The sequence below is a fragment of the Shewanella sp. POL2 genome (assembly GCF_000282755.1).
Lineage (GTDB): Bacteria > Pseudomonadota > Gammaproteobacteria > Enterobacterales > Shewanellaceae > Shewanella > Shewanella xiamenensis.
Map to the genome: position 1 here is coordinate 1 of NZ_AKZL01000003.1, position 57,671 is coordinate 57,671.

General features: G+C 46.7%; 45 protein-coding genes and 2 tRNA genes (1 of these 47 running past the window's edge). 13 read left to right on the forward strand and 34 right to left on the reverse strand.

Translation table 11 applies throughout. From position 1 onward, the window contains the following. The 10 genes from SHEWPOL2_RS01165 to SHEWPOL2_RS01210 form a co-directional block, all read right to left on the reverse strand. The coding region (locus SHEWPOL2_RS01165; protein WP_037425201.1) for a transposase zinc-binding domain-containing protein at positions 1-399 on the reverse strand (399 nt) is incomplete at its 3' end. Continuing rightward, the gene (locus SHEWPOL2_RS01170; protein ID WP_037417817.1) at positions 378-1,241 is read right to left on the reverse strand and encodes a site-specific integrase; all 864 of its coding nucleotides are present in this window, start codon (positions 1,239-1,241) and stop codon (positions 378-380) included. The genes SHEWPOL2_RS01165 and SHEWPOL2_RS01170, both read right to left, overlap by 22 nt. Before the next feature lie 480 nt (positions 1,242-1,721). Then, positions 1,722-2,978 (reverse strand): Y-family DNA polymerase, encoded by a 1,257-nt coding sequence (locus SHEWPOL2_RS01175; protein WP_037425203.1) that lies wholly within the window; start codon positions 2,976-2,978, stop codon positions 1,722-1,724. After that, positions 2,979-3,398 (reverse strand): translesion error-prone DNA polymerase V autoproteolytic subunit, encoded by a 420-nt coding sequence (gene umuD, locus SHEWPOL2_RS01180; protein ID WP_037425205.1) that lies wholly within the window; start codon positions 3,396-3,398, stop codon positions 2,979-2,981. It abuts the gene before it with no gap. A gap of 211 nt (positions 3,399-3,609) precedes the next feature. Next, a complete protein-coding gene (locus SHEWPOL2_RS23110; RefSeq protein WP_028760129.1) occupies positions 3,610-4,038 on the reverse strand; it encodes a DUF86 domain-containing protein in 429 nt (142 codons plus the stop codon). A 15-nt stretch (positions 4,039-4,053) separates the two neighbouring features. Next, positions 4,054-4,452, reverse strand: coding sequence for a nucleotidyltransferase domain-containing protein (locus SHEWPOL2_RS23115; protein ID WP_028760130.1), 399 nt, complete (start codon positions 4,450-4,452; stop codon positions 4,054-4,056). A 127-nt stretch (positions 4,453-4,579) separates the two neighbouring features. Further along, positions 4,580-5,815 carry a tyrosine-type recombinase/integrase gene (locus tag SHEWPOL2_RS01195; protein ID WP_037425208.1) on the reverse strand — a complete coding sequence of 412 codons (1,236 nt, stop codon included), beginning with the start codon at positions 5,813-5,815 and terminating at the stop codon, positions 4,580-4,582. A gap of 357 nt (positions 5,816-6,172) precedes the next feature. Next, positions 6,173-6,260 (reverse strand) — tRNA-Ser (locus SHEWPOL2_RS01200). Positions 6,261-6,463: 203 nt separating this feature from the next. Next, complete coding sequence (locus SHEWPOL2_RS01205; protein WP_037425210.1) at positions 6,464-8,458, reverse strand: nitrate- and nitrite sensing domain-containing protein; 1,995 nt, start codon at positions 8,456-8,458, stop codon at positions 6,464-6,466. Positions 8,459-8,713: 255 nt separating this feature from the next. Then, a complete protein-coding gene (locus SHEWPOL2_RS01210; RefSeq protein WP_011072194.1) occupies positions 8,714-9,346 on the reverse strand; it encodes a YchE family NAAT transporter in 633 nt (210 codons plus the stop codon). Between the two features lie 316 nt (positions 9,347-9,662). Here SHEWPOL2_RS01210 and adhE point away from each other — a divergent pair, with 316 nt between their 5' ends. Then, positions 9,663-12,263 carry a bifunctional acetaldehyde-CoA/alcohol dehydrogenase gene (gene adhE / locus SHEWPOL2_RS01215; protein ID WP_037425212.1) on the forward strand — a complete coding sequence of 867 codons (2,601 nt, stop codon included), beginning with the start codon at positions 9,663-9,665 and terminating at the stop codon, positions 12,261-12,263. 161 nt (positions 12,264-12,424) lie between these two features. Here adhE and SHEWPOL2_RS01220 read toward each other — a convergent pair whose 3' ends face one another. The 4 genes from SHEWPOL2_RS01220 to SHEWPOL2_RS01235 form a co-directional block, all read right to left on the reverse strand. Then, entirely contained in the window at positions 12,425-13,360 is a 936-nt protein-coding gene (locus SHEWPOL2_RS01220; RefSeq protein WP_037425214.1) for a M14 family metallocarboxypeptidase, read from the reverse strand. A gap of 55 nt (positions 13,361-13,415) precedes the next feature. Beyond that, the gene (locus SHEWPOL2_RS01225; RefSeq protein WP_037425217.1) at positions 13,416-13,874 is read right to left on the reverse strand and encodes a GNAT family N-acetyltransferase; all 459 of its coding nucleotides are present in this window, start codon (positions 13,872-13,874) and stop codon (positions 13,416-13,418) included. A 168-nt stretch (positions 13,875-14,042) separates the two neighbouring features. Then, positions 14,043-16,094 (reverse strand): S9 family peptidase, encoded by a 2,052-nt coding sequence (locus tag SHEWPOL2_RS01230; protein ID WP_037425219.1) that lies wholly within the window; start codon positions 16,092-16,094, stop codon positions 14,043-14,045. A 261-nt stretch (positions 16,095-16,355) separates the two neighbouring features. Beyond that, a complete protein-coding gene (locus SHEWPOL2_RS01235) occupies positions 16,356-17,900 on the reverse strand; it encodes a fumarate hydratase (RefSeq protein WP_037425222.1) in 1,545 nt (514 codons plus the stop codon). Between the two features lie 121 nt (positions 17,901-18,021). Between SHEWPOL2_RS01235 and pabB the strand changes: the two genes are divergently transcribed. Together pabB and SHEWPOL2_RS01245 are read left to right on the forward strand one after the other, a co-directional pair. Further along, positions 18,022-19,425 carry an aminodeoxychorismate synthase component I gene (gene pabB, locus SHEWPOL2_RS01240; protein WP_037425225.1) on the forward strand — a complete coding sequence of 468 codons (1,404 nt, stop codon included), beginning with the start codon at positions 18,022-18,024 and terminating at the stop codon, positions 19,423-19,425. Between the two features lie 24 nt (positions 19,426-19,449). After that, positions 19,450-20,037, forward strand: a complete 588-nt coding sequence (locus tag SHEWPOL2_RS01245) for a CoA pyrophosphatase (RefSeq protein ID WP_037425228.1) — start codon at positions 19,450-19,452, stop codon at positions 20,035-20,037. Positions 20,038-20,061: 24 nt separating this feature from the next. Here SHEWPOL2_RS01245 and SHEWPOL2_RS01250 read toward each other — a convergent pair whose 3' ends face one another. After that, a complete protein-coding gene (locus SHEWPOL2_RS01250) occupies positions 20,062-20,397 on the reverse strand; it encodes a hypothetical protein (RefSeq protein WP_037418216.1) in 336 nt (111 codons plus the stop codon). A 195-nt stretch (positions 20,398-20,592) separates the two neighbouring features. On the opposite strand from SHEWPOL2_RS01250, the gene asnS reads away from it, so the two are divergent. Together asnS and SHEWPOL2_RS01260 are read left to right on the forward strand one after the other, a co-directional pair. Then, positions 20,593-21,993 carry an asparagine--tRNA ligase gene (asnS, locus tag SHEWPOL2_RS01255; RefSeq protein ID WP_037418214.1) on the forward strand — a complete coding sequence of 467 codons (1,401 nt, stop codon included), beginning with the start codon at positions 20,593-20,595 and terminating at the stop codon, positions 21,991-21,993. 246 nt (positions 21,994-22,239) lie between these two features. Next, a complete protein-coding gene (locus tag SHEWPOL2_RS01260) occupies positions 22,240-23,250 on the forward strand; it encodes a D-alanine--D-alanine ligase (RefSeq protein ID WP_037425231.1) in 1,011 nt (336 codons plus the stop codon). Between the two features lie 83 nt (positions 23,251-23,333). Here the strand turns inward: SHEWPOL2_RS01260 and SHEWPOL2_RS01265 are convergent, their stop codons facing one another. The 4 genes from SHEWPOL2_RS01265 to SHEWPOL2_RS01280 form a co-directional block, all read right to left on the reverse strand. Then, positions 23,334-25,589, reverse strand: a complete 2,256-nt coding sequence (locus SHEWPOL2_RS01265; protein WP_037425234.1) for an EAL domain-containing protein — start codon at positions 25,587-25,589, stop codon at positions 23,334-23,336. Positions 25,590-25,923: 334 nt separating this feature from the next. Then, positions 25,924-27,138 (reverse strand): RsmB/NOP family class I SAM-dependent RNA methyltransferase, encoded by a 1,215-nt coding sequence (locus SHEWPOL2_RS01270; protein WP_037418205.1) that lies wholly within the window; start codon positions 27,136-27,138, stop codon positions 25,924-25,926. Between the two features lie 151 nt (positions 27,139-27,289). Next, positions 27,290-28,558: a sugar MFS transporter gene (locus SHEWPOL2_RS01275; RefSeq protein WP_037418202.1), complete on the reverse strand. Its 1,269-nt coding sequence runs from the start codon at positions 28,556-28,558 to the stop codon at positions 27,290-27,292. A 139-nt stretch (positions 28,559-28,697) separates the two neighbouring features. Beyond that, positions 28,698-30,320, reverse strand: a complete 1,623-nt coding sequence (locus SHEWPOL2_RS01280; RefSeq protein ID WP_037425237.1) for an alpha-glucosidase — start codon at positions 30,318-30,320, stop codon at positions 28,698-28,700. A gap of 496 nt (positions 30,321-30,816) precedes the next feature. Here SHEWPOL2_RS01280 and SHEWPOL2_RS01285 point away from each other — a divergent pair, with 496 nt between their 5' ends. The 7 genes from SHEWPOL2_RS01285 (at position 30,817) to SHEWPOL2_RS23075 (ending at position 41,114) form a co-directional block, all read left to right on the forward strand. Continuing rightward, entirely contained in the window at positions 30,817-33,546 is a 2,730-nt protein-coding gene (locus SHEWPOL2_RS01285; RefSeq protein WP_037425240.1) for a TonB-dependent receptor, read from the forward strand. A gap of 116 nt (positions 33,547-33,662) precedes the next feature. Further along, positions 33,663-35,153: a tryptophan halogenase family protein gene (locus tag SHEWPOL2_RS01290; protein ID WP_037425243.1), complete on the forward strand. Its 1,491-nt coding sequence runs from the start codon at positions 33,663-33,665 to the stop codon at positions 35,151-35,153. A 59-nt stretch (positions 35,154-35,212) separates the two neighbouring features. Further along, positions 35,213-37,228 (forward strand): glycoside hydrolase family 13 protein, encoded by a 2,016-nt coding sequence (locus SHEWPOL2_RS01295; protein WP_239642724.1) that lies wholly within the window; start codon positions 35,213-35,215, stop codon positions 37,226-37,228. Positions 37,229-37,315: 87 nt separating this feature from the next. Next, on the forward strand, positions 37,316-39,445 hold the full coding sequence (locus SHEWPOL2_RS01300) for an alpha-amylase family protein (protein WP_037425246.1): 2,130 nt from the start codon (positions 37,316-37,318) through the stop codon (positions 39,443-39,445). A gap of 118 nt (positions 39,446-39,563) precedes the next feature. Continuing rightward, complete coding sequence (locus tag SHEWPOL2_RS01305) at positions 39,564-39,947, forward strand: VOC family protein (protein ID WP_037425249.1); 384 nt, start codon at positions 39,564-39,566, stop codon at positions 39,945-39,947. A gap of 208 nt (positions 39,948-40,155) precedes the next feature. Then, the gene (locus SHEWPOL2_RS01310) at positions 40,156-40,365 is read left to right on the forward strand and encodes a hypothetical protein (RefSeq protein ID WP_037425252.1); all 210 of its coding nucleotides are present in this window, start codon (positions 40,156-40,158) and stop codon (positions 40,363-40,365) included. Between the two features lie 473 nt (positions 40,366-40,838). Continuing rightward, positions 40,839-41,114: a hypothetical protein gene (locus SHEWPOL2_RS23075; protein WP_239642725.1), complete on the forward strand. Its 276-nt coding sequence runs from the start codon at positions 40,839-40,841 to the stop codon at positions 41,112-41,114. Between the two features lie 138 nt (positions 41,115-41,252). On the opposite strand, the gene SHEWPOL2_RS01320 is transcribed toward SHEWPOL2_RS23075, so the two are convergent. After that, positions 41,253-41,329: transfer RNA gene (locus tag SHEWPOL2_RS01320), tRNA-Pro, on the reverse strand. A gap of 194 nt (positions 41,330-41,523) precedes the next feature. Continuing rightward, the gene (locus tag SHEWPOL2_RS01325) at positions 41,524-42,999 is read right to left on the reverse strand and encodes an alpha/beta fold hydrolase (protein WP_037425257.1); all 1,476 of its coding nucleotides are present in this window, start codon (positions 42,997-42,999) and stop codon (positions 41,524-41,526) included. A 173-nt stretch (positions 43,000-43,172) separates the two neighbouring features. On the opposite strand from SHEWPOL2_RS01325, the gene SHEWPOL2_RS01330 reads away from it, so the two are divergent. Next, entirely contained in the window at positions 43,173-43,721 is a 549-nt protein-coding gene (locus tag SHEWPOL2_RS01330; protein ID WP_037425260.1) for a hypothetical protein, read from the forward strand. A 76-nt stretch (positions 43,722-43,797) separates the two neighbouring features. Here the strand turns inward: SHEWPOL2_RS01330 and nadE are convergent, their stop codons facing one another. From nadE to SHEWPOL2_RS01395, 13 genes are all read right to left on the reverse strand, one after another. Then, positions 43,798-44,628, reverse strand: a complete 831-nt coding sequence (gene nadE, locus SHEWPOL2_RS01335) for an ammonia-dependent NAD(+) synthetase (RefSeq protein WP_037425381.1) — start codon at positions 44,626-44,628, stop codon at positions 43,798-43,800. A 136-nt stretch (positions 44,629-44,764) separates the two neighbouring features. Then, complete coding sequence (locus tag SHEWPOL2_RS01340; protein ID WP_037425263.1) at positions 44,765-46,069, reverse strand: inosine/guanosine kinase; 1,305 nt, start codon at positions 46,067-46,069, stop codon at positions 44,765-44,767. Between the two features lie 190 nt (positions 46,070-46,259). Further along, entirely contained in the window at positions 46,260-47,306 is a 1,047-nt protein-coding gene (gene hemH, locus SHEWPOL2_RS01345; protein WP_037425266.1) for a ferrochelatase, read from the reverse strand. Positions 47,307-47,386: 80 nt separating this feature from the next. After that, a complete protein-coding gene (gene adk, locus SHEWPOL2_RS01350) occupies positions 47,387-48,031 on the reverse strand; it encodes an adenylate kinase (protein WP_037417813.1) in 645 nt (214 codons plus the stop codon). A 141-nt stretch (positions 48,032-48,172) separates the two neighbouring features. Beyond that, entirely contained in the window at positions 48,173-49,036 is an 864-nt protein-coding gene (locus SHEWPOL2_RS01355; RefSeq protein WP_037425269.1) for a tetratricopeptide repeat protein, read from the reverse strand. Positions 49,037-49,153: 117 nt separating this feature from the next. Next, complete coding sequence (htpG, locus tag SHEWPOL2_RS01360) at positions 49,154-51,067, reverse strand: molecular chaperone HtpG (RefSeq protein ID WP_037425271.1); 1,914 nt, start codon at positions 51,065-51,067, stop codon at positions 49,154-49,156. A 279-nt stretch (positions 51,068-51,346) separates the two neighbouring features. Next, positions 51,347-51,946: a recombination mediator RecR gene (gene recR / locus SHEWPOL2_RS01365; protein WP_037425273.1), complete on the reverse strand. Its 600-nt coding sequence runs from the start codon at positions 51,944-51,946 to the stop codon at positions 51,347-51,349. Positions 51,947-51,958: 12 nt separating this feature from the next. Next, positions 51,959-52,288 carry a YbaB/EbfC family nucleoid-associated protein gene (locus SHEWPOL2_RS01370; RefSeq protein ID WP_007648738.1) on the reverse strand — a complete coding sequence of 110 codons (330 nt, stop codon included), beginning with the start codon at positions 52,286-52,288 and terminating at the stop codon, positions 51,959-51,961. A 169-nt stretch (positions 52,289-52,457) separates the two neighbouring features. After that, entirely contained in the window at positions 52,458-55,532 is a 3,075-nt protein-coding gene (gene dnaX / locus SHEWPOL2_RS01375) for a DNA polymerase III subunit gamma/tau (RefSeq protein WP_037425275.1), read from the reverse strand. A gap of 129 nt (positions 55,533-55,661) precedes the next feature. Then, positions 55,662-56,213: an adenine phosphoribosyltransferase gene (gene apt, locus SHEWPOL2_RS01380; protein WP_023265726.1), complete on the reverse strand. Its 552-nt coding sequence runs from the start codon at positions 56,211-56,213 to the stop codon at positions 55,662-55,664. Between the two features lie 180 nt (positions 56,214-56,393). Beyond that, on the reverse strand, positions 56,394-56,762 hold the full coding sequence (locus SHEWPOL2_RS01385; protein WP_037417764.1) for a YbaN family protein: 369 nt from the start codon (positions 56,760-56,762) through the stop codon (positions 56,394-56,396). A 117-nt stretch (positions 56,763-56,879) separates the two neighbouring features. Next, positions 56,880-57,002: a hypothetical protein gene (locus SHEWPOL2_RS23310; RefSeq protein WP_011072094.1), complete on the reverse strand. Its 123-nt coding sequence runs from the start codon at positions 57,000-57,002 to the stop codon at positions 56,880-56,882. Positions 57,003-57,159: 157 nt separating this feature from the next. Beyond that, positions 57,160-57,671 carry the 3' portion of a putative DNA-binding domain-containing protein gene (locus tag SHEWPOL2_RS01395; RefSeq protein ID WP_037425278.1) on the reverse strand. The gene runs 229 nt beyond the window's last position, so the window shows 512 of its 741 coding nt (coding positions 230-741); its start codon lies beyond the right edge, outside the window; the stop codon is at positions 57,160-57,162.

Here is a 57,671-nt window from a genome sequence, read left to right on the forward strand (position 1 = left end):
CCGTTTCATGCCAAACTGCGCAAGCGTCTGCCACACCGACTCAAACAGGGCGCTGTATAACGGCTTGGCAGCGTAGTGCGCCAAGATGTTCAATTCGTGAGGTAAGGTAAAGACCAAGTGGAAATAGCGGCAATGCAAGACTTGCGCCTGCTGCGTAGCAATCCACGCTTGCGTCTGCCTTCCCTGACAACGAGGGCAATGCCGGTCACCACAGGAGCAAAACACCTGCTGCTCATACTGGCAAGTATCACAACGCCAGTGCTGTATGCCTAAGGTTTGCGTGCGACACTGCTGAATATGCTGGCAGACTAAGGCTTGCTGTTCGGTCAGTTTATGCTGCTGTTGATAGTGAGTTAAGTGCTGCTGAAGGATATCGCTTACATGGTAGGAGGTTGCCATTGCATCCCCCCAAGACTTGCTAGCAAGTCACGCCCTTGATGACCCAATTCCGGCGACCAATGCAAGTAGCGCTCGGTGGATTTAATACTGTGATGACCAAGTTGAGCCTGTAATTGATGAAGTGGCATACCCGCTTGTAATTGATGGGTCGCATAAGCATGCCTTAGGCTGTGTGGGCTGCATGGCTTAGTGATACTCGCTAAGCGGGCCGCCTTCGCTAACGCTTTACGAAAGGTCGACTCATGCAGCGGATAAACCACATCATGATAGGTCGAGGCAAACAACCATTCGACGGGATGATACGCTTGCCAATACTGACGCAACAGGGTGAGTAAGGTCGGTGAAATAATCACCCAGCGGTCGCAGGCGCCTTTACCTTGACACACTTTGAGTAACTGCCGCTGCCCATCGATATCAGCAACCTTAATATGGGTTAACTCACTGACACGCAAACCACAACCATAACACAGCGCCAACATGGCGCGTTGTTTCAGGTTTTGACAGTGGTACAGCAGTGCCGCGATATCTTGGCAGCTAAGCAATTGCGGCAGTTTGTGCGGACGTTTCGGTAAACTTAGCTGAACCGTAAAGTCGCGCCCTAGGACATGTTCATAGAAAAAATGAATGCCATTAAGCTGTAACTTTAAGGTGGCTCTGGAATGATGCCGCTCAAGATTTAAGTAACGGAAATAAGCCGTAAGCTGCTCATCCGTAATGTTATCGAGCGGTTGGTTGGCATAGTGCTGCAGTTGGGTGATGGCATACAAATAAGCGTTACGCGTACGGGCCGAGTAACCACGTAAACTAATCTCATCATGGAATTGTTGCAGAAGTGATGACATGGTAGACCTCCTAGGTAAGGGATTATCCCTAGGAGTAAGTGTGGAACAGTGGTTCGCTTTAGGCTCCGCGCAGCGGCTTAGTTCAACATTTGATTAGTGTGCATGCGCGTTTACCTCGTGGGACCAGTGAAAACGCGCACGGTTAACTATTTGTATGCAAAGAACTTATCAGGTTTCTGCCAAATACACCATCTGGAAAAACGTGTATGCGCGTTTTCCAAACCTATGAACAAAAATTCAGCTACTATAGTCGCATGATTTTATAGAGTTTTATCTGTTGTTGATGGAGTTAGTGCGCACTGATTTTGTCTTAAAATCATACTAAAATACCTAAATTTAAATATGACTGTATCCCATACATTATTAGTCGCTTCGCGGTAGGGCCAAACATAGGTAACTAAATGAGAATTTGTATGGCAACAGGTGTAGGAATTTTCGATTGAGCTAACGAGCCGAAACACGGAATGGGGCATAACATCGTTAGCACTTAATACACGGCACACTTCGCCACTTAGTCGTATATTGCGGCGTCAGCAAATCCCTCCGCATTGCCCATTTTTGCTCTATGCCTTGAGCTGCAACAAATAGAGTATCACTGCCATAGCGTTGGTTTATGTGATCGAGTGTAAGCATTAGCGCTGGCTTTGCGGTCGGCGGATTAAACAAATCTAGTTGGCTATGTTTCTCGCTCGCTAAATCAATCAAACCTACGCCTATCTTGTAATAGCGTACACCTTCACGAAATAGCTTGGGTGCGGCTTCACATACTGCTTTAGTCAGCTCTATCGTACAGTTCGTCGGACAAGGGAAGTGCACCACGGTTTTATAGCTAACAGGCCGCTCATCATGGGGGGAGTTACTCGCAAATAGCAGTATCGTCTTGCAAACAGAGCCTTGCTTACGCGCTTTAGCAGCCGCAATTCCCACATGCTTACTTAGTGCTTGCAGTAACGATTCAAAATCGGTGATACGCTCACCCATGCTTCTTGTCGAGAATATCTGCTTTTTATCAGCCCTCGCCTCGTCCCATTGTTTGCAGGCTTGGCCGTTTAGCTCTCTTACTGTGCGCTCAATTTCAATACTAAATTGCTTACGGGCTAATCCTGCTGGCATGTTCGCTAGGTCAAACGCAGTACGGATATTCATCAGTTCAAGCTTTGCACTAATCCTGCGCCCAATCCCCCAAACATCACCTACTGCTAGCTGCTTTAGAATAGCGGTTCGGTCTTGGTCATTGTCGATAACACAAACCCCTTTATAACCCTCAATCTTCTTAGCAGCATGGTTAGCCAGTTTTGCCAAGGTCAGGGTTTCTGCAATTCCCACACAAACTGGCAAGCGAGCTTCTTTCCATACTGCTCGTCTTATTAATTGACCTTGAGTATGTAGGCATTTTATTGCTGGATAGCAGTTCTTAAACGACAGGAACGTTTCATCGATGCTGTATACATGCTGCTCAGGCGCAAAGCGGCCAATGATATCCATCATCTTGCTCGATAAGTCAGCATACAGTTCATAATTAGATGAACACGCAATCACACCACGCTCCGCACACTGCGCTTTGACTTGAAAGTAAGGCACAAACTTCTGAATACCCGCCTCTTTAGCCTGCCTATTGGCGGCAACAATCATCCCATCATTATTACTTAGCACAACAACAGGCTTACCACGCCAATCAGGCCGAAACACCTGTTCCGCACTACAGTAAAAGCTGTTGGCATCGACTAGCGCAAACATCTACTTTTTACTCAATTTTTTACTCAATACAGGACTTTTACGGTGGCAACGAATAGAACGAGTGATAACGCCTTCAATACTAAACTCATCGTATTCGTGAATAATGACAGGCTGGTGTTGTTGATTAGAAGAAAGCAGTAAACGGCGGGGGATATCAATGATTTTGCAAACAAACTCCCTATTTAAATTGGCTACAATGACATCGCCATTTCGCACCATCTCGTGGCGGTCAACAATAAGAATATCACCATCAAAGATGCCGACATCTTGCATCGAGTCCCCTAGGGCATAAGCCATAAAAGTTGAGCTTGGGTGGTCGACCAATAGCTCATCCAAGCTTAGACCTAGCTGAGTGTATTCAGCCGCAGGTGACTCAAAACCTGTAATGCCAGCACGGGCAGGAATAGGGATAACACGCATAGCAATAAACCACTGTTAATATATACAGTAAATTATAACCAAGGAATGACAGCTAGCAAGATCTATTAAACGACCTCGATATGGACCACTAAATACTTTTCTTTATCGAAGTTAACATTTGGCAATTAGCTGTTTTCTTAGAATGAACAGGTTGACTCTAGTCGACTCATAAATTCAATCTTTAGGAGAGCCTGTGAAAGTCAATCAGACTTTAGTTATTCTTCAAAGATAACCATTCCAATCCCTGCTCTGCAAAGACAAATAATCTATCGCTATAACCTTGAGAGATCACACTGCGGATGATCTCAGGGTCAATATTCAGATAATCATGTACCAGTGCATTACGCAGGCCTATCACTTTACGCCAGCCATTTAATTCATCGGCTGGTTGTGCTCCTCGTTGACACAGGATCTCAAATGCTTGGTAGGCATCCTGCGGACTATGTCCAGCCAGTGCCTTAGCCCAATGTTTTGCAATGCCAATGCAAGCTTCAATAGAGACCTGTAGTGTTCGCTCTGCTGCTCGATATTCGAGATTAGATAAGGAACGCTGACTAAGTAATTGACGTAACTCTCCGAGCTCGGCTTGATACCGGCTAAGGCTTAAACGCAATGACGTGATATAGGCATTATCCGACATAATACAACTATTCCTTTATAGACTTTGGGCTGAATAATCGAGTTCCATTTGCGACATAATGCGGGACTCCTCTTGCATTCTTCGACCTTCATCTCGACTAAAGATAAGTTTATTGGCATTAATGATCCCAAAAGCCAGAGGGATTGGTGCAAGGTTGATATCGACAACGGAAAGCTTTCCTTCGGCTAGCCCCAATGCTCTTTGCCAATCCATAGCAAGCAGTTCAGCTCTAATACGAGTATCAAGCACACTGTCCGCCTTTACCGGATCGAATGCGACGGCTAAATCCCAATCGCTATGCTCGCTAGCATTTCCTTTCGCCTGCGAACCATAAAGCCATAATACCGCCACCTCAGGATGGCTTGCAGCTAAAGCGTTTAGTTGGTGCAAATGCTGGCTCTGCTCGATAGTCATTAGTTTGGCTTTAGGTTAGTCATGATGTAAGTGTACCAACCCTGAGTCGGACTTAACAGGTTAGATTCGTTTGTCACGTCCCCTAACGTTTTGACTCAGGGAGATAATCTCTATTCGGCCTTACAGGTCATGCCCCTAATTTTCTTGAACCAGCTGTTACTGACAAAGAGCCCACTGCTGCAGTGGCAATATGATTGCTCCACCACTCCATTAACTTGGTCCGTCGCTCTAGGTAGGTCGTGCGATTATAGGCACTGCGGATTTGGTTTTTATCAACATGGGCTAACGCTGCCTCAATAACATCACCATCAAAGCCTTGTTCATTTAAGGTTGTGCTCGCCAGTGAGCGTAAACCATGCCCCGTTGTTCTTCCCTTTAATCCCATTCGCCCTAATGCTTTGTTGATGGTTTCAGGATCTGTGTGCTTTTTAGGATCTTTAGATGACGGAAAAACGAATTGGCTTTGTTCACTGATCGGCTTAACAGTTTCGAGTATCGCGAGGGTATGCTCTGTAAGCGGGATAATATGCTCACGATTCATTTTCATGCGTGATTCAGGAATAGTCCAAAGTTTGGCATCAAAATCGATTTCTTCCCAACGGGCTCCGGCCGCTTCATTTGGCCTGGTCATTGTGTGCAATTGCCATTCAATCAAACACCGGGTCGTTAACAATAAATTGGCGTTTGCAATAGTCTGCAGCAACTCAGCTAGCTCTGCTGGTTTTAATGCCTTCAGATGCTCTACTTTGCTTTTTCTAAAAACTTCTCGAATACCTGACAACGGATTGGCGTGAATGTAACCAGAGTTAACTGAAAAGTTCATGATTTCATTCAGCAACTGAGCGGTACGTTTAACCGTTTCAAGATGCCCCTTCTGCTCTAGGGGCTTGAGCGCGGCAATGGCTATGGGAGCCGTGAGTCTGCTAATCGCAATACTCCCCAGTTTAGGGAAGGCATACAGCTCAAGCTTTCGCCAATTGCCTTCGATGGTTTTAGGCTTGATGCTTCCTTGCTTTGAGTCCATCCACATTTGTGCAATATGCTTCAGAGTTTGAGCGTTCTCTGTTGCCGCTTTTAATTTGTTTTCAACTTTAAGTAATTGAGGGTCGATGCCTTCGGCCAAGTTTTTCCGCGCTTCTAGCGCTTTATCTCGCGCCTCAGCTAAGGATACGTCAGGATATGAGCCTAAACCAAAATAGGTGGGTTTGCTGGTGGAGGGACGTATGTATCTAAATTCCCACGTTTTCCCTGCAGTGCGCACATAGAGATAGAGATTGCCACCATCTGACAATCTATAGGGCTTTGCTTCCGCTTTAGCATTGAGCACCGCTTTTGCAGTCAGCTTATTTGTACTCCTTCCCATACCGTTTTACCCCCTCAAATTAAACCCAGAAGTAATGCTTGATTTTCGCATCAGTTTTCACTCGAAAATCAAGCATTACTTATCACTGAATAAATTCAGACAAATCATGATTTTGCCAAGTTAAATCTGGGCCATAAAATCGAGAAAATCAAGTAAAAAAAACGGCATAAATAAAGGGTATTTTTGAAGCCAAAAGTAATGCCAAAATTTACCAAATTTCCTTGGCATTACTTTTGGCATTACTAAAAATTTCGGATGCAGTAGGATGTCATCAAACAATATAGGATGATAAGTTATTGATTTTAATAAAATACAGGTAAGAAAAAAGACGCCCTAGGACGTCTTTAAACTTGAATTTGGCGGTGAGAGAGGGAGTCGAACCCTCGATACGTTTCCGTATACACACTTTCCAGGCGTGCTCCTTCGGCCACTCGGACATCTCACCAGATTGTTGTCATTAGCTTTTACGTGTCAATGAACACGGTTAATCGAGTTGAATAGTGCTTAACGTGTAAGCTTTCATCGTTAACGGAGCGGTACTGTACGCAAAAGCCTTTGTATGGTCAAGTAAAAAAGAATCGATTTCAGGCGGTTGCACAATTGCTAGACAAACCGCCCTCGTTCAAGGCGCTAAAATTAACCAATGCACTATTTTACTGTAAATTTATGGACTTCTTTAGACATGAGTTCGGAGTCATAGGTCAATGCTTTAGTCAATTCCCTTAGCTCATCGGAGATACGTTGAGTGTTTAAGTAAATATCGCTGATCTTTAACGCATTACGATTTACATCTTCAGACACTGCGGATTGTTCATGGGTGGCTGTCGCAATTTGCTCATTCATGCGGTTAATGATATCGACTTGTTCAACAATACGTTTAAGTTCGATACCTGCTTGCTCCGCTTCTTGGACGCTGGTATTGGCCTGTGCTAATCCGCGATCCATGGCTTTTACCGCTAAATTAGCGCTGGACTTTAATCTGTCAGTCATATTCTTGATGTCAGACGTCGATGTCTGCGAACGCTGCGCTAAGCTTCTGACCTCATCGGCTACCACGGCAAAACCCCTACCCATCTCACCAGCTCTGGCGGCCTCAATTGCGGCGTTAAGTGCTAACAGATTAGTTTGTTCTGCAATGCTGTTAATTACATCTAATACCACCACAATACCGTGAATTTCTCTATCGAGTTCATTGATGGCTTGTGAGGCACCATTAATATCATCCGCGAGTGCTTTTATTGCTTTGCTGGTTCTGCCAACTTCAAGGTTACCGGTTTTGGCCTCTTGGTTAGCCGAATTTGATGCTTCTGATGCCTGTACTGCATTACTCGCAATTTCGGCAACGGTCGCACTCATTTCGGTCATTGCCGATGCCACTTGCTCAGCCTCACTGTGGCCTGCCATCACATCTTGCTCCATGGCATGGGTGCAAACATCCATTTGTTCAACCGCCTGCTGTAATTTGCTAGCACTGGCACGCACTTGTAAGATAACGTTTTCAAAATCACTCATCATCTCGTTGAAAGCTAAGGCAAGTTCACCAAATTCATCTTGGCTGTTGTGGTTTAACCGAACACTGAGGTCGTAGTGTTTTCGTGCTTGTGTAACCGTGGAATAAAGATGATGAACACTCGTATGTAAATATCGGATCACCGATAAACTGAGCAAAAGTACAATGATCAGCACCAAGCTTAACGTCGCCAACACAAAAAACATTTGTTGATTGGCAGATGCAAGACGTTCATGGGTGATATTCAAAAGATCAGCTGAAACTTGCTGCTCAAAATCCCGCAAGCTGTCAATCCGAGCTGAAGATTTAGCAAACCAGTCTTCTGGATTTTGTTGTTGAATTTTCTGGTTATCTTGGTCAAATGCAATTTGTCTTAGCGATTCAACGTCTTTGACTTCATTAGAATTTTGAATGCGGTTAATGGCATCAACCAAATTAGGTGTTGCCAATGCAATAAAACGCTCCAAATAGCTATTTTGCTCAGAAACTAGGGTAATAAACTTTGCGTAAACCTTAGGCTTAAACCCTGCTTGTCCAAATGTCGAACTTAATACTGCCCTCTCAATCCCTGCCCGTTCTTTCATTTGTAAGAAGGCACTAAATGCCGCCGCTTTGATAGCAATTTCTTGATTAGCACCCGTTTTAGCAGTCTCATCAACAATCGCAAGTAGCTCTCGGTTGAGCGCAGTATAATAGGCTACTTCATCGGCAACACTGATTGACAGGTTATCAACCTGCGAGCGAATTGAAGCTAATTTACTGAGTTGAGTATTTAGATCGCGCAGTTTCGGCGCAAACACTGCGGGTAAATTGTGGTTTTCAATAAAAGATTGGAAATATTTGAGCTGAGTATCTGTCAATTGCCTTTGACTGGGTATTTTGCCTGCGAATGCCTTGCCCGCTGAGCCTATAAATCCGGCACTCATGCCCCGTTCTTTTTGCAACTCATGGACAAAGTTACTGTTTGTCACCGCCAATTCGCTTAGCTGCACGACGACTTTCAGCTCTTGACGATATTCATACTTTTCGATGAGAAATAGCGCACCATATAAAAAACACGCGAATAAAGGGGGCAATACAACCATGAGTAATTTTTGCTTTAAGCTGAGGTTGCCAATCCATTGCCATTTCATAGGGATATCCTTAATCGACTTAGGGCTAAATTGTTAACCTATTATATAGCACAGGATGTTAATGATAACGATAGAATAACGCTAATTTAGAAAATACTAATTATTATAAAAACAAATGGTTGCAACAATACAAGGCTACAACGGCTTTTCGAGATAAGGCTATAAATAGGCCAAGGGAGAAAATTTCGTGTGATAAAAGCAAATGAAAACTGCAACCGCAACAGCGGGAGGAAATGGCCTCCCGCATTCCGATTTTTAGCTAAAAAGTTGTGGGAATAAGCCTTTAATCCCAGCGGCAATGACTTCGATACCAATCGAGAGCATTAATAATCCCATAAGACGGGTAATCACGTTAATTCCTGTTTTACCTAAAATTTTATAGATAATAGATGCCATTCGAAACAGGCCAAAACTCACCAAACCAAAAATAATCACGGTAATAAACATCGCAATAAAATTGGATAATGAATTATGCTCAGCGGCAAACACAATCACCGAGCTAATCGCCCCAGGACCAGCCATTAACGGCAAGGCTAACGGCACAACCGCCACGGACTCCATAGCCGAAGATTCGCGGTCTTCCTCTTGGTTACGTTTTACTTCGCCCAATTTACCCTGCAACATCGACATCGCAATAATCGCGATCAGCGTGCCGCCAGCGATCCTAAAAGCCGAGAGTGAAATACTAAACATATTCAAAATATGTTGTCCCGCGACGATGGTCACCAACAGGATCACCACCACCGCAAAGTTAGCCACTTTACCCGTATGGTTACGCTCGGCTTCAGTTTGATGGCTGGTTAAGCTCACAAACACTGGCAACAAACCAATAGGGTTGATAATGGCAACCAGGCCAAGAAAAAATTTAACGTAAAGTGTTAACTCCAAGTGACTATCCTTATTGAGCGTGTCACGCCAATTTCATCAAACTAAACTTAAGGGCAAGTATAGTAGCTTAAGCACAGATGACTGAAAAATGAGATTTTTGAGGTTAAATCACAAGTTTGAGTAATATCTGTTTACTGTACTCGGCTTATTTTAGACAAAAAAGACACATAAGATCGCAACTGACGTATTTTTATTACATAAAAACCCTAAATTGATCGCAAGATCACACTTTACCTTAGGCTTTAGGTGTAATTTTTCACCATAAAGAAGAGTTAGCGAATCGTGCATTCCCTAAATCTTTTTAGGAGTCTTAATCATGACAGTAACCAACGCCCAAGAACTGGATCTCATGGTCGAGCGCGTCGCCAAAGCGCAAGCCGAATATGCCAGTTTTAGTCAAGCCCAAGTCGATGCGATTTTCCGCGCCGCCGCCCTCGCCGCTGCCGATGCGCGTATATCGCTTGCGAAAATGGCCGCCGCCGAAACCCGAATGGGGGTGATTGAAGACAAAGTGATTAAAAACCACTTTGCCTCCGAGTACATTTACAACAAGTACAAAGATGAAAAGACCTGCGGAATTTTATCCGAGGACCCCACCTTCGGTACTATCACTATCGCCGAGCCCGTGGGCATTATCTGTGGGATTGTCCCCACCACCAATCCCACCTCCACCGCCATTTTCAAAGCATTAATTAGTCTTAAAACCCGTAATGCGATTATTTTCTCCCCTCACCCAAGGGCAAAAGTCTCGACCACCACAGCGGCTAAACTGGTGTTAGATGCCGCCATTGCAGCCGGTGCGCCCAAGGACATTATCGGTTGGATTGATGAGCCCAGTGTGGCGCTCTCAAACCAGTTAATGACGCACCCCAAAGTGAATCTTATCCTCGCTACGGGCGGCCCTGGCATGGTGAAAGCCGCCTATTCTTCAGGCAAACCCGCCATTGGCGTAGGCGCAGGTAACACCCCAATTGTTATCGATGAAACCGCCGATATAAAACGTGCGGTTAGCTCGATTCTGATGTCTAAAACCTTCGATAACGGTGTGGTGTGTGCCTCAGAGCAAGCGGTGATTGTGGTCGATAGCATCTACGAGCAAGTCAAAGAGCGCTTTGCCACCCATGGCGGTTATCTCTTAAATGCGGCGCAAACCGCTGCGATGCAACAAGTCATCCTTAAAAATGGCGGCTTAAATGCCGACATCGTCGGCCAAAGCGCCGCAACCATAGCGCAAATGGCGGGCATTGATGTCCCTCACACCACCAAGGTCTTAATTGGTGAAGTCACCGATATCACAGAGGCCGAAGCCTTTGCCCACGAAAAACTCTCTCCTTTACTTGGTATGTACCGCGCAGCCGATTTTAATGACGCAGTCGATAAGGCTGAAGCTTTGGTCGCCTTAGGCGGGATTGGCCACACATCAGGCTTATATACCGACCAAGATACCCAAACCGACCGGGTGAAAACCTTTGGTTTTAGAATGAAAACCGCGCGAATTCTAATCAACACTCCAGCCTCACAAGGCGGAATTGGCGACCTGTACAACTTTAAACTCGCCCCCTCGCTCACCTTAGGTTGTGGCTCTTGGGGCGGAAACTCGATTTCCGAAAACGTCGGCCCAAGCCATTTAATCAATAAAAAAACCGTCGCTAAGAGGGCTGAAAACATGCTGTGGCACAAGCTTCCTTCGTCTATCTACTTCCGCCGCGGCAGCTTACCTATTGCGCTTGAAGAATTGAGTGATAAAAAACGCGCGCTGATAGTGACCGACAGATTCCTGTTTAACCAAGGTTATTGCGACGAAACCTTAAAGATTTTAAAAGCCCAAGGTCTTGAAACCGAAGTGTTTTACGAAGTGGAAGCCGACCCCACACTGGCCACAGTGCGCCAAGGTGCCAAAGTGGCCAATAGCTTTAAACCCGATGTGATTATTGCCTTAGGCGGTGGTTCGCCCATGGATGCAGCCAAGATTATTTGGGTGATGTACGAGCATCCAGATGTCGACTTTGCCGATTTAGCACTGCGTTTTATGGATATCCGTAAACGTATCTATAAATTCCCTAAAATGGGCGTCAAAGCCACTATGGTGGCGATACCGACCACTTCCGGTACTGGCTCTGAAGTCACACCTTTTGCCGTGGTCACCGATGAACAAACCGGCAAAAAATATCCCATTGCCGACTATCAACTCACCCCTAATATGGCGATTGTTGACCCGAATCTGGTGATGGATATGCCGAAATCCTTAACCGCTTTCGGCGGAATCGATGCGATCACCCACGCGCTCGAAGCCTATGTCAGCGTGATGGCGAACGAGTACAGCGATGGTCAAGCCCTGCAAGCTCTTGACCTGCTGTGCAAATATTTGCCTGATGCTTATCAGCTTGGCGCCGCATCCCCCATTGCCCGTGAAAAAGTGCATAATGGCGCCACCATAGCCGGTATCGCCTTTGCCAACGCCTTCCTTGGGATCTGCCACTCTATGGCTCACAAGCTGGGCGCCGAGTTTCACTTAGCCCACGGGCTAGCGAACGCGCTGCTGATCAGTAACGTTATCCGCTTTAATGCGACGGACTTACCGACTAAGCAAGCTGCATTCAGCCAATACGACAGACCAAAAGCCCTGTGTCGTTACGCGGCCATTGCCGATCATTTAGCCCTAGGTGGCAACTCAGATGCGCAAAAAGTTGAAAAATTGCTGGAGAAAATCGAGCAGCTCAAGAAGACGCTGGGCATTCCTGCGTCAATCCAAGAAGCCGGAGTTAACGAAGCCGACTTCCTCGCCAAAGTAGATATGCTTGCCGAGGATGCCTTCGATGACCAATGTACTGGTGCCAACCCTCGCTATCCGCTAATTAGCGAGCTAAAACAGCTACTACTCGACAGCTACTATGGCCGCCCTTTCACCGAGCAATAGTGCTCAATAGATATAAAATCTAAGCAATAAAAAATTGTTAAATGCAAAAGCCCTCGTTTGAGGGCTTTTATCGTTTTAACTTAAGCAAAATCAATTGATGACACAGTACACAACGTTACGATTGACTTGCTAGCTTGATATCAAATAAGTAACAAACTCAATTAATTCAGTGCTAACACATAGTCGATGGCACTGGTAATCGCCGCAACTTGAGCTAAATTGCACTCAGCAGGCGTGGCCGATGGGCTGTCGGGATACACTTCCGTGGTGGTGTTATAAATACACCCCGTCACACTGCTGCATAAACCTAGCGCTTTCAATGGGTAATTGATCACCCCGTGTTGTACTACTGTCGAGCCGATAATCTCGCCCTTGTCATCGGCAGGCGCGATGTGAGTCACTTTGCTCACGCCATCGATAATCGACTTTTGGAACGCATCCTGCGGATTTTCGGTATCGCCTACAGCATAAAAACCATCAGGTATAGTGCCAGGGATAAAGTCTTTGCCGTCACGCGCGGCCAAGGCTGGACGAAATTCATCCTCATCCGAGTCGGTGGTTTCATGTAAATCCACATGCACATCAAACCCTTGTGGAACGCTTGCCACCAGTGCCATCAGTGCTGCCGACTCTTCTGCTGGGCTATTAGCATAAAACGAGCGGTTTGGATCGATAGCTTTCGGGTTCCAGCGATTAATAGTCTCATAACCCCAAGGGCTTACACACACTGCCACCACTAAGTTTACCCGCTCAGCATAGTGAGCCGCGTTGTTAGCCAAAAAAGCCAAGGCGCCATGCACGCCACTGGTTTCGTAGCCGTGTACGCCCCCTGTGACTAATACCGTTATCTTTTTCGGATCAAAGCTTGCTGATTTGACCGCAAATAAAGGGTAACGCGCTGGATCAATCGATAAAGCGCCATATTGCACTACATTCAGCCCTAATGCGGCCAGTTGTGACTCTATCGCTTTTAGTGGCGTGACAACATTGTCTTGGTAAGAACGCTTAATTTGCGTGCTAGCAAACCATGCGGCCTTTTCGGCATCGCCCCATTTTTCACCGACTGTCCCGATTGGGTAAAAACTCACATTCGCCATAGGTTCTCTTCTTCTGATTTTATGTTTTGGTCTTATGGTTAAAGATTGTTATAGCTCAAAGCACGAGTTGCATCGGAATATCGCGGATCCCACCACGCTCACGAATATCACTTTGCGCAATAAAGCCAAAGCGCTGATAGACAGGCAGCGCATTCACCGCCGAGTTAACGGTAAATGTGCCGGGATTCCCCTTCGCAAGACACTCAGCTTTAGCATGCTCCCACAGCTGACGCGACAGGCCTTGCCCCTTGGCAATATCCGCCACAAATAGATGATAAAGATGACTGTTATCCTTCATCCCCACCACACCGACAAGTTCGCCAGCCTCATTCATTGCAACATGATATTGATAACCCAAGGCAAAATAATGAGCCACCGACTCAACCGACATGGCGTTGACTAAGGTTTCTGCGCCCATATTAGTGCACGTGGGAGCGATATAAACCTGTGTAAGCTGAGTGATTAACGCGCTTATCGCTTCAATATCTGTTGTACTCGCCGCTCTGATCAGCATCTTTATTCCTTGATAGATAACAGTAGCCAGTATTTAATCCCATTCGTTCAACGGTGAGATTAGCTGGATATAAATAATACGATTATTAAAAAGCCAGAACAGGGTTCTGGCTTTGGCAACAAGTTAATGGGACTTAGTACACTGCGAATTTAAGTCCATCATCCTCGATTACTTTTTCGTCCAGCTGTCCATCCAACGGAACACATTCGCGTACCATTGTTCTAGATTTTCTGGCTTTAAGATCCAATGGTTTTCATCAGGGAAAATCAGCAATTCAGATGGAATCCCCTTACGCTGCATAAAGCTAAATGCTGCTAATCCTTGACCATAAGGCACACGGAAATCCTTCTCGCCATGGATAACCAGCATTGGCGTCTTCCAGTTTTCGACATAGTTAACGGGGTTGAACTGCTCATATAACGCTTTGTTATCCTGATAAGTGCCGCCAAACTCATGCTCTGGGAACCAGACTTCTTCGGTCACATAGTACATGGAGCGCATATCGAATAGACCCGCGTGGTTAACGAGGCACTTAAAGCCATCGTTCCAGTTACCTTGGATCCAGTTCATCATGTAGCCGCCGTAAGAGCCACCTAAGGCACAGGCATTTTGTGGATCGAGCCATTTTTGTTGTTGGCTCACCGCAGCCAGACCTTTTTGTAAGTCTTCTAATGGCTTACCGCCCCAATCTTGGCTGATAGAATCGGTAAAGGCTTGGCCGTAACCAGTTGAACCGTGGAAGTCCACCATCACAACGCCGTAACCCGCACCGGCCCATAACTGGGCGTTCCAACGGCCACTGAAACCGTTACCAAATGAACCTTGCGGACCGCCGTGAACGAGGTATGCAATCGGATACTTTTTGCCTTCTTGGTAGTTGGCAGGTTTGATCCAGTAGCCGTAAACATCTTCGTTGTTCCAACCCTTAAAGCTAAATTGTTGGAATTCACCGAATTTAATTTCGGCCAGCTTGTCTTTGTTGACTTCGGTTAGACGTTTCAGGCCTTGACCATCGGTGTTGATGCGATACAGATCGCCCGGCTCAACTAAGGTTTTGCTGTCGAAGATCAGTTGATCATCGGCGATCGCAATCAGGCTATTGCTGCCGTCGCTATAAACAGACTGCACATCACCAAATTGAGTATTCACTTTAAAAATTGACACTTGACCAATGTCCTGCGCCGTCACATACAGAGTACGATTGTCCGGTGCAAACATCAGCGAGCTTGGGCTTCTGTCCCACAGCGGTGCGACTTCCTTCGACTGTCCGGTGCTAGTATCACGCAGCATAATGCGATAACGGTCAGCTTCGAAGCCAGGTTTAGTCATCGCGAGGTACGCCATATAACGACCATCGCTTGAGAATGTTGGCTGGGCGTCCCAAGCGATGTTATCCGCGGTTAAGTTAGTGGCTTTACCACCGTTCACACTCACCTGCCACAAATCGTAGTTGGTAGTCCAAGCTTGATCTTTACTTGGCGCCTTGGCGCTGTACACCACATATTGGCCATCTGGGGTGAAAGTCACTTCTTCCATGCCTGAGAACGGTTTAGGCGGCGTTTCGGTGTCTAAGCCTTGAGTGATATCAACCACTTTAGTCAGCTTTTCACCGTTGAGGGCGCCGACAAATAAGTGGTTACGGGCATGGTCTTCCCACGTATCCCAGTGACGTACCATCAACTGCTTGTATTCACGGCCCGTCGATTTACGCTCTTCTTCAGCCTTAAACTTGTCTTTTGAGCACGCTAAGTCTTTACACTCTGGAAAGACACGCATACTAAGCACGATTTGCTTGCCATCGTTAGAGAGTTTGTAACCATCAATATCCAATGGCAGATCAGAAACTTGCTGCGCTTCACCGCCGGTTAATGGCAGTTGGAACAGTTGGCTTGACCCGCTGCGGCTGGCGAGGAAATAAATCGATTTGTCATCGTTTGCGAAGCTGACATCGTGCTCAGTACCGGCGGCAGAGGTGAGCTGCAGCGGTTTCGCGTCTGCTTGCGTCAGATCGAGAAGATATAAATCCGAGCTTGCCTCTCCCTTGTCATTAACGGTTTTCAGGCCGTAGACCAGTTTTGTACCGTCGTGAGATACCACGGCTGAATGCAATTTGTTGAGTTTAACCAGCTGTTGCACAGTAAAAGGCTTAGGATCGGCCGCGTGGGCAGAGCAGGCCAAACCTGCTGCGCCAAGCGCCAATAGGAGAGGAGCTATTTTCATTGTTATATCCATCTTTTGTTAAACACATTCGGTAGTTGTACCGAATGAACGGTCAAAACGAACATCAATCGTCTCTATGAAGATAAGTTTGCCACACTAACGAAACAAAAACGCTCAAGCAAGCCAAAAGGCGTACTTGAGCGGATTTTTTTGTGACAAATTGTCAGTCAATCGCGAATGGTCTGATTGAGTAACACTCGCCTCGCTATCTTGCTCAAATCCCGCTTAAAAAAACGACACTTTTGCAAGGATGACATTCGCTTACGCTTTGGCGTTAGCAATATTGACTTTCCAAATCGCTGGCCCCGTTTCATGGGCATTCACGCCGTTTGAGTCAACCGCTACAGTCACAGGCATATCTTCAACGTCGAACTCGTAAATCGCTTCCATACCTAAATCGGCAAAAGCCACAACGCGGGATTTCTTAATGGCTTTTGACACTAAGTAAGCCGCACCGCCAACGGCCATCAGGTAAACAGCTTTGTGTTTCTTGATAGATTCAACGGTCGCAGGACCACGCTCAGCCTTACCAATCATGCCCATCAGGCCAGTTTTTTCTAGCATCAGATCGGTGAATTTGTCCATACGGGTCGCAGTTGTAGGTCCTGCAGGACCGACAACTTCATTACCGACGGGGTCAACTGGGCCAACGTAGTAGATAAACTTGCCAGTAAAGTCGACGCCTTCAGGTAAACCTTCGCCGCTTTCAATCAGGCTTTGGATACGCTTATGGGCAGCGTCACGTCCGGTCAGCATTTTACCGCTTAACAGAATGGTTTCACCGCTCTTCCACTGCTCGATATCCGCTTGTGTGACAGTGTCTAAGTTAACACGGCGCACATCGCTGCCCACTTCGCGGGTGATTTCTGGCCAGTCGCTCAGCGATGGTGGAGTAAGATCAGCAGGACCAGTTCCATCCAAATGGAAGTGAACGTGGCGCGTTGCCGCGCAGTTCGGGATCATCACCACAGGTTTGGATGCTGCATGAGTAGGTGCTGATTTGATTTTCACGTCTAACACTGTGGTTAACCCGCCAAGGCCCTGCGCACCAATACCGAGATTGTTAGCACGTTCGAAAATGTCTAAACGCAGTTTTTCTTCGGTAGTTTGTGCACCGCGCGCCATTAACTCATGGATATCCACGCTTTCCATCAGCGCTTCTTTCGCCAGCACGGCCGCTTTTTCAGCGGTGCCGCCAATACCGATGCCGAGCATACCTGGAGGACACCAGCCCGCGCCCATCGTTGGCAGCGTTTTTTCAACCCAAGCAGCGATATCGTCAGATGGGTTTAACATCACCATCTTGGCTTTGTTTTCACTGCCGCCGCCTTTGGCGGCGATAGCGACTTCAACATGATTACCGGGCACCATATCGATATGCACCACAGATGGGGTGTTATCTTTGGTGTTTTTACGGCTACCGGCAGGATCGGCCACAATCGATGCACGCAGTGGATTATCTGGGTTGGTATAAGCGCGACGAACACCTTCATCGACCATTTGTTGCACGGTCATATCGGTTTTGTCCCACTTAACCCCCATACCAATCTTAACGAAGGTAGTCACGATACCCGTGTCTTGGCACAGTGGACGTTTGCCTTCGGCAGACATACGCGAGTTAATCAAAATTTGGGCAATCGCATCCTTCGCCGCCGCACTTTGCTCACGCTCATAAGCTTCGCTCATGGCATCGACAAAATCTTTGGGATGGTAATAGGAGATGTATTGCAGGGCATCGGCCACACTTTCAATGAAGTCGGCTTGTTTAATCACTACATTTTCAGACGTTTCATGGTGAGATGACATAGTAGGTGCGCTCCAGCAGCCTTTAGGGCCTTACTTGTTTTTTGTGTAATTCTTTCTGGGCCAATATGATACTCTTTCCCATCTTTTTGGGCTACATCACATTTTTAGATAGGGTTAATAGATGGCAAATAGGGCGGCATTACCGCTGGCAGTACGCCAACTTGACTGGACATTCAGCACTGCAGCAATCTTCGAACACTTTGCAGCCGAGCCTTGGGCCATCGTGCTCGACTCCGCCAATGCGCCCCATCAGGACGCTAAATTCGATATTATTTGCGCAAATCCTATTGCCACCCTGATCACCCATGGTGAACTGACCGATATCCTAATTCAGTTGCCCGAATTAACCATACCCACCCAAATGAGTGCAACTGATGATCCCTTTACGCTGGTCAATCAACTATTGCGCCATTGGTATCCACAATCCTTTAGCTGCAATTTGCCCTTCAGTGGTGGCGCTATGGGCAGTTTTAGTTATGATTTAGGCCGCCGAATTGAGCAGCTCCCCAGCACAGCGGCTAAGGATATTCACCTCGGCGAGATGAATATTGGCTTTTACGACTGGGCACTGATTTTTGATTATCAGCAGCAAAGCTGGTTTATGGTGCACTATTTAGGCGATGCCGCCCTCGATACTCAATTGAACATAATTGAAGCAAAAATAGCCAACACCACAAAACAGACTGAGTTTAGTCTCACAAGCCCTTGGTCGGCGCAACTCACCAAAGCCCAGTACACCTCAAAATTTAATCAAGTACAGGCATATCTACAAAGCGGTGATTGCTATCAAATTAATTTAACTCAGCGATTTGAAGCTGAGTATCAAGGCGATGAATGGCTCGCCTACTGCAAACTGCGCAGTGCCAATCAGGCGCCCTTCTCTGCCTTTATGCGGCTTGAGGCCAACGCGATTTTATCGATTTCGCCTGAGCGTTTTATTCAGCTGCGCGGCGATGATATTCAAACCAAACCGATTAAAGGCACCTTGCCACGCCATGCCGATCCGGAGCGGGATAAACAGGTGGCACAAACACTCGCCAACTCCCCTAAAGATCGCGCCGAAAACGTGATGATTGTGGATTTGCTACGTAATGATATCGGCAAAGTCGCGGCGCCCGGCTCAGTACAAGTACCACATTTATTTGCCATAGAAAGTTTTCCGGCTGTGCACCATTTAGTGAGTACCGTCACCGCTAAACTCGATCCACAATACCACGCCAGTGACTTACTGCGGGCAGCCTTTCCCGGCGGTTCAATTACCGGCGCCCCCAAAATTCGCGCCATGGAAATTATTGAAGAACTGGAACCCTCACGCCGCAGTCTGTATTGTGGTTCAATAGGCTATATCAGCCAAGATGGGCAAATGGATACGAGCATTACCATCCGCACTATTGTTGCCGAGCGCGGCAAGCTCTATTGTTGGGCTGGCGGAGGGATCGTCGCCGACTCCAATGTCGATGCCGAATATCAAGAAAGCTTTGATAAAGTCAGTCGAATCTTACCCTTGTTAGATAGCCCTCAATAATCGACAGGAATGAGTGGGAAACCTATGGATCAAGCGGAATTTAGACTCAGATTCAATCTACACCCATTAGCTAAGCAAGATCCGGCGGCGCTCCCTCACCAAGGACTGCGAAAAGCGGCGGTGTTAATTCCCTTGCAGGAAATCCGTGGCGAGCTCAATCTGATTTTAACCCAAAGACCCATGCATCTTCGGGCGCACCCAGGACAAATCAGTTTTCCGGGAGGAAAAATTGAACCCAGTGATCCAAGTGCGATTATGGCGGCATTACGAGAAGCCGAAGAGGAAATTGGTCTTTGCAGAGAAAATGTGGATGTGATAGGTACTTTCCCTGCCCACAATACCTTTACTGGGTTTGAAATTACCCCAGTGGTCGGGATCATCAAGCAAGATTTTACCTTAAGGCTCGATCCAGGCGAGGTTGCCGATTGTTTTACCGTGCCTTTAAGTTTTTTTATCGAACCAAGCCATCGGCATCGTAACGCATTCTTACGCAAAGGCCGTTATTACAGCGTACACTTTATCCCGTATCAACAGCGTTTTATCTGGGGAGCGACAGCGGCGATCATCGATCACCTCTGTCGGCATGTGAGTCTGCCCGAGGAGATGCTGTAAAGCCGCATTGCTCTTTTGGATAATTTAAATCACAAAATGTACATATAAGCCCGCCACTAACGACGTTAACAGCAGCAAGGGAATATTAAACCAATAACCCAGTTTACTGTGGTGGGCAACATAGTAGTTAAACGCCAGACTTATCAGACTTATCGCACCACAGCCCCAGATGATATATTGCAGTAATTCGGTTTCGCTTGGGTCCCAATAGTGCCTGAAGGTTTCGCCGCGACTCAAGTAGGACCCGACCTCTCGTTCGGGGCGAGCCTCGCCAAACACCATCAGCGCGTACACCGCCAATGTCCAACCCAAAATAGATAATGTCGCGAGGATGAGCTGGAATATTTTAACTTTTCTCATATCGCCTCCGAACGTTTAACGCACGATAACCAAACAACCTAAAGATGTCGGATTGTGGTTGATTGGGTATATATTGCTTAATAGCGGTAATATTCACCTCAGGATACCTTTTTCAGCTTGAGAAAAGCCACCAGCAAGGTAATATAAACCTCCAAAATTTTCATATAAAACGTTTCGTTGGAGAACTAAGCAACAATGAGTATTGCATCAGTCGCTTCTGTATTTAAAGGTGAGCACGCAGTCGGTTCTACAGTCACCGTACGTGGATGGGTAAGAACTCGTCGTGACTCTAAAGCTGGCATCTCTTTTTTGGCAGTCTATGACGGCTCCTGCTTCAATCCTATTCAAGGTGTCGTGCCAAATAGCTTAGAAAATTACGACAACGAAGTGTTAAAGCTAACTGCTGGCTGCTCGGTGATCGTAACCGGTGAGATTGTGGAATCTCCAGGCGCGGGCCAAGCCTATGAGCTGCAAGTGACTCAAGTTGAAGTGACTGGCTGGGTTGAAGATCCAGACACTTATCCAATGGCGGCTAAACGTCATTCTATTGAGCATTTACGTGAATTGGCGCACTTACGCCCACGTACCAACATCATTGGTGCCGTTGCTCGCGTACGTAACTGTTTATCTCAAGCCATTCACCGTTTCTACCACGAAAATGGCTTCGTGTGGGTATCTACACCGCTGATCACCGCATCTGACTGTGAAGGCGCAGGTGAAATGTTCCGTGTATCCACACTGGATATGGAAAACCTGCCACGCACCAGTGATGGCAAAGTAGACTACGACAAAGATTTCTTCGGTAAAGAGGCTTTCTTAACCGTATCGGGCCAATTAAACGGCGAAACCTACGCCTGCGCCCTGTCAAAAATCTATACCTTTGGCCCGACTTTCCGTGCTGAAAACTCAAACACTAGCCGTCACTTAGCGGAATTCTGGATGGTTGAGCCCGAAGTGGCCTTCGCCACCTTAAGCGATATCGCCAGTCTCGCTGAAGGCATGCTGAAATACGCCTTCAACGCGGTATTAGCTGAGCGTATGGACGATTTGCAATTCTTCGCCCAACACGTGGATAAAACCGTAATTGAGCGTCTGCAATCCTTCGTCTCGAGCGATTTCGCCCAAGTGGATTACACCGATGCAGTAGATATTCTGCAAAAATGTGGCCGTGAGTTCGAATTCCCAGTGTCTTGGGGTATCGACTTATCCTCTGAGCACGAGCGTTATCTGGCCGAAGAGCACTTTAAAGCCCCAGTGGTTGTGAAGAACTATCCAAAAGATATCAAAGCCTTCTACATGCGCCTTAACGAAGACGGTAAAACCGTTGCCGCGATGGACGTATTGGCTCCTGGCATTGGTGAAATCATCGGTGGTTCGCAACGTGAAGAGCGTTTAGACGTGCTGGATATGCGTTTGGAAGAAATGGATCTGAACAAAGAGGATTACTGGTGGTATCGCGATCTTCGTCGTTATGGCACAGTGCCACACGCAGGTTTCGGTCTAGGCTTTGAGCGTTTAGTGTCTTACGTCACTGGCGTATCAAACATCCGTGACGTGATCCCCTTCCCACGCGCGCCACGTACCGCAAACTTCTAATCTTATTTATTCGAGATAAGACTTTAAAACGCGCTATTAGCGCGTTTTTTATTGCCCTTCAAAAATGCTTTAAAATGCATCACTTGGTCAAACTCCTTCGCCTCAGTCCTTGCGCTTTAGGGGCGAAGAAATCTAAGATGGCAGCGGCTAATACAGTGTCGTTATTTTCTGAATAGCCCAGTTGCATGTTAGTGGCGTAGTTGCACGAAGCAACTCAACAGCATTTTGCTCAATCGAGGAATCATAATGTCAAAGATCAATTTACTTTTGCTGTGCGGCGGTGGAAGTGCGGAACACGATATTTCCCTACTGTCGGCTAATTATTTTGAAACCTCGTTAGCAAAATCAGAACAGTTCAATGTACTACGTGTAGTACTGGATAAATTTGGCCAATACCAAACCGCCGCAGGCGATGACTGCGAGCTGACCAATAACCGTGAGATCCGCTTTCGTGACGAGAGCAAAGCCCCTTGGCCCGTGGATTATGTGATCCCTTGCATTCACGGTTACCCAGGTGAGACAGGCGACATTCAGTCTTACTTTAATCTTATCCAACTGCCCTACTTTGGTTGCGAATCCGAAGCCAGCAGTAACTGTTTTAACAAGATCACCGCTAAGATGTGGTTCAGCGCCTTAGGCATTCCCAACACGCCTTATATCTTTTTAAATCAATACGATGATGAAGCCATTGCCCAAACCCAAGCGGCACTTGAAAAGTGGGGATCAATTTTCGTCAAGGCAGCCTCTCAAGGCTCCTCAGTCGGTTGCTATAAGGTTGATGACAGCAGCAAAGTGCCTGGCGTGCTTAAAGACGCTTTTGGTTATGCGCCCTACGTGATTGTCGAAAAAACCATAAAAGCCCGAGAACTTGAAGTCGCCGTTTACGAATATCAAGGTGAAGTGATCGCCACTCTACCCGGCGAAATTATCTGTGATAGCAATACCTTCTACACCTTCGATGAAAAGTACGCGAAAAACAGTAAGGCCCGAACCGATGTCGTCGCGCAAAATGTACCGACTGAAATCAGCGATCAGATCCGAGCCTATGCGATTAAAGCCTTTAAAGGCATGAAGTTACGTCACCTGTCCCGTATCGACTTTTTCTTAACCGCGGACAATGAAATCCTGCTGAACGAAATCAATACCTTCCCAGGTTCGACGCCCATTTCTATGTTCCCTAAGATGCTGCAAAATCATGGGCATGATTTCACCCAATACTTAAGTTTAGTGATTAACAGCCAGTTAGCGGCAAAGTAACCACCTTAATCAGAGAAAGGTTTAGTCACAATAAGAGCGCCAATGGCGCTCTTATTGTTTGAGATGATACATAGTGATGATGATCAACGCGGCGACATGGCCGCTTGTTTCGCCAGTAATTCAAAAAATGCTGCCTTGGGCATGGGTTTATAAAATAGATAACCCTGAATTTCTTGAATATGGTTATCCATCATTACCTTAAGCTGTTCTTGAGTTTCAACCCCTTCCGCCGTGACTCGCAGATTAAGTGCATGACTTAAGCGTACTATCGCTTCAATCAAGGCAAGATGTCGCTCACCTTCCGAGAGCCTGTCAATAAAGCTCTTGTCGATCTTAATTTGATCAATAGGGAAATTCGCTAAATAAGACAACGAAGAATAACCCGTGCCAAAATCATCGAGGGAAATATTAATACCTCGACCACGTAACTCATTAAGCACTTGAATTAAATGAGTATGTTTTTTCATTAACAGGGATTCGGTGATCTCCAAGGTGATCAACTCATAGGGAAAATCCTCTATCCCTAAACCTTCAATAATATCGGCGAACGAATCACAAAACTCATCCTGCAACTCATGAGACCAAAATTCAAAGGTCGACACGTTAATCGCTAAACTCATCGGCCAACCGAGCGCTTGCATTTCAATAATGGTTTGCATCACAGCTTGGCGTACACAACGGCCAATATTGACAATTAAACCACTGTTTTCAGCAATGGGGATAAACTCATCGGGGGAAATAAACTGTCCTTCATGCTGCCAGCGCAGTAGCACCTCGGCACGCACAATGAGCCCCGTTGTCGCATCGACTATCGGTTGAAAGTACAACTCGAAAGCTTTTTGCTCTAATGCTTGCTTAAGTAGCGTGTGTAAATTAGCAATACGCTCTGCATTTTGTTGCATTTGCTCGGTAAAAAAATGATATCTATTACGGCCATTCGCCTTCGAGATATACATCGCTTGGTCAGCGCAGTTTAACAGTTGCTCTAAATCGAGGGCATCTTCAGGGAATCGCGCAATACCAATACTCACTGAGCTATAAACGCCTTTATCGAGGGATAATTCATAACGTCGATAAACCTGCTTATTGATCTTGTCAGCGAGTTGCGACAACTCTCTTTGAGTCACAACCCCTGGCAGTAGGATGGCGAACTCATCACCACCTAAACGTGCAAACACCGCCTGCTCGTTCAAACAAGTTTTAACCTGTTCCACCATCTGCACTAAGAGGACATCGCCTTTGTCGTGACCGTAGGTATCGTTTACTTGTTTAAAGTTATCCAAATCCATCAACATAAAGCTAAAGCCAGGCGTTAGGCTATCGGCACAAATAAGCTCTTGGATTTGTCTAAACAAGGCATTACGGTTAGCAAGTCCCGTCAGGGAATCATTATTCGCTTGATATTTGATTAACTGAGCCGCTTTTTTACGCTCACTGACGTCAGAAAATAACCACGCAAACCCATTATCTGTACTATGGGGTTCACGAAAAACCGTTACGGTTAAATCGAGATAAAAGGTTTCACCATTATTCCGCAGACCGACCAGTTCACCCTGCCACATCTTCCCCTCAGAGAGATGGTTAAAGAGGGAAGCAATTTCATGGGGCTCAGAGGGAGAGAAAAACAGCTCAGGATTAAAATCTAAAATAGGCTCAGGCTGTGGCCAAACCATCAGTTTAAAAGCATCGTTGGCATAAAGTACCGAATGCTTTTCATTAGTGATCACCAGTGCTAGGGGTAAACGATCAAATATTTTCACTGCAAGACGCTGAAACTCCAGCGATCGACTACGTTCTATGGCTAAACTCGCCAGTCTTGCCGCTTCAGCAATTAAGGTTAAATCCGCAGCCGTTGGGGATTTAATGACTTTGTAATACATTGCAAAGGTGCCAAGCACCTTACCTTGAGAATCTTTAATAGGTTCAGACCAACAAGCTCTTAATCCATGAACAAGTGCATAGGATTTATACAAGGCCCAATAAGGATGATGTTCGATATCCTCAACAATCACCCTTTCCCCCGTATAGGCCGCGGTACCACAGGAACCGGCCTCAGGGCCAATTTCGACGCCATGGATAGCTTGATTATAACTATCAGGTAAATGGGGCGCGGCCCCCATGAGCACTCTTTTACCGTCCTCACTGAGCAATAAGACCGAGGCGTGGGTGCCAAGGCGTTGATCTTCAATTTTTAACACTAAGGCATGGAGAATTTCTGCCAATGGCGCACCATTGAGCAGCATTGAAAGAATACCGTTGTAACACTCGAGGCTAACGTTTTGATTAAACGGGACACTTAACTTACCAACCGCACCTACAACCTGCATTCCTTCGTCCATAGTACCCTTGTCAGTTAGCGTGTAAGTTAACGACATTACTAAGGTGATTAACCTTTGTAAATTAGAAGTGAATTTTAGGAGTATAAACAAGCTAAAGCAACCTTTCGATGTGTAACCAAAGGTTGCTTTAGTCTAAGGAATATTGACGTTAAAGGGTTATTTTTGCCGCAATTGGGTTGCAAGTCCCTACACTAAAAGTCTTTTAAAACTACTCGACCTCCCATAAGAACAACCATACATCACAGCGCATTTCGCGAGCATGCTCTAGCAAGGGCACACTTCATGTAATCTCGAAGCGTCAACCCTCTAGGAAATTAGGCGAATATACTGCGGTTTATTCTTGAATGCGTTCAAGCTTTGCGAGATAAAAACCATCAAAACCAGTATCGGCTGGACTGATCGTTTCATCCTCGAGTAAACGGAAATTGGGATTTTCAGCTAAAAAGGCATCCACTTGACCGCGGTTTTCGCAGGGGAAAATCGAGCAAGTCGCGTACACCACAATGCCACCGACCTTCACCATGCGACTGTAACTGCTGAGAATATGCTTTTGCAGTTCCATCAACACAGGTAAACGTTCAGCGGTATCACGCCATTTGGCGTCGGGATTACGCTTTAATACCCCAAGGCCAGAACAGGGCACATCGAGCAGGACGCGATCGGCGCTAAGTTTTAAGCGTTTAATGGTTTTAGAGCCGACAATTAACCGTGTTTCGATATTGTGGGCACCATTACGACGGGCGCGCTCTTTCAGATTGTCGAGTTTCCATTGCTCCACATCCATCGCTAACAAACGACCTTTACCTTGCATTTGTGCAGCAATATGCAAGGTTTTTCCGCCAGCACCAGCGCAGGCATCAATCACTCGCATACCCGGTTTGGCATCGAGCGCTGCGGCTACCCGTTGTGAGCCCGCATCTTGCTGCTCAAATAAGCCATCTTTAAAGCTATTTGTACGAAACAGTGCCGAATCCGATGTCACTTCAAGGGCAGAATCAACGCTTTCGACCGCTTGAGTTGAGACAAATTCGGCCGCTAATTTTTGCGTTAATTCATCACGGGTGACTTTTAAACCATTAACCCGCAGGAAACGTTTAGGTGGCGTGCTTAAGGCCGCGCGCTCTTTTTCCCACGAAGCCCCCAACTGCTCATGTCCCATGGTATCTAACCATTCCGGGCAACCGTCCCAAAGTACGGGGTTAGTTTTAGCCTGTTCAATACGCGCGGCTAAATCATCAGTATCCACTGGCAGTGAGTACTGCATTTTAGGCAGTTCCAGCGCGTGAAATAAGTGCCACACATTAAGTAGCTTTGAGCCTAAACGCGCCATTTCTTCCGGCTTGATGTCGGCTAAGAAACAGTAAAGATTTAAGCGGCGTAGAATATCGCCCGTTACAGTCGCGATCCGCGCCTGCTCGGCGGGTACTAACTTTAATCCTGAAAAATGCTGAGAATAAGCCCGGTCTAAGGGTTTTCCTTCGCTTAGCACCATAGCTAAGATATTGATCACTAATTCATTCGAGCTGGCAGAAAGCGGAGAATTCAACATTTACAGGTCACCGTGAGTAATAAAACCGAGGGATCATAGGAGGTCAGGCACGAATACGCAAGTAAACAGATGCTCAGTTGCTATTAAGCACCGCAAAAGCCCAATAAAAAAGCGATCACAGGGATCGCTTTCATAAAACACTCAAATGCTCTTACATTTTGGAGCCCCGAGCACCATAGAATAGAATAAAACCATAGCACACCACAGGCAGAATAAATGCCAGTTGGATGCCTAAGTTATCGGCTAACACGCCCTGCAATAATGGCACAATCGCACCGCCCACAATGGCCAAACAGAGGATACCGCTGCCCTGAGAAGTATGGGGACCTAAATCTCGCAGTGCTAAGCTGAAAATGGTCGGAAACATGATTGAGTTAAATAATCCCACGCCCAAAATCGCCCACATGGCAATGCTGCCACTGGTTGTCATGGCCACCAACACTAACAATGCCGCCATAAAGGCATTGAATGCAAGCACTGTGCCTGCGGGGATTTTTTGCATCACAGCCGAGCCAATAAAACGTCCGACCATCGCGCCGCCCCAGTAATAGGCGATGTAATGGGCCGCTTGTTCTTCTGGCATACCGACTATGTGTGATTCACCAAGGAAGTTGACTAAGAAGCTACCGATAGAAACCTCAGCGCCCACATAGACAAAAATCCCCACTGCGCCCAGCACTAAATGCGTGCTTTGTAGTGCGCTGGTTTTACCTAAATGGGTTTGAACCCCACCAGTTGTTTCAGTATGTTCACGGATCACCGGCAAATCTAACTTAGCAAAAATGATGGCAAGTACGGCAAGAGCTGCGGCGAGCAACAAGTAAGGCAGTTTAACGACTTCCGCCTCGGCATTGGCTTGCGCTAATTCAGAAGACGCCGTTGCCGCCACCGATAAAATCAAAATAGACCCAAAAAACGGCGCAACTGTGGTGCCAAGTGAGTTAAAAGCTTGTGTCAGGTTTAAACGGCTCGATGCAGTTTCTGCGCTACCAAGGGCGTTGACATAGGGGTTGGCTGCCACCTGTAAAATGGTGATGCCTGAGGCAAGCACAAAAAGTGCGCCGAGAAATAAACCGTAGGTTGCAAGGGATGCGGCAGGATAAAACAAGCCACAGCCGATACTGGCAATCACTAAGCCTGTGACAATCCCTTTTTGGTAGCCAAGTCGTTTAACAAGTTGGCCAGCTGGAATAGACACCAAGAAATAAGCCCCAAAGAAACAAAACTGGATCAACATCGCTTGGGTGTAATTGAGTGAAAAAACAGCTTTTAGGTGGGGGATCAGAATATCGTTTAAACAAGTGATAAATCCCCACATAAAAAACAGTGAAGTCAGTGATACTAGCGCAAAACGGTAGTTGCCATTATCCGATCCGCTGACGCTGGTCGTGTGGCTGCTGGTGTTAATAGATGACGCCATAGTTGTGCTCTCTAATCATGTTTTTATTATCTAAAGGGTATGTCCCTTAGGCGTTTGCGTAAAACAACAAGCAGTAACAATCGAGTTGTCACTGCTTGTTTGAGGCCATAGCAGGAAGATCGCTAACTTATACAACCAACTAGACCAATAGTGCATAGAAGCTGGCATAGGCTGAAAATATCAAGTTATCACCCTGCAAGTGTGCGGTTTTTAAACCATGTCCGGTTAATTCTTGCTGTAACTTAAGCCCTGCTAGCGACAACTGAGTCTCAGAGTCTAATAGGTTGAAGCAAACCAATAGCTTCTGTTCCCCAAGTTTACGCACAAACACCAATAACGGCTCTGGCGCATCGAGAAACTCAATCTCCCCTTCAATCAAAATAGGATAACCTTTGCGCCATGCAAGGAACTGACGATAGCTATGTAACATAGATGCGGGGTCAGCTTCTTGTACATCAACAGCCAGAGCTCGATGCTCGCTTGTCACTGGTAACCAAGGGGTTACTTGACTAAAGCCTGCAAAATCTGCATGTTGCTCCCATGGCATGGGAGTACGGCAACCATCTCGCCCCTTAAACATCGGCCAGAAGGTTTTGCCGAAAGGGTCTTGTAACTCGTGGAATTCAATTGGTGCTTCGGTTAAGCCAAGCTCTTCCCCTTGATAACTACAGACACTGCCACGCAGCGAACAAAGCATCGCATTAAGCATTTTCACCATATCGGGTATTTGCTTACCGCGCCCCCAACGGCTCGCTACCCGCTGCACATCATGGTTACCGATTGCCCAGCAGGGCCAGCCATCGCCAATACTGCCTTCCAGCGCTTCTACCGTTTGGCGAATATAAGTGGCACTGTAGTCATCGGTCAGCAACTCAAAACTGTAAGCCATGTGTAAGCGATCTTCGCCCTTGGTATAGGCAGCCATTACAGCGAGTGAGTCTTCAGCAGAAACTTCACCTAAGGTCACAGCGCCTGGATAACGATTGATAAGTTGGCGTAATTCTTCAATAAACTGAATCGTTTGTGGGCGATCGTTATTGTAATAATGGTACTGATAGGCATAGGGATTATCTTCACTAAATCCCCGCCCTTGGCGTTTATCCTTGGGTTTTGCCGGATTATCACGAAGCTGCTCATCGTGATAACAGAAGGTAATGGCATCTAAGCGGAAACCATCGACGCCCTTCTTCAGCCAAAACTCCACATTATCTAACACGGCTTGACGTACTTCAGGATTGTGGAAGTTTATGTCGGGTTGGCTGCGCAAAAAGTTGTGCAGATAATATTGTTGCCTGCGCGGTTCCCACTCCCAAGCGCAACCACCAAAGATCGCTAGCCAATTATTGGGTGCGGTACCATCTTCCTTCGGATCCGCCCACACATACCAATCGGCCTTAGGATTGGTACGGTTCTCACGACTCTCGATAAACCACGCATGTTGATCCGAGGTATGGCTTAACACTTGGTCGATAATGACTTTAATACCGCATTGATGGGCTTTTTCAATCAGCTCATCGAAATCCTGCATCGAACCGAATAAAGGATCGACCTCGCGATAATCACTAATATCGTAACCAAAGTCGGCCATAGGGGATTTAAAGAAGGGTGAAATCCAAATGGCATCCACATTCAGGCTGGCAATATAATCTAACTTAGTGATGATCCCGCGAAGATCGCCTACGCCATCACCATTGGTATCTAAAAGGCTGCGTGGATAGACTTGATAAATTACGGCGCCACGCCACCAGGTTAACTCACTCATAATGCCCCTTTATCCTTATTCTTCAGCGAGCTAACCCAAAAACTCACTAACAGGCAGTTACAGCAATGTTACTGCGGAGTAAAGGCGCTACGGCTTGTATTTGTGACAGCGAGCATACGTGAAGAAGGAAATAAGGTTCAATACACCTGCATACGTATGCAAAGCGCACTATCATCAGACCTGTCTAACCAATAACAAAATAACCCTTTATTAACATTGTGTTATACTAAATTTGCTGGAGATAAAATTGGACTTTTTTTCCCCATAACCCCAGTTTTAGCGGGTGCATGAGCTATTGAATACGTATGCACTATATTGTGACCCCAAGATTAGCGGGAGTAGTATCTTCACCGTTGCATAACAATTTGGTCATAAACGCAGCACTTATGCAGTCAATTAAGCGCCGAATACCAAAAAAGGCCGCAAAAACAATGCGGTAATAACGATAAAACGCTCTACATAAGCGGTTAAAAGCGACTTCAAGGGGAAGATAGAAATGATGCGATTTAAACCCAGCTTGCTGACCTTAGCACTTGTTGCTGCAGGCGCCAGTATGCACTCCTACGCAGCAGATGATACTACTGCACAATCGACAGCAACCAAAGACGAAAATATAGAAGTCATTCAGGTGACTGGTATTCGCCGTAGCTTGCAAGAATCCCAATCGTTAAAAATGTCTTCTTCTTCTATCGTTGAAGCGATTTCTGCTGAAGATATTGGTAAGTTACCTGATGTGAGTATTGCCGAATCGCTTGCCCGTCTTCCTGGTGTATCTGCACAACGTTTAGATGGTCGTGCAAACGTGATTTCGATTCGCGGAATGGGACCCGATTTTACCACAGCAACACTCAATGGTCGTGAACAAGCCTCAGTTAACGATAACCGCAGTGTTGAGTTTGACCAATATCCATCCGAATTACTTAACCGTGTCGTCGTGTACAAAACACCAGATGCATCGGTAATGGCACAAGCTATTGGCGGTACCGTTGATATGCAAACCATTAGCCCTCTTTCACATGGTGAACAAACGATTGCGGTAGCAGTGCGCGGTGAAATGAACGACCTGGGCGCACTCAACAGTGGCTCCGACGACAAAGGTTACCGCGGAAGTATTTCTTATATTGACCAATTTGCCGATGATACCTTAGGTGTCGCCATTGGTTATGCCCGCATGATGTCTCCCAACCAAGAAGAACGTTGGCAAGCCTGGGGTTATCCAGATAATGCTAATGGTGACAGTGTATTAGGTGGTGCAAAACCCTTTGTTCGCTCTAGTGAATTAGAGCGTGATGGCGTACTTGCAGTAGTAGAATATGCCCCTAATGAGCGATTCCACTCGACTCTAGATCTGTACTACTCCAAGTTTGTGGACGACCAACGCCTACGTGGTATTGAGATCCCTGCGGCTTGGGGCACCAATGGCGGCGTTGTTGCCACTACGACTGTCGATGGTCTGGTGACTGAAGGTGTAATCAAAGGCGCTGAAGTGGTTGTACGTAACGATGTCAACAAACGTGACGCGGACTCTTTATCCCTCGGTTGGAACAACAAATTCAGCGTCAATGATAGTTGGAACCTTGAAGCTGATGTCTCCTTATCTAAAGCCAACCGTACCGATATTGGTATGGAGAGCTATTCGGGTACTGGCCGCGGAACAGGCGTAGGCGCTGTGGATGATTTAAGCTTTGCCTATAATGGCAAAGGTGGATATGTTTTTGATCATAATATTGATTATGCAGATAAAAACCTAATCAAACTTGGTGACCCTCTCGGTTGGGGCAGCCCGCTTGGCGCCAATACTCAGGATGGTTTTATTAACAAGCCTGAAATTGAAGATGAACTCACCTCTTTGCGTCTCAGTGCCGAATACATTCTCGATGGTGGCGCAGTTCGCAGTATAGAATTTGGTGTAAACCGGACCGATCGTGATAAAACCAAAGTCGACAAAGGTTATTATTTAACGCTCAAAGGCTATGATGGTTCTGCCGATTACACCATGACAGTACCCGATAAGTATTTACTCGATCCGACCTCCCTCGCCTTCTTTGGCATGGGCAATGTGCTAAGTTATGACTCTTTAGCGTTCTACAACGATGGCAACTATATCGAAACAGACGTCGCCGATGTGGATTTAAGCCGCGCGACTAATTCTTGGGCGGTACAGGAAAAAGTTACTACGGGTTACGTATTAGCAAATCTTGAATCTGAAGTCTTTGGTATTCCATTCACGGGTAACGCCGGCCTTCAGGCAGTTCATACTGATCAGTCGTCGGATGGGACTGTTTCCACTGTAGAAGCCGGCAAAGTAATTTTAACACCACGCACCGCGGGTGACTCCTACGTTGAATGGCTGCCAAGCTTGAACTTAAGTTTTGAAGTGGCCGATAGCCAAGTGGTGCGTTTTGCAGCTGCGCGTACACTAACCCGTTCACGTATGGATAAAATGAATGCCAACCTGAACTACAGTTATACAGCCAATCCAAGTAGTGGCAATCTTAACTGGAATGGTAACGCGGGTAACCCTGAACTTCGTCCCTGGTTAGCCCGTCAATATGATTTAGGTTATGAAAACTACTTCAGTGATCAAGGGTATTTCTCGGTCGCCGTATTCTATAAGGATCTTGAAAACTACGTTTACAATCAATTTACCGAATTTGATTTCAGCACCCTATTCCCACAAAAGCCAACAGACAACCCGATTGGTAATATCGACCAACCTCAAAATGGTGAAGGAGGTTATGTTCAAGGGATTGAGGCTGCCGTTTCAGTAGATTTTGGCATGTTCGCTGATGTGCTCGGTGGCTTTGGTACTGTACTGAGTGGTTCATACAATGACAGTGAAGTGAAAGAAACACCAACGAGCGAACCCACAACCCTGCCTGGCTTGTCTGAAAAAACCTTTAACGCCACAGTTTATTATGAAAACTCAGGCTTTGAAGCGCGTATCAGCTCACGTTACCGCAGTGACTTCCTCGGTGAAGTAACTAAGATCAGTCTGCAACGTGAAAACGTCAACATTAAAGCGGAAACAGTGGTCGATGCCCAAGTCAGCTATGACTTTAGCGAAAGTGGAATTGAATCATTGTATGGTCTGTCTGTTCTTTTCCAAGTCAACAACTTAACCAATGAACCCTTTACGTCTTACTTCGGTTCTGATCAACGTTTAGTGCGTGATTATCAAAACTATGGTCGTAACTTTATGTTAGGCGCTAACTACAAGTTCTAATCGTTTACGTACCAAGCCTCTGCAATCTACTGCAGAGGCTTTTCTCTTTATTGTTCAATTATCAGTAATTTCCCATTGAGTCATCAGCCTTAAACATCAACTAAAGGGCTTAGATCATGAGTCAAATCAAAGATATTGTCATTGTAGGTGGCGGCACTTCGGGTTGGATGACGGCCGCATTATTAGCAAAATTATTTAAACACACCCTTAGCATTACTCTCGTAGAGTCAGAAGATATTGGCACCATTGGTGTAGGTGAGGCCACTATTCCACCACTGCAATTATTCAACAGTGTTCTAGGGATCCCCGAAAACGAATTTATCAAAGCGACCCACGCCACTTTTAAGCTCGGTATTCAATTTGAACACTGGGGCAAACAGGGTGATAACTATATGCATGCCTTTGGCAATATTGGTAAAGATATAGGATTTACGCAATTTCACCATTATTGGCTAAGTGCTAAACCACAGGAAATAAGCGCATTTTGGGATTATTCCCTCAATTATCGAGCCGCGATCAGTAATAAATTCCAATCACTTGAACAAATCCCCCATTCACCTTTGGCGGGTATAACCCATGCCTATCATTTCGATGCTGCTTGCTACGCTCAGTTACTACGACAATACAGCGAAAAAGCTGGCGTAAAACGCATTGAAGGTAAAGTTGAAGCGGTAAATTGCCTAGATAATGGCCATATTGCCAATCTGACACTGGTGTCTGGTAAATCTGTTCACGGTGATTTTTTTATTGATTGCTCAGGATTTGCTGCCCTATTAATAGGAAAAACACTTAATGTTGGCTATGAGAGTTACCAAGATTGGCTACTGTGCGACAGTGCTTTCGCCGTGCCCAGTGAAAAAGGTGGTGTAATAAAACCCTACACGCGCTCGATTGCCCATGAGGCTGGTTGGCAATGGCGGATCCCGCTACAACACAGAACAGGAAATGGCATCGTTTATAGCAGCCGCTATATGAGTGATGACGAGGCAAAAGCAAAACTACTGTCGACACTTGAAGGTAAACCTCTCGCTGAGCCGAAAAAAATATCCTTTATTCCTGGCCGTAGGCTTAAACAGTGGCAGCATAATTGTGTTGCTATAGGTCTCTCAAGTGGTTTTTTAGAACCTCTTGAATCTACAAGCATTCATTTAGTGCAATCGGCCATCATTCGCTTAACTAAATTGTTTCCCCACCAAGGTGTAGTCCAAGCAACTGTGGATGAGTTTAACCGGCAATCTCAGCTCGAATTCGAACAAATTCGCGACTTTATTATCCTGCACTATTACCTAAACCAACGTTCAAACTCAGATACCGACACGCTATGGAGCGCCTGTCAGCAAATGCTGATACCTAAAAGCTTGCAACAGAAGATCAGCCTTTTTAGCGAAACGGGCGCTATTTTTAGGCACAAGGATGAACTCTTTACGGAAGCCGCTTGGATTCAAGTGATGTTAGGACAGGGAATCATCCCTACAGATTATAATCCACTCGCAAACACAGTCGCCCCTGAGGCTTTAACTGAATTTTTAAGCAATATCAAAGTGATAATCAAAAACACCGTGAGTAATATGCCAACCCATGAACAGTATCTAGCACAACTAGTTTAAGCCTCATCAAGTAAAGAAGCCTAAAAGTGTCAATACTTGGCAATGAATAAGGAACAATTATGATCTTCACACGACGACATCTACTACTCAGTATTAGCTTTTTAATCAGCTGGAATACTCAAGCGGGTACAATTGATTCTACAGCGTTATTATCAGCCAATCTCAGTGCTAGTGAAGTCAATTCAACAGATCCTTTAACTCTCGAACCGCTATCTTGGTGGGCGGGCATGCATAATCCAAAGCTGCAATTAATGCTGCACAGCAGTGCCCTGCCTGCGGATGCAACACAGCTTAAGGTTGAGATAGCAGGCAAAGATGTGGTGTTTGAAGGGATTGAACAGACGGATAATCCCCATTATTTGTTTATCAATTTAGACTTGCACCAAGCCAAACCGCAGACCTTTGACATCCGCATTCTCGCTGGCGATAAGCAGCTCTTTCGAGTGCCCTACACTTTAGCTGCACGGGCTGATGGCAGCAGTGAGCGCCAAGGCTTTAGCAATAAAGATGTGATTTACCTTATCACCCCTGACCGATTCGCCAATGGCGACCCAAGTAACGACAATCAAGCCGATATGCTCGAGCAGGCAGCACCAGAAAATTCCGATGGGCGCCATGGCGGCGATATCGAAGGTATACGCCAGCACTTAGATTACTTAGCCAAACTGGGCGTCACTCAGCTGTGGATCAACCCACTGCTTGAAAATAACCAAGCCCAATACTCCTACCATGGTTACGCCATTACCAATCTTTATCGGGTCGACCCGCGTTTTGGCAGCAATCAGGATTACCAAAGGTTAGTCACGGAGGCTAAACAACGTGGCCTAGGGGTGATTAAAGACGTAGTACTTAACCATATCGGCTCAAACCATTGGTGGCTAAAGGATTTACCGAGCAGTGACTGGCTCAATGTCCCGCAGCATCCCGATACAAAAAACGCCACAACGTCTCCTGCGGCCAGTTCTACTAGCCCGAACTTTACCAGTCATAGACGCACCACAGTGCAAGATCCCTACGCCGACACGCAGGATAAACGGGATTTTGTCGACGGTTGGTTTGTCGATTCGATGCCCGATCTTAATCAACGCAATCCAAAGCTTGCGACTTACCTTATTCAAAACAGCATTTGGTGGGTGGAATACGCGGGGCTTTCGGGCATTCGTGAAGACACTTACTCCTACGCCGATAAAGCCTTTTTAGCCCGATGGTCAAAAGCCTTAATGGCGGAATACCCGCATTTTAATATTGTCGGAGAAGAATGGACCGCCAATCCCATTACCGTCGCCTATTGGCAAAAAGGCAAAATCAATGCCGATGGCTATAGCTCAGATTTGCCGAGCCTGATGGATTTTCCTCTTTATGAAAAGCTGGTTGAAAGCCTCAACGAGCCAGAAGGTTGGGACACAGGTTTTATCAAGCTTTACGAGATGTTAGCGAATGATGTGGTGTATGCAACCCCAAGCCAGTTAGTCCTCTTTGAAGGCAACCACGACACTAATCGGATTTATAGTCTGCTTAAAGAAAACCTGCCGCTGTATCAAATTGCCCTCACCTATGTGTTAACGGCCAAACGCATTCCACAGCTGTTTTACGGCACAGAAGTATTGATGACCAGCCCCACCGAAGGTCGCCACGACGGTGTAGTGCGCAGCAATTTTCCGGGTGGCTTTGCCAATAGCAAAGTCAACGGTTTTAGCGGTAAAGGGCTAAACGCAAAACAGCAGCAAGCACTTGCGTTTGTGCGCCCCCTACTCAATTACCGTAAACATTCAGCCGCGCTGCAAACGGGCGATTTACTGCACTTTGTGCCGCAAAACGGCATTTATGTGCAATTTCGATGCGTCGCAAAACATGTCGCAGCGGACAATGCCTGCTATCAAGCCGATGCAGATAAAGTGATGGTGATTTACAACAAGAATGACCAAGCGCAAACGCTGGAGTTAAGCCGTTTTAGCAAGGTATTGGCGGGCAACACCTCGGCGAATTCAGTCCTCACTGGAGATAAGATTAATCTTAATCAATCACTTGCCCTGCCCAATGCCGGTGTCATGCTGCTTGAACTCAATCATCAATAACCCATACTCAATCAAGCAGCTAAGCATGCTTAGCTAACAGCGCGGCCAACCTACAGTTTGGCCACCAGGTCAGTAAAGGAACCTAGGTTGAATTTTCTATTATCTAACAGCAGTAAACGTCGCGCTTATCGCTGGCATCAGGGATTAACCCTACTGGCCCTCAGCAGCATTAGCACCTTTTGCGCTATGGCAGCATCAGTAATCAGCACTCAAGCAACCGCGTTGGATTCAGTGGCGGCTAAAACCCTGCTTGCCAATCCAAATGTGGCCGAAGGCGAAATCCTGCCAGCCCATCACAATGCTGAGCAAGCAAACAAGTACAAACCTGTTGTTTATCAAATTTTTACCCGACTCTATGGCAATAAAAACACCACCAATAAACCTTGGGGCACGATTAGCGAAAACGGTGTGGGTAAATTTAATGATATTGATGACACAGCGCTCAAAAGTATCAAAGACTTAGGCGTTACCCATGTGTGGTATACGGGAGTGCCCCACCACGCCTTAATTGGCGATTACAGTGCGATTGGTGTTAGTCACGATGATCCCGATGTGGTTAAGGGCCGCGCCGGTTCGCCCTATGCGGTTAAAGATTATTACAACGTAAACCCCGATTTAGCGGTTGATCCCACCAAGCGTTTACAGGAATTTCAGGCACTTATCGAGCGCACCCACAGGCAAGGCTTAAAGGTAATTATCGATATAGTGCCTAACCATGTGGCGCGTAATTATCATTCCATCACTAAGCCAGATGACGTGCGCGATTTTGGTGAAGACGATAATCAAACCCTTGAATATGCAAAGCATAATAACTTTTACTATGTGATTGATAACAAGCAATCCTCTGGCTTTCAAGTGCCCGATTTACCAGAGAGCCTCAAACCGTTAGGCGGTGAATCGCATCCCCTAAGTGATGGTCAATTTAAGGAAATCCCCGCCAAATGGACGGGCAATGGCTCACGCCTTGCCAAGCCAGATATGAACGACTGGTATGAAACCGTCAAAATCAATTACGGTGTCCGACCCGATGGCAGCCATGATTTCCCCGCACTACCGCCACGCTATGCCACACTCGGCACCGAGCAGCACTATGCTTTTTGGCAGCAACGAACCCGTGAATTACCTAACTCTTGGATCAAGTTCAATCAAATTGCCCAGTATTGGTTAGCGATGGGAGTCGATGGATTTCGTTACGATATGGCCGAAATGGTGCCTGTCGAGTTTTGGAGCTATTTAAATAGTCATATAAAACATAGTCATCCCGAAGCTTTTATCTTAGCTGAGGTCTATAACCCCGCGTTGTATCGCGACTATATTCAGCTCGGCAAAATGGATTACCTCTACGACAAAGTGGATCTTTACGACACCCTCAAAGCCATTATGGCAGGGCAAAAAAGTACCGCGCAGATCGCCGCAGATCAGGCCAAAGTGCAAGATATCGCCCCGCATATGCTGCATTTTTTAGAAAACCACGACGAGCAGCGCATCGCCAATGCCGCCTTTTTAGGTCGTTTAAGTGGTAATGCGTCAACGGATGCGGTCGATCCCCGCTACGCCCTGCCCGCGATGGTGGTATCAGCAACCTTAAGTACCTCACCCACCTTGATTTATTTTGGTCAAGAAGTAGGTGAAGCGGCGACGCAAAACCTAGGCTTTGGCCATGCTTCGCGCACCAGTATTTTTGATTATGCGGGCGTTCCTGCCCATCAGCGCTGGATGAATCAAGGTAAATTTGATGGCGGCCAATCGACAACAACAGAAGCCGCGCTGCGCACCTACTATCAAAAACTATTGAACCTCAGCACGGGGAAAAATGCGCCCGCGCTCTTGGGGCAATATGACTCGCTAGATGAAACTAACCGCAGCGAGGTAGCGGCTGCAAAGGCTAGCAATAAGGCCAACAATAAGACAATCAATGGCAGCGCAACGGGTTATGATGACGCAACCTTCGCTTTTGTCCGCTTTGAGGCCAATACCACCGCTAACAAAGGCCAAAAGCTGATTATTGTCAGTAACTTTAGTCAAACCCAAGCCAAGTTATTTTCACTTAAACTGCCCCAATCTCTGATTGCGCAATGGCAGTTAACCGATGCAACCTATCCGCTTAAGGATTTACTGGAAGACTATACGGCGCAGTTGGTTGTCGAACAAGGTGAAGGTCAAGTTCAGTTGCAGCTAGCACCTCTGTCCTCCGCGATATTTGAACTCGCCCATTAGCCAGCTAGCGAAGTAAGATAAAAATCTTAGGTTAGCGCCAGAGTCACACACCGTTGTGACTCTGGCTTTTTTAAAACACACTAGCCTAAACATCAGTTAAACAGTACAGAGGCAAGCCATGTTACTCGGCATTCACCATGCAGCGATTATTTGCAGTGACTATCAAAAGTCCAAACACTTTTATGTGACGATTCTTGGCCTTAGCGTGCTGGCAGAGCATTATCGTGAGGCACGCCAGTCCTACAAACTCGATTTACAACTACCGGATAAGAGTCAAATCGAGTTGTTTTCCTTCGACAATCCTCCCAAGCGCCCTAGCTATCCCGAGGCCTGCGGTCTTAGGCACCTTGCCTTTCGCGTCGAATCGATTGAAACGGCGATCGAGCATCTTACGGCCCATGATATCGCCGTCGAACCTGTCCGCATTGACGAATACACTGGTAAAAAGTTCAGCTTCTTTAGCGACCCCGACGGCTTACCCTTAGAGTTATATGAGCTATAACCTGAATCCTCAATGTATTAAAAATGTAAATAAAACAGCGCACTAACATAGCGTATTCACGCAACGAATAAGATGAATAAAGCTTAATTACGCCAAAGGAGTTTTAGCAGTAGACTCAATTCAGCGGCGCAGCACTAGCTCATCGTTTGACCAATATGGCAGAGTAAAAGGCTGGAGCTTACCAAGGCTAATCACAGAGGAGCTCAAGGTGTTTGATAACCCAACATTATTGTTATGGAGTTTAGTCTTTGGCCTCTTTGATCTTGGCTTTTTCACCTACGGCAAGCGCCAAGCCGCCCCCATCCCTCTGGCCGTCGGCCTCACCCTGATGATTTACCCTTATTTTGTCACCAATCTCGCACTACTTATCGCCATCGGCATCGCCCTTATCGCACTCCCCTATTTTGTAAGAATATGATTTTTAAGTAGTAGAAATATTCAAAGCTAGAAATGCGTTGAATAACTGACAGGATTAAAATAAAGCTGAGTGGGAGATTACGTGTTAGGAATTAGAACTGTTTTGCTGGTATTGGCTTATGATGAGCCATGGTATTTGATCATCGACACGGTGAATAGAAACCTAGGGTTTCTAAGCTTATGAACGAGAGCCATGGTCGTTCTCATGCGTCCCTGCATTGTACGACATTCAGGCGTCCTGCCTATCAGATGGCGAACTGGCCGTTAAACACGGATGTTGTTCAAGTCCATCCGTGGATGCTCGCCCGTCTGATGTGAATGGATTCACGAATGCCGCGATGGCATGGATGCCAAAGAGCGGCCATGGGGCGGCCGTCTCGCTAATGGTAATCCCGCATTATCGATAAGAGTCGCGATGGGTTCCTTTGCCCTTATGTGGTTCATCGCCGACCAGACAAACAGAATAAACAAAGTGTGGCCACAGACCACCGCTATCAGCTTGATCCTAATTACCTTAGCAGAGCCTTTTCGGTATTAAGGGATGAGTTAGGTCTGTGCGACCATTTAGAAATGAGCCAGCGCCCAACCTTCCACGAGATACGTGCGCTATCTGCCAGATTGTTTTCGGATATGGGTGTTGACCCTCAAGGTCGGATGGCTCACACCGATGCCAAGTCCACCAAAATCTATGTGCGGGATCACCTGCAATGGACCGAAGTTCCACACGCTGAGATTAAATTCAGCCATTAATAAAACTAAGGCAAAGCACTAATTGGAAAAAGAATTTTTGAATTCCGTTAGTCCCCCGTTAGTCCACCCTTGCATAAACAAGCAGACACAAAAAAGCCCGCAACTGATTAAGATTGCAGGCTTTATTGTTTATGAATTTGGTCGGTATGAGAGGATTCGAACCTCCGACCCCTGACACCCCATGACAGTGCGCTACCGGGCTGCGCTACATACCGAAATATTGTACTTAATAGAACTGTACGACATCAGCTTAAGTACTTATTACTTAAGATGCTATCGAGTGGGGTTCACCTTAAGTGACGCAGACTTTAGCAATTGGATTCAATCAACGCAAGTGCTTAGTGAAGTCTGTTTGATCAACTGCTTAGTTTCTGGCCTGAATGACTACATTTTCAAACTATTATACCTTTCAGTGTGCCTCATTCGGCATATGTGCACTTCGATATTGTTCAATTCGGTCCATCATATAGGGGAAAAAGGGGTTCCATTTTTGACGTAACATTTCTGAAGCAGGCACACTATAAACGCCTCGCTCACCACGGGAAGCGGCTGCGCCTATTTGTATGCGGGTTAGCTTCTCATTGCTTGACATGCCATATAGGCCATCATTTTCAGCAAAAGGTAACGCAACATGAGAAAGAGAATACACGCCCGCCGGCCAATGAAGCGGGAGGTGTTCAATCTGAGATAACGACTCATCCTGTGGCCTCAATCCAAATTCCCGAGCTTGAACCTGAGTCGTTTCGTTATTGATATTTTCAATCAGCGTGCCTCGGTAATGAATGTTGTCAGTGGCTGTTGGTAACAAAGCGGGTAGTGGATCATTTGTCATTAACTTACTGTTGATAACAGTACGATTCATATCAAATAACACTAATTCATGGCCCTTTTGCGGTAGCGTTTGATACAACAAACTCACTACAGCTGCACTAGATACCGTTGCATCGGCAACGGATTGAAAGCTTAAGATGGCTGGAATCTGTTCTCGCTGCAAAGGCGTTAATCCGCTTAACAAACTCTGATTACGTAATGCCAATTGGTAGACGACATCCCCTGCGTTGACGGCAAAAGACATGTACTTAAAGGGATCGTATTCCATCTGAATACTATTCCATTGCAGCTTATCTAAGTCGAGCAAACGGCCTATCCAACTTTGCCAGCGAGCCGCTGCCGCAATGGGCGCAAGGCCAATTGCGGGCGACATAAAAATCATCCCTGCGTAGTCAGGCGCTTTATCTTGATTAATCAGTTCAAGTTCATGGTTAAGTGCCACTGCAGCGCCCGTTGAAAAGCCAATAACAAATAACGGCTTACCTTTAAGTTCTTGTTTCATGTGCGCCGTTGCCAAATTAACTGCGGCGGCTAAGTCTTGCCAGTACAGGCTCGTCAAACCACTAGGAATGGTGCCATGGCCTGGAAGTCTTAATCCAAGTACATGGGCTTTACCTTTAAAATGTGCTGCCACATTAGACATAGCATAGGGTGAATCTGACATACCATGGAGCAACAATACGCCAAAAGGCGCATTGGCTTTAGGCCATTCAAAACTGCGATTCCAGTTTTGTGGCCATCTCGCGGGATCGGCAAGGCTGTTTTTAACATAACGATTGACGGGCGATGCATCTGCCGCCGACACTTTTTTGAGTACTTTGTTATCGACCTCAGTGAAAAGCTTATCTTCTAAGGCAATGTAATCACCAAAGTTATGGAGTTTAGTGTTGTAGTGGAATTCGTGTTTTAACTCAGTCGTGTGCCAGAGGGACAGATCGGGTTTAGCATTGAGAAAATAAATTCCAGTCACTAATAAGGCAACTGCAATACCTAAACAGCCATAAAAGGCAGCGAAAAATAAATGTTTAGTTGAGCCTATGATAATGGCTTTCATTGCTGCCCCATGGTTCCTATAAAAATTCGCATGCAGATTATACGGTTAGATAAAAATAAACCTCAATATTCATATTTAAGATTTGTTTTGATGGCATTTTAGTTTCGGCGGTTTACCCTATTTAGGTTAATATCCGCTCTACTTTTATTCGATATTCGCAAATTTTACTTATTATGCATATTGGTCCAGCCACAGCGTCCTATGCGTTTTATCTCCCTAATCCCCCACTCATGCCTGAATATTGGCATTGGGAGCAGGATAACGCGATAGCAGAACTCATCGCCTTAAACGGTAACCACTGGCGTAAGATCTTCACCATTATGGCCAAAATTTGCGCCCCCAGTGAGGATTGGCGCCACTATCGCGACAACTTATTACTCAAAAAACACCAAATGCTCTTGATAGGTGCTAGTGCCCTATCGCCCCATGCCAATATTCATATTGTGTGTGGGCAAGCTGCCGCGACGGCATTAGGAATTGCTATCGAGAGTCATATCGCCGCAGGCCCTCAGCAAAGCGCCAACCAGCAAACAGTACTGCAATTGATGCAAGCCTCCCAAGGTAAACTGCAAGACATCACGACAATAATGCAGACTCAATCTTCCCACTCGATATCAGTGCTACTCACGCCCTACTTAGATTACCGCCAATACTCTAATGCCCTGATTGCACTTACACGCTCGCATCTACGAAACGTATCTGACTTGATAAAAATTTCATAAAAAAGCACCCAGATAAGCCGAGTGCTTTAAAAGAAAACTTAGATAGCATTGCCTATGCCAAGGTTAGTGATAAAAATCAGTCGTAGATGGTTGGAATGGGCTGGCGCTTATGTTGGGTGGCCTTATAGATATTGATAAGCTTCTCTTCCACAGCCTTATCAACGACCTTTCCTTCGAGGAAATCATCAATTTGCTCATAGGTCAGCCCGAGCGCGACTTCATCTTCGAGTAGCGGTTTGTTGTCCTCTAAATCCGCCGTTGGTGCCTTGTAAACTAATGACTCAGGAGCACCGAGATAGGCCGCTAATTGGCGCACTTGGCGTTTATTGAGGCCAAATAAAGGCGCGAGATCACAGGCACCATCGCCCCATTTGGTATAAAAACCGGTAATGTTTTCGGCGCTATGATCAGTCCCCACCACTAAGCCGCCGACTAATCCCGCTAACTCATACTGGGCAATCATGCGCATCCGCGCTTTAACATTGCCCTTAACAAAATCCACTTTCGCCTCATCCGGCATACTCAGTCCCGCCTCAACAAACGCACTTAAGGTGGCTTGATGCACGCCATCAACACCTTGGTGCACATTTACTGTGACTAATTTGGATGGCTGAATAAATTGGCACGCTTGCTGAGCTTCATGCTCATCTTTTTGAATTTGATAGGGTAAACGCACCGCAATAAACTGATAACCGCCCTCGGGATGTTCACTATTGAGGCTATCAACGGCCAACTGGCATAAACGCCCCGCCGTCGATGAATCCACACCTCCGCTGATCCCTAATACCAACGCCTTACTGCGGGCCTCTTTGAGCTTGGTTTTAATAAACGCCACGCGGCGCTGCACTTCAAACTCAGGCTCAATCGCCTTGAGTACCTTCATTTCTCTTAAGATCTGCGCTTTCACCGAAAATTCCACCTTAAATATTCGCTGTTATTGGGAGCGGTAAACCGCCTAACGTTATCATTTATTTGCGCCTAAAAACAACAAGGGCAATAACGGTTTGCCGCTATTGCCCTTATTAACTGAAACCTATGCTGGTTTATCTTTCCCAGTAGGATTCTTCTAAGCTGTCTTCACGCTCGGGTAACCCACGGGACAAACGCGGACTGTGCTGCGCTAATACCTCATAGGCCACGCGGTTAGCGTACTTACAAATTTGTGAGAAGGATGAATAACATAAGCCATCACGCTTATGCTTACTTGAGCCTGGCACGTTGGTCTTGTGGAAGGTATTGGCCGCCAAGTCATGCAATAACGCCGACAACGCACCATCGCCCGCACCATTGGTGTTGCCGATTTTCTCAGGGCCGCCCATGTAAGGGGAAATATGGGCATAGACTTTAATCGGGTTTTCGCAATCACGCTTAAGCTTAGGACGTGAGAACTCATAACGGTTAAATTCAGGGATAGCACCTGGCAGCAGCGTATGAGTGGTCTCGCGCTTTTCGGCATCATCGGTATAACCTGCGGTATAAAGCCCGATTGGGCCAGCGGTGGTTAACACCATATCGCACCACTCGAGGGCTCTTTCGCTGGCAAGCAGCGGATCGCGAAACCCAGTTAACGCCTCGCCTTCATCTTCGTTCATCGCCAAAATGGTCACATGCTCTTGGATAAAGTTTTGCCACCAAACCGGATCTTCTTCGATTAAGAAGCGTGTGCCTAAGGTCAATACCACAGGGACTTCGGCTGCTTTGGCATATTCAATCGCGCACATGGCCGCATCGGTGATCCTGTCGCCGCCGCTGGCACGCATTAAATAGGCGGTTAATACCAAGGCAGAGCTGCCCTGTACTACGTCTTTATCAATGTATTCTGGGGTTAACTTATCCATCGCCCCTTTACTGATCGCGAAGGTACGCTCACCGCAATCAGAAATCAGCGTAAAACAACGACCTATGGGGCCATCGACGGGTTGCAGGAAGTTAAGGTCTACTTTAGAGGAGGTGTTGCAAAGATAACGGTAGGCGTAACTGCCGACTTCGATATTTTGGCTCATCACCCCAAACAACACAGAGCGGTCATCGGCCAAAATAGAATAATTGTGCACTGTGTTACCAATAGTGCCGCCCGCAAACTCATCGCTGATCAAACCGTTTTGTTTCAGCTCGGTATACAGGGCGTGCGCTTGCTCATCATTGATAAGCGTCGAATTACCCTTGGGTAAACCATAACGCCCGAGCAACTCATCCTCTACCTTGGCTTCGATATCCACTAAGGTTTGATCGATACCGCTGATATAAGTCGCAAAAGGTTGAGGTTGCTGCGTTAATTGCTCAAGCAATGGGTCACGGGTTTTGACCGGAAAATAATGTTTCGATTTGCGCTGACCGGGAAACTTCATAGTGGCTCTCTTTTCCTGGCATCCATGCTAATGGGCATTACAACGAGCGTTGGCTCATCGTGTCCTAAAAATAATGAGTCTAGGCTAGAGAGATAAAAAATCCACTCCCGAGCCACAAAGGGCGCAGATTCTACCATAAAATCAGCATGAAACTAGGCCGTGTTTAGGTTTCAACGGGAGAAATTTACCGTCACTCTGCGCGTATCCAAGGTTGAGCTTGTTCTTGTACCAATTGCCTGAGCAGCTCGATATGGAGCTCATCATCATTTAAACAGGGAATAAAGTGATAGGCCTCACCACCCGCATGCAGGAAAGTCTCTTTACCACCAATCGAAATTTCCTCTAAGGTTTCGAGGCAATCAGTGGCAAAGGCTGGGCAAATTATATCAACGCTTTTCACGCCTTGGCGGGGTAAATCGGCCAGCAGTTCATCAGCATAAGGGGTTAACCACTCTTCTTTGCCGAAGCGGGATTGGAAACACACCTGCCATTGTCCATCGGTTAATCCCAGAGCCTGTGCCAGTAACTTGGCGGTAGTGCGACACTGCTCAGGATAGGGATCGCCTTCAGTGGCATACCGCAGCGGAATACCGTGGAAGGATAAAATCAACTTGTCGGCCTGGCCATGGGTTTTCCAATGGCGCTTAACCGAATGCGCTAAAGCCGCGATATAGGCTTCATGGTCAAAATACTGTTTGCTAAAGCGCAGCTCAGGAATATCGCGCACTTTAGCAAAATACTGCGCCACCGCATCGAACACGCTGGCGACAGTTGAGCAGGAATATTGCGGATATAACGGCAGTACGACGATACGCTCGGCGCCTTGGGCTTTGAGTTTGGCAAAGCCGCTATCAATCGAAGGATTGCCATAGCTCATGCCGAGTTCAACGGGAATAGTTTGATTAAAGGTCGCGCTCAGATCCGTGGCTAACTTTTGTGCCTGCTGCTCACTTATCACCATCAGCGGCGAGCCCTGCTCTGTCCACACACTCTGATATAGTTTGGCCACCTTGGCGGGTCGGGTATTAAGGATTATCCCCTGCAAAATCGGCTGCCACAGCCAAGGGGACCAATCGACGACCCGAGGATCACTTAAAAACTGTTTGAGGAATCGCTTAACCGCTTTGGGAGTGGGTTCATCGGGCGTGCCGAGATTGACCAATAACACGCCAAACGCAGGAGAGGGAGAAGTCAATGTGTTACCTTTTATCAGCCTAATACCTCGGCAGGCTAACATTCAGTTGCCAATAAAAAAAGCCTGCAATAGCAGGCTTTTTCTTAATATGAGAACTTGTTCTCGAATTTAGCGAATGATGCTTATTTCAGCACGCTGGCTAACTGTTCACTCACAGCAGCAACCGACTGAGTACCATCAAATTTATGGTATTGAGTGTGACCCGCCGCAGCCACTTTGCCATAGTATTCAACCAATGGCTTAGTTTGTTCGTGGTAAATGCCTAAACGCTTACGCACTGTGGCTTCTTCGTCATCTGGACGAATTGCTAAGTCTTCGCCAGTCACATCGTCTTTGCCTTCCACTTTAGGTGGATTGAATACCACGTGGTAAACACGGCCAGAACCTGGGTGAACGCGACGGCCGCTCATACGCTTAACGATTTCTTCGTCTGGCACATCGATTTCAATCACGTGATCAATGCTGATACCGTTTGCCGCCATCGCATCCGCTTGCGGGATAGTGCGTGGGAAACCGTCTAACAGGAAACCTTTAGCACAGTCGTCCTGTGCGATACGCTCTTTAACCAGTCCAATGATCAGATCATCAGAAACCAGTTGGCCTGCATCCATCACTTTCTTCGCTTCTAAACCCAGCGGAGTACCGGCTTTAACAGCAGCACGTAACATATCGCCAGTAGAAATTTGTGGGATACCATACTGTTCCATAATGAACTGGGCCTGGGTACCTTTACCGGCACCTGGGGCGCCCAATAGGATAATGCGCATCTCAAGAGTCCTCTTTTTCGCATTGATATTCTTCTTAGGGCGGCGATCTTCGCACATCTGACCGCCATTGAGAAGGCTTTTAGCTTCGACTTTAGCCTCAGAAACCGCAAATAAATCGCCGTTTTGTGGCAAATTTTATCCTTAGTAGAGCAAGGTATACAGCTTGCGACGGTACTGGTTAGCAAGACTATTACCTTGACCAAGGGCTGTTAAAATCTCCATAAAGACTTGTTTTACTTTGCCATTTTCGGCATTCAAGTCTTTAGATAACACACCGTATAAATGCGCAAGTGCTTCTTCATCGCGGTGAGCCGAATGCAAGGCTTTACAAAGTTCGAGTAATAACACTAAATCCTGCGGATTATGCTCAAACTTCTGCTGTAAATCACGAATTTCAGGTGTGTCCGCCGCATCCAAGGCAAGGGTTAATTTCGCCTTTAAGCTCTGGTAATAACTGTCTTGATCGGCAAGGCCAATCTGTTCGAGTAAAGTTTGCGCTTGGGCGAGTTCACCCTGCATCAAATACACATCGGCGAGCACCAAACTCACCTCAGCAGCATGATTTGAGGCGCTATAGGCGTCTTTCAGCAACACGGCCGCAGTGGTTAAATCCTCCGCCGATACTTGGCTTAAGGCTAACAAGGCTTTGGCTTGCTCAAGCTGCAATTGCCATAACGGAGGCAAGTGTTTCTCCAGCATAGTGTTGACCTGCGCCGCCTCCTGCATGCCCGCAAAGCCATCGATTGGTTGGCCCTTATCGAGCACTAAAGTGGTCGGCAGTGCTTGAATGCGGAAATAGTTCGCGATTTCCAGCTCAGTTTCACAGTTCACTTTCGCCAGCACAAAACGGCCAGCATGCTGGGTGGCAAGTTGCTCGAGTGTTTGCACCATGGCAACACTCTGCGGCTGTGGCTGGGCCCAAAACACCATCACCACCAGTTGCTGCATCGAAGCATCAACCACTTGCTGAATATTGTCTTTCGTTAGATCGAGGATATTGTCCATGGTTTTCCTTACTCCCAATCTGGCACCTCTACGGGGAAATGCCCTAGGATAATGCGACTCGCGGTGCCTAAAACGGAATCGGGGCACTTGTGTCTCTACTCAAGTGCCCCGAATGTGTTACTTCAGGCTTGCCAATAACATTTGGTTCATCAGCTTAATAAAGGCAGATGGGTCCGCTAGGCTGCCCTTCTCCGACAATTGCGCCTGTTGCAATAACAGATTCGACCAATCGGCAAAGGCGGCTTCATCCTGAAGATCATTAAGGCGCGACACTAATGGGTGCGCAGGGTTGATCTCAAACGTCGGCTTGACCTCTGGCACTGGCTGGCCGGCAGCCTGCATCAGTTTGATCATTTGCGTCGACATTTCACCTTCACCCGTGACCACACAGGCTGGGGTATCGGTTAAGCGTGAAGTGACTTTCACATCGGCCACGCTAGCGCCTAATGCCGCTTTAATGCGTTCAATCAGTGGTGCAGACTCTTCAGCGAGTTTCTCCTGTGCTTCCTTCTCGGCCGCATCTTCCAGCTCACCTAATTCCAGCTCGCCACGGGTGACTGAGTGCAATTGTTTTTCTTTGTACTCAGTTAAGTGGTTGATTAACCACTCATCGATACGTTCTGACATCAGCAACACTTCGATGCCTTTCTTACGCAGCAGTTCTAAGTGTGGGCTGTTGGCCGCGGCTTCGTGGCTGTCGGCAACGATATAGTAAATCTTGGTTTGGCCTTCCTTCATGCGGCTAATGTAGTCGTCGAGTGACACAGTTGGTGCCGCGCTGCCAGTATGGGTAGACGCAAAACGCAGTAAGCCTGCAATACGCTCACGGTTTGCAAAGTCTTCCGCTGGACCTTCTTTCAACACTTGACCAAATTCGGCCCAGAATTTTTGGTATTTTTCCGCATCGTCTTTTGCCAGTTTTTCCAACATACCCAGCACACGCTTAGTGATACCGGTGCGCATCGCTTTGGTGATGTGATTGTCCTGTAAAATCTCGCGGGACACGTTTAGCGGCAGATCGTTTGAGTCAATCAAACCCTGCACAAAACGCAGGTAAGATGGCATAAACTGCTCAGCGTCATCCATGATAAACACGCGCTGCACAAAGAGTTTCAGGCCATGCTTACGGTCACGGTTCCACAGATCCCACGGCGCTTTTGAAGGGATATACAACAGGTTAGTGTATTCCTGTTTACCTTCAACGCGGTTATGACTCCACAGCAGAGCGTCTGTGTAGTCGTGGGAAATATGCTTATAAAATTCTTGGTATTCTTCGTCAGTGATCTCAGACTTATTACGCATCCACAGCGCAGTCGCCTTGTTCATGACCTTCCAATAGCCTTCGGTTGCAGGAATTTTTTCACCGTCTGGGCCATCGCGCTCAGGGGTGCCTTCCTGCCACATTTCTACTGGGATTGAAATATGGTCTGAGTATTTAGTGATGATGGAGCGTAGGCGCCACTCATCGGCAAACTCTTTCTCTTCATCACGCAGGTGCAGGGTAATTTCAGTACCACGGCTCGCCTTGGTGATAGTTTCAACGGTGAAGCTACCCTCACCTTCCGATTCCCACAATACGGCTTCATCGGCCTTATGGCCGGCAGCACGGGTACGAACGGTGACTTTTTTCGCTACGATAAAGGCGGAATAGAAGCCCACACCGAATTGACCGATTAGCTGCGAATCCTTTGAGGCTTCACCAGAGAGGTTTTTAAAGAATTCAGCGGTGCCCGATTTGGCGATCGTACCTAAATGCTCAATCACGCCATCGCGGGTCATACCCACGCCGTTGTCTTCGATGGTCACAGTGCCTTTTTCTTTGTCTGCGCTGATACGCACACGTAGCTCACCGTCACCTTCGTATAACGCGTCGTTGGTCAACGCAAGGTAACGCAGCTTATCGGCCGCATCCGCAGCGTTAGAGACCAGTTCACGCAAGAAAATTTCTTTGTTGGAATACAAAGAATGGATCATCAAATGCAACAGCTGTTTGACTTCAGTTTGAAAACCATGAGTTTCTTGTTGTGACATGAAATTTTCCTTATTTGTTACGCAATTTGGTTAAAGCAAACGCTCAGTGCTTTATAAAATGGGGCTGCAAATCCACTTTTCAAGGGGGGAGATAAAATCACAGATCAAATGGCGAAAAATAAGGCAGTATCAAACCGAAATTACGCTATCCCTATGTCAGAATGAAGAAAGGAATGTTAGACCTAGACACGCTAGGGCATGTTCGCTAAACAAATACAGCCATAAAATAAAAACCCGCGAGCACAGAGCCAGCGGGTTTATTCTTTAGGCCATCACAGGCTACAGCGGGATACGCCCATTGAAGGACATCGCTAAGGTGGTGCTGTCGACATATTCCAGTTCGCCACCCACGGGCACGCCGTGGGCGATGCGGCTGATCAGCACCTTGTGGCGCCTTGCCATATCGGCGATAAAGTGGGCTGTGGCCTCACCTTCAACCGTTGGATTAGTCGCTAAAATCAGCTCAGCAACATCGCCAGAGGTTAAGTGACGCTCTAATAGCGCCAAGCCTAACTCTTCAGGCCCCACACCATCGAGGGGGGATAAATGGCCCAGCAAAACAAAATAGCGACCCGTAAAATGTCCACCCGCTTCAATGGCTAACACATCGGCTGGCGTTTCGACCACACAAATCGTCGAAGACGAGCCGCGCTTATGGCTAGCACAAATCGGACATAACGTTTCTTCAGTGTAGGTTCGGCAAGACTGACAATGACCGATATCACTCATGGCACTCGACAGGGCAGAGGCTAATTTAAGCCCCGCTTTCCTGTCTCGCTCAAGTAATTGAAACGCCATACGTTGCGCCGATTTAGGCCCAACCCCTGGTAAACAACGTAGGGACTGAATTAACTCGTCTAGCAGTGGACTAAATTTCATTGTCTATCTCAATTAAAATGGCATTTTCATGCCTGGTGGTAATTGCATACCGCCAGTCACTTCGGCCATTTTGGCTTTTTGGTTTTCTTCGATACGACGCGCGGCATCGTTACACGCTGCGGCAATCAAATCTTCTAACATCTCTTTATCGTCTTCCATCAAGCTTGGATCGATTTCGACTTTACGCACTGTGTGTGCGCCTGTCATGGTCACTTTAACCAGACCTGCACCTGACTCACCGACCATTTCCATGCGGGCAATTTCTTCCTGCATTTTTGCCATTTTTTCTTGCATCATCTGGGCTTGTTTCATCAGATTGCCCATACCGCCTTTTCCAAACATAGTCATTTCTCTTCTATTAGGGTTAGTCGCAAGCTTTTAAGCTGGCTAATCTTACTGAAATAAATGGGATTGGCAATCAATGCCGCGATCCCATCGATAAACTTATGATCTTGATAGCGCGTTTTTAACAAACTCTGCCATTCCACGCAGCATATACATAGAGGAAATATTACTCGGGCTCAGGTAACGCAGGAATAAGCCCGCTGCGCTGATTTAACAGTTCAGGCGGATAGAGCAAGCTATCCTTCTCAAGCTCAGCCCCAAAGCGGTTAATCAACCATTGCACATTGTCATCCATTATTAACGACTGCTGCGCCTGTTGCAGTAACTCTTGGTGAAAACGTTTGCGCATCTCTAAGGGCGTCTCCCGTGTAGGATCGGTTCCTATGACCACCTCAACCTGCCTTGGGTTCCCAAGAGCTGCGGTTAAGGCTTGCTCGAGCTGCTCAATGGCCACCTGCGCCGCCAAGTGTTTCTGATCGGGTTTTAACAGTAATGGCAAAGGGTTAGCCTGCTGCTGACAAATCGAATTGACCGCTAACTGACGCACACGCCCACCAATATCGAGGCTCGCCATGAGCTTATACCAATGCAAATCGAGCGGATGACCGGTAATCGATTGTGCCTGCGCTAATGCGGTGAATGACGCCGATGAAACCGTCTCGCTTGGCGGTGACTGTTGGGTCCGTTGCTGCGTCTGTGATAATTCCTGTGTCTGAGACGGTTGCAGCACGGTATTTGCTTCAGTGCGTTGCAGATCAGTCTTAATCTCTTCCACTTCGGTATCGATTGTCGAGGTTTGAGCCGAAGCATGCCCAGGTACTGCCGCACCAACTGATTTTTGCGGCGCGCTCACGCCACTTTGTAGGTGTGAGCTAGCAGCCAATGAGCTTGCCTCATCCATTGCCACGACAGGCGCCTCTTCCCATGGCGGGCGATCGTTTGGATCAAACTGCGGAGTCGGCGTGACATTGGATAGTGACTCAAGATGGATCTCGGCCTCGAAATCGTCGTCAAAGGGCAGCTCAAAGTCGTTATCGGACTCATTAATGACAACTTGCGGCTCGATAGAAGCATCAACTGAAGGCGTTTTATGTGTTGGCGCGTGAGAGACTGGAGCAGTATGCGCACTCTGGCTCGGGGTTTTAAGCTTAACTTCCGCTGCCGACTTTTTTCCATCACCTTCCTTGGTGCTGAGCGCATCAAGATCGGATAACAAAGAGTCACGCGCCGCTAATACCGCCGATAAAATATCGTCATCATCGAGGGACACTGTAGTTGAAGCCGGAGGAGTTGTTGAAGCCAGAGGGCTTGTTGAAGCAGAGCTTTCGGCAATAGACTGCGACTTTTGTGTTGGTGTAGCAGACGTTTGAGCGGTATGTCCATGAACAGCAGACTCATGCATAACATGGCTATGATCAATAGACTGAGCACTGTCGCGATTAAACGAATTATCTTCTATATCAGAGAATGCGCCCTGCTCCTCAGATATAAATTGCGCATAATCATCTTGATATGCATCCAGCGGCGCGGCGGCATAATCGTATTGCCCGTAAGACTCAGCTGAATAAGCATCAGGCGTTAACTTATCTACACTTTCGTTAACACTCGTTTGAGTCTCTTCCTCGACATCATTTTCATTAGATAATGCCACTGTAGGTTCTGTTAACTGGTTGGCGTAAGGCTTAAGGTTAACACTAGCGGTATCAACAACCGCGGCTTGATGATGTTCAGCATCAGTATTTGATGCAGGCATAGAAACAGCACTTACTTCTGTCTCAGTATTCGATACAACATCCACATTTGCGCCAAAGCCCTGACTTTGGGCTTGACTTAAAATCACTTGCTGCTCGGCAATCAATGCAGCATTGAGCACTAACGCTTCATCAACCTCATCCTCATCGACAGCTAAAACATCCTCATCGGATAAAGTTTGTTGCGATGCTTCGACGAGTGAAGTCGTAGCAAGCGCAGACGTTGCTGCAACTTGTGGCAAAGCTTGGGAATCAACGGCGGAAGTTAGCGAAGTTTTTTTTTCAGCCACAGCCTGATTAACCGTCTGTTCTACCGCGGGCATATTTGATGCGGGCGAAGCAGACATTGGCTGCTGAGAAGGCAAACTTACCTTAGCTGGATCTTCGACTTGCCAACGTTTTACTGGCTTTTCGGGAACAAATGCCACCGCTCGCAGCAGCGCCATTTCAAGGCCCGATTTAGGATCCGGCGCATGGGGTAAGTCTTTACGGCCAGTCAGTAAAATTTGGTAATACAGCTGCACTTGTTCCGGCGCTAACTGCTCGGCAAAGGCCTGAATTTGAGCACTATAAAGGGATTGCTGCGCGGCGGCTGGCGCAAATTGTGTCAGGGTAATCTGATGCAGTAATTCCAGTAAACTACGCAGCACTTCTTGGGCGTCCGCGCCATAGGCGAGCACCTGGGCGCAGCTTTGCATCAATACGCCAATATTGGCATCGGTTAAGGCTTTAAGTAAGCCCAGCACATGCTGCTCATCGATGCTGCCCAGCATAGATTGCACTTGGTTGAGCATTACCGTGCCGCCACCGAAGGCGATGGCCTGATCGGTCAAGCTTAAAGCATCACGCATGCTGCCATTGGCCGCTTTGGCGAGCAGAGTTAGGGCTTCGTGCTCAAAGGGCAATTGCTCTTGGGTTAAAATATGCTGTAGCTGAGTGCCAATTTCCTGCTGGGTTAAACTCTTTAAATTAAATTGCAAACAGCGGGATAACACAGTCACCGGCAGCTTTTGCGGATCGGTGGTCGCCAGCAAAAACTTCACATGCTCTGGCGGTTCTTCGAGGGTTTTTAGCAGCGCATTAAAACTGCTGCGGGAAAGCATGTGTACTTCGTCGATCAGATAAACCTTAAAACGGCCTCGGGTCGGACGATATTGCACATTATCTAAGAGTTCACGAGTGTCATCGACTTTGGTACGCGAGGCGGCATCGACTTCAATTAAGTCAACAAAACGGCCTTGGGCAATTTCGACACAGCTGCCACACACACCACAGGGGGAAGCCGTTACGCCCTTCTCACAGTTAAGACCTTTGGCAAAGAGACGCGCCAAACTGGTCTTGCCCACGCCGCGCGTGCCAGTAAAAAGATACGCATGGTGTAAACGTTGCTGGGTTAACGCATTGGTTAATGCGTGCAACACATGACTTTGGCCGACCATCTGTTCGAATGTGGCAGGGCGCCATTTTCTGGCTAACACCTGATATGACATGGAACTCCCCAATGTGCATGACAAGAATATTGGTACAAAAAAGGGGATTGCGCCCCGAGATAGTTGCAAGATAACATGTCAATTAACGACATGCCATTAAACTATCCCTAGGCGCCTTTGGCTGAAGAATTATTCGCCTTCAAACTCACAAAGTTTAACCAACTCAAGACCTAAGGCAGTTAAACGAGCCTCACCACCTAAATCAGGTAACGAAATCACAAAGGCGGCATCTTGCACTTCACCACCGAGTTGGCGGATAAGTTTTACCGTGGCTTCGATAGTACCGCCCGTGGCCAGCAAGTCGTCAACCACTAGCACTTTGTCGTTAGCGGTAATCGCATCGGTATGGATTTCAAGGCTATCGTGGCCATATTCCAGCTCATAGCTTTGGCTAATCGTCGCGCGTGGCAGTTTACCTGGCTTACGAACTGGCACAAAACCAATACCTAATTCCAACGCCAAAGGTGCACCAAACAGAAAACCACGGGCTTCGGTACCCACAATCTTGGTAAAGCCTTTGTTGCGGTAATGCTCAACTAATAAATCAATAGTCGCTTTATAGGCTGCAGCATTTTCCAGCAGACTGGTCACATCGCGAAATAGAATCCCTTCCTTAGGATAATTAGGAATGGTTTTAATGCTTTGCTTTATCAAGGATAAGGTTTCTGTATTCATAGCCATTTAATTTAACTTAATCGTTTCGCCACGCTTATTGCTGGCAGTAAAAACAAAACGTCCACAGCGAGTGTGGACGAGCTTTAATAATTCGCACAAAGCTTATGCCGCTTTGGTTTGAGTTGCAACTAGCAGCGTATTCAAGTGACGAATTGGTTATCAATTTGTGCCTTAGATCAAATGTGCTTAGGATTCGATTTCAGGAATCGTTTTCAGATACCAGAGAAGCCCGATTGCCATGGTTAACAGCAACAGTTTTACCCATACGATTGGCACAACAAGAATACTGACACTAAAACTGAGGCCAGAGAGTAGCATAGCCCTGCGCTTAAGGCCTGGGCGCATGGCACGGTGCTCTTGCCACTGGGTGAGCGCATCAGCAAACCAAGGGTGTGTCATTAACCACTGATGTAAACGAGTGCTTGAACGGGCGAAGCAAAAAGCGGCGAGTAAAATAAACGGCACCGTCGGTAACAGTGGCACGATAATACCTAGCAGTCCAAGACCCAGCGCAAGGCAGCCTATCAATAAAAACAAACCGCGTTTCAATATCATAGCGTGTAAATAATCATAGTTTGTAAATAATCATAGTGTGTAAATGCCTCGAACCTCAAAAACAAAAGCCACTCTCAGAGTGGCCAGTAGTATACTCAATTTGAGATTAAAACCTGCTTAAATTAAGCCTAATTGCTTTAACCAAGTCAGGCTTGCTGGTAGTGTCGGCAACAGTAAGACTAAAATAAAACCAATAAAATACATAACGTTAAATGGGTCTTTAAATGGCTGACTGCTCATTACAGCTCCTCAAATGTGTGCGTAGATAAGTGCGCGGGAATCATACAGTGATTAAGATCACAAAACGGGCGTCATTGTAGCGGTTTGCCACACCAACAAAAACCCTTTTTCTGTATGGTTATTACAATTATTTTGCGTACTTAAGCACCATGTCTTTCTATGTTCCGCGTACGATACCTTTAGCTGTTAGTTGCTCGAGTAACTGTAAACAACCTTGAGTTAAGGTCTCTGTTAGCATTTGCGGATAAGTCGAAACCAACCATTGAATCAATTCATCAAAGGTGCTCTGCCCCTTTTCGGCTAAATAACCCAGTACTTGTGCGCTTAAAGGTGTTAATTGCAAAAAGCCTACCTCACCTGCCTCATCCTGATACAGGCAAAAAAACACTGGCTGCGGCAGAGGATCTTCTGGGCGATAATCTTGCCGTATTTGCTGCACTGGATACTGGTATTGCGCTACGGTTGCCGTTGCGGCTAAACATAGATTTTGATGCGTAATTCCCTCTTTACCAATCAGGACTTGGCAGCTATCTTGCTGCGCAGTTGCCACCCGTAGTTCAAGCCATTCATAGTGCGCAAGTTCCAGCATAAAGGGCGGATCAATGTCTATTGGAGAATATTGAAACTGCAGGAACTGTAAAAACTCCCCAGCAATATCGATAAAAATCG

What these genes read in the sequence shown, in the direction of transcription:
- SHEWPOL2_RS01170 (WP_037417817.1), bottom strand. Translation starts at nt 1,241, where the DNA reads ATGTCATCACTTCTGCAACAATTCCATGATGAGATTAGTTTACGTGGT.
- SHEWPOL2_RS01175 (WP_037425203.1), bottom strand. Translation starts at nt 2,978, where the DNA reads ATGTTTGCGCTAGTCGATGCCAACAGCTTTTACTGTAGTGCGGAACAG.
- umuD (WP_037425205.1), bottom strand. Translation starts at nt 3,398, where the DNA reads ATGCGTGTTATCCCTATTCCTGCCCGTGCTGGCATTACAGGTTTTGAG.
- SHEWPOL2_RS23110 (WP_028760129.1), bottom strand. Translation starts at nt 4,038, where the DNA reads ATGTCGGATAATGCCTATATCACGTCATTGCGTTTAAGCCTTAGCCGG.
- SHEWPOL2_RS23115 (WP_028760130.1), bottom strand. Translation starts at nt 4,452, where the DNA reads ATGACTATCGAGCAGAGCCAGCATTTGCACCAACTAAACGCTTTAGCT.
- SHEWPOL2_RS01195 (WP_037425208.1), bottom strand. Translation starts at nt 5,815, where the DNA reads ATGGGAAGGAGTACAAATAAGCTGACTGCAAAAGCGGTGCTCAATGCT.
- SHEWPOL2_RS01205 (WP_037425210.1), bottom strand. Translation starts at nt 8,458, where the DNA reads ATGAAATGGCAATGGATTGGCAACCTCAGCTTAAAGCAAAAATTACTC.
- adhE (WP_037425212.1), top strand. Translation starts at nt 9,663, where the DNA reads ATGACAGTAACCAACGCCCAAGAACTGGATCTCATGGTCGAGCGCGTC.
- SHEWPOL2_RS01220 (WP_037425214.1), bottom strand. Translation starts at nt 13,360, where the DNA reads ATGGCGAATGTGAGTTTTTACCCAATCGGGACAGTCGGTGAAAAATGG.
- SHEWPOL2_RS01225 (WP_037425217.1), bottom strand. Translation starts at nt 13,874, where the DNA reads ATGCTGATCAGAGCGGCGAGTACAACAGATATTGAAGCGATAAGCGCG.
- SHEWPOL2_RS01230 (WP_037425219.1), bottom strand. Translation starts at nt 16,094, where the DNA reads ATGAAAATAGCTCCTCTCCTATTGGCGCTTGGCGCAGCAGGTTTGGCC.
- SHEWPOL2_RS01235 (WP_037425222.1), bottom strand. Translation starts at nt 17,900, where the DNA reads ATGTCATCTCACCATGAAACGTCTGAAAATGTAGTGATTAAACAAGCC.
- pabB (WP_037425225.1), top strand. Translation starts at nt 18,022, where the DNA reads ATGGCAAATAGGGCGGCATTACCGCTGGCAGTACGCCAACTTGACTGG.
- SHEWPOL2_RS01245 (WP_037425228.1), top strand. Translation starts at nt 19,450, where the DNA reads ATGGATCAAGCGGAATTTAGACTCAGATTCAATCTACACCCATTAGCT.
- SHEWPOL2_RS01250 (WP_037418216.1), bottom strand. Translation starts at nt 20,397, where the DNA reads ATGAGAAAAGTTAAAATATTCCAGCTCATCCTCGCGACATTATCTATT.
- asnS (WP_037418214.1), top strand. Translation starts at nt 20,593, where the DNA reads ATGAGTATTGCATCAGTCGCTTCTGTATTTAAAGGTGAGCACGCAGTC.
- SHEWPOL2_RS01260 (WP_037425231.1), top strand. Translation starts at nt 22,240, where the DNA reads ATGTCAAAGATCAATTTACTTTTGCTGTGCGGCGGTGGAAGTGCGGAA.
- SHEWPOL2_RS01265 (WP_037425234.1), bottom strand. Translation starts at nt 25,589, where the DNA reads ATGGACGAAGGAATGCAGGTTGTAGGTGCGGTTGGTAAGTTAAGTGTC.
- SHEWPOL2_RS01270 (WP_037418205.1), bottom strand. Translation starts at nt 27,138, where the DNA reads ATGTTGAATTCTCCGCTTTCTGCCAGCTCGAATGAATTAGTGATCAAT.
- SHEWPOL2_RS01275 (WP_037418202.1), bottom strand. Translation starts at nt 28,558, where the DNA reads ATGGCGTCATCTATTAACACCAGCAGCCACACGACCAGCGTCAGCGGA.
- SHEWPOL2_RS01280 (WP_037425237.1), bottom strand. Translation starts at nt 30,320, where the DNA reads ATGAGTGAGTTAACCTGGTGGCGTGGCGCCGTAATTTATCAAGTCTAT.
- SHEWPOL2_RS01285 (WP_037425240.1), top strand. Translation starts at nt 30,817, where the DNA reads ATGATGCGATTTAAACCCAGCTTGCTGACCTTAGCACTTGTTGCTGCA.
- SHEWPOL2_RS01290 (WP_037425243.1), top strand. Translation starts at nt 33,663, where the DNA reads ATGAGTCAAATCAAAGATATTGTCATTGTAGGTGGCGGCACTTCGGGT.
- SHEWPOL2_RS01295 (WP_239642724.1), top strand. Translation starts at nt 35,213, where the DNA reads ATGATCTTCACACGACGACATCTACTACTCAGTATTAGCTTTTTAATC.
- SHEWPOL2_RS01305 (WP_037425249.1), top strand. Translation starts at nt 39,564, where the DNA reads ATGTTACTCGGCATTCACCATGCAGCGATTATTTGCAGTGACTATCAA.
- SHEWPOL2_RS01325 (WP_037425257.1), bottom strand. Translation starts at nt 42,999, where the DNA reads ATGAAAGCCATTATCATAGGCTCAACTAAACATTTATTTTTCGCTGCC.
- SHEWPOL2_RS01330 (WP_037425260.1), top strand. Translation starts at nt 43,173, where the DNA reads ATGCATATTGGTCCAGCCACAGCGTCCTATGCGTTTTATCTCCCTAAT.
- SHEWPOL2_RS01340 (WP_037425263.1), bottom strand. Translation starts at nt 46,069, where the DNA reads ATGAAGTTTCCCGGTCAGCGCAAATCGAAACATTATTTTCCGGTCAAA.
- hemH (WP_037425266.1), bottom strand. Translation starts at nt 47,306, where the DNA reads ATGTTAGCCTGCCGAGGTATTAGGCTGATAAAAGGTAACACATTGACT.
- adk (WP_037417813.1), bottom strand. Translation starts at nt 48,031, where the DNA reads ATGCGCATTATCCTATTGGGCGCCCCAGGTGCCGGTAAAGGTACCCAG.
- SHEWPOL2_RS01355 (WP_037425269.1), bottom strand. Translation starts at nt 49,036, where the DNA reads ATGGACAATATCCTCGATCTAACGAAAGACAATATTCAGCAAGTGGTT.
- htpG (WP_037425271.1), bottom strand. Translation starts at nt 51,067, where the DNA reads ATGTCACAACAAGAAACTCATGGTTTTCAAACTGAAGTCAAACAGCTG.
- recR (WP_037425273.1), bottom strand. Translation starts at nt 51,946, where the DNA reads ATGAAATTTAGTCCACTGCTAGACGAGTTAATTCAGTCCCTACGTTGT.
- SHEWPOL2_RS01370 (WP_007648738.1), bottom strand. Translation starts at nt 52,288, where the DNA reads ATGTTTGGAAAAGGCGGTATGGGCAATCTGATGAAACAAGCCCAGATG.
- dnaX (WP_037425275.1), bottom strand. Translation starts at nt 55,532, where the DNA reads ATGTCATATCAGGTGTTAGCCAGAAAATGGCGCCCTGCCACATTCGAA.
- apt (WP_023265726.1), bottom strand. Translation starts at nt 56,213, where the DNA reads ATGGCTATGAATACAGAAACCTTATCCTTGATAAAGCAAAGCATTAAA.
- SHEWPOL2_RS01385 (WP_037417764.1), bottom strand. Translation starts at nt 56,762, where the DNA reads ATGATATTGAAACGCGGTTTGTTTTTATTGATAGGCTGCCTTGCGCTG.
- SHEWPOL2_RS23310 (WP_011072094.1), bottom strand. Translation starts at nt 57,002, where the DNA reads ATGAGCAGTCAGCCATTTAAAGACCCATTTAACGTTATGTATTTTATT.